This is a genomic window from Burkholderia latens (assembly GCF_902499045.1).
Taxonomy (GTDB): Bacteria; Pseudomonadota; Gammaproteobacteria; order Burkholderiales; family Burkholderiaceae; genus Burkholderia; species Burkholderia latens.
Window position 1 is genome coordinate 112,701 of sequence record NZ_CABVPL010000007.1, and the last position, 57,671, is coordinate 170,371.

At 65.1% G+C, this 57,671-nt stretch carries 49 protein-coding genes, 1 tRNA gene and 1 pseudogene (2 of these 51 cut by a window edge); 14 read left to right on the forward strand and 37 right to left on the reverse strand.

What is annotated here, in order from left to right:
* The 11 genes from BSE24067_RS07680 to BSE24067_RS07730 all read right to left on the reverse strand — a co-directional run.
* Positions 1 to 310: the 5' portion of a DUF3613 domain-containing protein gene (locus BSE24067_RS07680; protein WP_151064333.1), read on the reverse strand. Its footprint begins 20 nt before the window's first position; 310 of the gene's 330 nt are visible here — the first part of the coding sequence; the start codon lies at positions 308 to 310; its stop codon lies beyond the left edge, outside the window.
* 20 nt (positions 311 to 330) lie between these two features.
* Entirely contained in the window at positions 331 to 1,173 is an 843-nt protein-coding gene (locus BSE24067_RS07685; protein ID WP_151064332.1) for a tetratricopeptide repeat protein, read from the reverse strand.
* A 17-nt stretch (positions 1,174 to 1,190) separates the two neighbouring features.
* Positions 1,191 to 2,183 carry a type II secretion system F family protein gene (locus tag BSE24067_RS07690; RefSeq protein WP_151064331.1) on the reverse strand — a complete coding sequence of 331 codons (993 nt, stop codon included), beginning with the start codon at positions 2,181 to 2,183 and terminating at the stop codon, positions 1,191 to 1,193.
* A 4-nt stretch (positions 2,184 to 2,187) separates the two neighbouring features.
* Positions 2,188 to 3,180 (reverse strand): type II secretion system F family protein, encoded by a 993-nt coding sequence (locus BSE24067_RS07695; protein WP_151064330.1) that lies wholly within the window; start codon positions 3,178 to 3,180, stop codon positions 2,188 to 2,190.
* A complete protein-coding gene (locus tag BSE24067_RS07700; protein WP_151064329.1) occupies positions 3,173 to 4,540 on the reverse strand; it encodes a TadA family conjugal transfer-associated ATPase in 1,368 nt (455 codons plus the stop codon). The genes BSE24067_RS07695 and BSE24067_RS07700 overlap by 8 nt, the downstream gene beginning before the upstream one ends.
* 3 nt (positions 4,541 to 4,543) lie before the next feature.
* Positions 4,544 to 5,818, reverse strand: coding sequence for a fimbrial protein (locus tag BSE24067_RS07705; RefSeq protein ID WP_151064328.1), 1,275 nt, complete (start codon positions 5,816 to 5,818; stop codon positions 4,544 to 4,546).
* A gap of 60 nt (positions 5,819 to 5,878) precedes the next feature.
* Entirely contained in the window at positions 5,879 to 7,210 is a 1,332-nt protein-coding gene (locus BSE24067_RS07710; protein WP_151064327.1) for a type II and III secretion system protein family protein, read from the reverse strand.
* 64 nt (positions 7,211 to 7,274) lie between these two features.
* Positions 7,275 to 8,207, reverse strand: a complete 933-nt coding sequence (cpaB, locus tag BSE24067_RS07715) for a Flp pilus assembly protein CpaB (protein WP_151064326.1) — start codon at positions 8,205 to 8,207, stop codon at positions 7,275 to 7,277.
* Positions 8,208 to 8,281: 74 nt separating this feature from the next.
* The gene (locus BSE24067_RS07720) at positions 8,282 to 8,788 is read right to left on the reverse strand and encodes a TadE/TadG family type IV pilus assembly protein (RefSeq protein WP_151064325.1); all 507 of its coding nucleotides are present in this window, start codon (positions 8,786 to 8,788) and stop codon (positions 8,282 to 8,284) included.
* Positions 8,785 to 9,285 carry an A24 family peptidase gene (locus BSE24067_RS07725; RefSeq protein ID WP_170297450.1) on the reverse strand — a complete coding sequence of 167 codons (501 nt, stop codon included), beginning with the start codon at positions 9,283 to 9,285 and terminating at the stop codon, positions 8,785 to 8,787. The genes BSE24067_RS07720 and BSE24067_RS07725 overlap by 4 nt, the downstream gene beginning before the upstream one ends.
* 87 nt (positions 9,286 to 9,372) lie before the next feature.
* Positions 9,373 to 9,591, reverse strand: a complete 219-nt coding sequence (locus BSE24067_RS07730) for a Flp family type IVb pilin (protein WP_151064324.1) — start codon at positions 9,589 to 9,591, stop codon at positions 9,373 to 9,375.
* A gap of 665 nt (positions 9,592 to 10,256) precedes the next feature.
* Here BSE24067_RS07730 and BSE24067_RS07735 point away from each other — a divergent pair.
* The 4 genes from BSE24067_RS07735 to BSE24067_RS07750 all read left to right on the forward strand — a co-directional run bounded on the left by BSE24067_RS07735 (position 10,257) and on the right by BSE24067_RS07750 (position 15,771).
* Positions 10,257 to 11,921, forward strand: coding sequence for a collagen-like triple helix repeat-containing protein (locus tag BSE24067_RS07735; protein ID WP_151064323.1), 1,665 nt, complete (start codon positions 10,257 to 10,259; stop codon positions 11,919 to 11,921).
* 37 nt (positions 11,922 to 11,958) lie between these two features.
* Positions 11,959 to 13,311 carry a collagen-like triple helix repeat-containing protein gene (locus tag BSE24067_RS07740; RefSeq protein WP_151064322.1) on the forward strand — a complete coding sequence of 451 codons (1,353 nt, stop codon included), beginning with the start codon at positions 11,959 to 11,961 and terminating at the stop codon, positions 13,309 to 13,311.
* Between the two features lie 146 nt (positions 13,312 to 13,457).
* Positions 13,458 to 15,143 (forward strand): ShlB/FhaC/HecB family hemolysin secretion/activation protein, encoded by a 1,686-nt coding sequence (locus tag BSE24067_RS07745; protein WP_151064321.1) that lies wholly within the window; start codon positions 13,458 to 13,460, stop codon positions 15,141 to 15,143.
* 166 nt (positions 15,144 to 15,309) lie between these two features.
* Positions 15,310 to 15,771: a DUF2147 domain-containing protein gene (locus tag BSE24067_RS07750; RefSeq protein ID WP_151064320.1), complete on the forward strand. Its 462-nt coding sequence runs from the start codon at positions 15,310 to 15,312 to the stop codon at positions 15,769 to 15,771.
* A 106-nt stretch (positions 15,772 to 15,877) separates the two neighbouring features.
* On the opposite strand, the gene BSE24067_RS07755 is transcribed toward BSE24067_RS07750, so the two are convergent.
* The 6 genes from BSE24067_RS07755 to typA form a co-directional block, all read right to left on the reverse strand.
* The gene (locus BSE24067_RS07755) at positions 15,878 to 16,288 is read right to left on the reverse strand and encodes a transposase (RefSeq protein ID WP_170297449.1); all 411 of its coding nucleotides are present in this window, start codon (positions 16,286 to 16,288) and stop codon (positions 15,878 to 15,880) included.
* A gap of 144 nt (positions 16,289 to 16,432) precedes the next feature.
* On the reverse strand, positions 16,433 to 17,530 hold the full coding sequence (gene zapE / locus BSE24067_RS07760) for a cell division protein ZapE (RefSeq protein ID WP_151064318.1): 1,098 nt from the start codon (positions 17,528 to 17,530) through the stop codon (positions 16,433 to 16,435).
* A gap of 100 nt (positions 17,531 to 17,630) precedes the next feature.
* On the reverse strand, positions 17,631 to 19,061 hold the full coding sequence (gene lpdA, locus BSE24067_RS07765) for a dihydrolipoyl dehydrogenase (RefSeq protein ID WP_059447178.1): 1,431 nt from the start codon (positions 19,059 to 19,061) through the stop codon (positions 17,631 to 17,633).
* 81 nt (positions 19,062 to 19,142) lie between these two features.
* Entirely contained in the window at positions 19,143 to 20,417 is a 1,275-nt protein-coding gene (gene odhB, locus BSE24067_RS07770) for a 2-oxoglutarate dehydrogenase complex dihydrolipoyllysine-residue succinyltransferase (RefSeq protein WP_151064317.1), read from the reverse strand.
* A 136-nt stretch (positions 20,418 to 20,553) separates the two neighbouring features.
* Positions 20,554 to 23,418, reverse strand: a complete 2,865-nt coding sequence (locus BSE24067_RS07775) for a 2-oxoglutarate dehydrogenase E1 component (protein ID WP_151064316.1) — start codon at positions 23,416 to 23,418, stop codon at positions 20,554 to 20,556.
* 315 nt (positions 23,419 to 23,733) lie between these two features.
* Positions 23,734 to 25,560: a translational GTPase TypA gene (gene typA, locus BSE24067_RS07780; RefSeq protein WP_151064315.1), complete on the reverse strand. Its 1,827-nt coding sequence runs from the start codon at positions 25,558 to 25,560 to the stop codon at positions 23,734 to 23,736.
* Between the two features lie 333 nt (positions 25,561 to 25,893).
* On the opposite strand from typA, the gene BSE24067_RS07785 reads away from it, so the two are divergent.
* From BSE24067_RS07785 to BSE24067_RS07800, 4 genes are all read left to right on the forward strand, one after another.
* On the forward strand, positions 25,894 to 26,388 hold the full coding sequence (locus BSE24067_RS07785; protein WP_151064314.1) for a MarR family winged helix-turn-helix transcriptional regulator: 495 nt from the start codon (positions 25,894 to 25,896) through the stop codon (positions 26,386 to 26,388).
* Between the two features lie 84 nt (positions 26,389 to 26,472).
* Complete coding sequence (locus BSE24067_RS07790) at positions 26,473 to 27,969, forward strand: efflux transporter outer membrane subunit (RefSeq protein WP_151064313.1); 1,497 nt, start codon at positions 26,473 to 26,475, stop codon at positions 27,967 to 27,969.
* A 52-nt stretch (positions 27,970 to 28,021) separates the two neighbouring features.
* Positions 28,022 to 29,239, forward strand: a complete 1,218-nt coding sequence (locus BSE24067_RS07795) for an HlyD/EmrA/EmrK family protein (RefSeq protein WP_151064312.1) — start codon at positions 28,022 to 28,024, stop codon at positions 29,237 to 29,239.
* A 28-nt stretch (positions 29,240 to 29,267) separates the two neighbouring features.
* Positions 29,268 to 30,827 carry a DHA2 family efflux MFS transporter permease subunit gene (locus BSE24067_RS07800; RefSeq protein WP_151064311.1) on the forward strand — a complete coding sequence of 520 codons (1,560 nt, stop codon included), beginning with the start codon at positions 29,268 to 29,270 and terminating at the stop codon, positions 30,825 to 30,827.
* 88 nt (positions 30,828 to 30,915) lie between these two features.
* On the opposite strand, the gene truB is transcribed toward BSE24067_RS07800, so the two are convergent.
* The 9 genes from truB to BSE24067_RS07845 form a co-directional block, all read right to left on the reverse strand.
* Entirely contained in the window at positions 30,916 to 31,848 is a 933-nt protein-coding gene (gene truB / locus BSE24067_RS07805) for a tRNA pseudouridine(55) synthase TruB (RefSeq protein ID WP_151064310.1), read from the reverse strand.
* A gap of 11 nt (positions 31,849 to 31,859) precedes the next feature.
* Complete coding sequence (gene rbfA / locus BSE24067_RS07810; RefSeq protein WP_006495346.1) at positions 31,860 to 32,258, reverse strand: 30S ribosome-binding factor RbfA; 399 nt, start codon at positions 32,256 to 32,258, stop codon at positions 31,860 to 31,862.
* A gap of 112 nt (positions 32,259 to 32,370) precedes the next feature.
* A complete protein-coding gene (gene infB, locus BSE24067_RS07815; RefSeq protein WP_151064309.1) occupies positions 32,371 to 35,292 on the reverse strand; it encodes a translation initiation factor IF-2 in 2,922 nt (973 codons plus the stop codon).
* A 91-nt stretch (positions 35,293 to 35,383) separates the two neighbouring features.
* On the reverse strand, positions 35,384 to 36,859 hold the full coding sequence (nusA, locus tag BSE24067_RS07820; protein ID WP_040144048.1) for a transcription termination factor NusA: 1,476 nt from the start codon (positions 36,857 to 36,859) through the stop codon (positions 35,384 to 35,386).
* Positions 36,859 to 37,317 carry a ribosome maturation factor RimP gene (gene rimP / locus BSE24067_RS07825; protein ID WP_040144047.1) on the reverse strand — a complete coding sequence of 153 codons (459 nt, stop codon included), beginning with the start codon at positions 37,315 to 37,317 and terminating at the stop codon, positions 36,859 to 36,861. Before rimP ends, nusA begins: the two co-directional genes overlap by 1 nt.
* A gap of 415 nt (positions 37,318 to 37,732) precedes the next feature.
* Entirely contained in the window at positions 37,733 to 39,421 is a 1,689-nt protein-coding gene (gene rluB, locus BSE24067_RS07830; RefSeq protein ID WP_151064308.1) for a 23S rRNA pseudouridine(2605) synthase RluB, read from the reverse strand.
* 60 nt (positions 39,422 to 39,481) lie between these two features.
* Positions 39,482 to 40,504: an SMC-Scp complex subunit ScpB gene (scpB, locus tag BSE24067_RS07835; protein WP_151064307.1), complete on the reverse strand. Its 1,023-nt coding sequence runs from the start codon at positions 40,502 to 40,504 to the stop codon at positions 39,482 to 39,484.
* A 270-nt stretch (positions 40,505 to 40,774) separates the two neighbouring features.
* Positions 40,775 to 42,001 carry a pyridoxal phosphate-dependent aminotransferase gene (locus BSE24067_RS07840; RefSeq protein WP_151064306.1) on the reverse strand — a complete coding sequence of 409 codons (1,227 nt, stop codon included), beginning with the start codon at positions 41,999 to 42,001 and terminating at the stop codon, positions 40,775 to 40,777.
* Between the two features lie 64 nt (positions 42,002 to 42,065).
* A complete protein-coding gene (locus BSE24067_RS07845) occupies positions 42,066 to 42,968 on the reverse strand; it encodes a LysR family transcriptional regulator (protein ID WP_151064305.1) in 903 nt (300 codons plus the stop codon).
* A 430-nt stretch (positions 42,969 to 43,398) separates the two neighbouring features.
* On the opposite strand from BSE24067_RS07845, the pseudogene BSE24067_RS07850 reads away from it, so the two are divergent.
* Positions 43,399 to 43,794: pseudogene (locus BSE24067_RS07850) on the forward strand (transposase); the annotation flags it as partial.
* Positions 43,795 to 43,993: 199 nt separating this feature from the next.
* A complete protein-coding gene (locus BSE24067_RS07855) occupies positions 43,994 to 44,245 on the forward strand; it encodes a hypothetical protein (protein WP_151064304.1) in 252 nt (83 codons plus the stop codon).
* 191 nt (positions 44,246 to 44,436) lie between these two features.
* Here the strand turns inward: BSE24067_RS07855 and BSE24067_RS07860 are convergent, their stop codons facing one another.
* A complete protein-coding gene (locus BSE24067_RS07860) occupies positions 44,437 to 44,754 on the reverse strand; it encodes a hypothetical protein (protein WP_040144041.1) in 318 nt (105 codons plus the stop codon).
* 157 nt (positions 44,755 to 44,911) lie between these two features.
* Between BSE24067_RS07860 and BSE24067_RS07865 the strand changes: the two genes are divergently transcribed.
* From BSE24067_RS07865 to BSE24067_RS07875, 3 genes are all read left to right on the forward strand, one after another.
* Positions 44,912 to 45,628, forward strand: coding sequence for a YdcF family protein (locus BSE24067_RS07865; RefSeq protein WP_151064338.1), 717 nt, complete (start codon positions 44,912 to 44,914; stop codon positions 45,626 to 45,628).
* A 221-nt stretch (positions 45,629 to 45,849) separates the two neighbouring features.
* Positions 45,850 to 46,128: a hypothetical protein gene (locus BSE24067_RS07870; RefSeq protein WP_151064303.1), complete on the forward strand. Its 279-nt coding sequence runs from the start codon at positions 45,850 to 45,852 to the stop codon at positions 46,126 to 46,128.
* 136 nt (positions 46,129 to 46,264) lie between these two features.
* Entirely contained in the window at positions 46,265 to 46,522 is a 258-nt protein-coding gene (locus BSE24067_RS07875) for a hypothetical protein (protein WP_009691224.1), read from the forward strand.
* A 677-nt stretch (positions 46,523 to 47,199) separates the two neighbouring features.
* Here BSE24067_RS07875 and bamC read toward each other — a convergent pair.
* Both bamC and BSE24067_RS07885 read right to left on the reverse strand, forming a co-directional pair.
* Positions 47,200 to 48,408, reverse strand: coding sequence for an outer membrane protein assembly factor BamC (gene bamC, locus BSE24067_RS07880; protein WP_151064302.1), 1,209 nt, complete (start codon positions 48,406 to 48,408; stop codon positions 47,200 to 47,202).
* A 140-nt stretch (positions 48,409 to 48,548) separates the two neighbouring features.
* Positions 48,549 to 48,625: transfer RNA gene (locus BSE24067_RS07885), tRNA-Pro, on the reverse strand.
* Positions 48,626 to 49,135: 510 nt separating this feature from the next.
* Between BSE24067_RS07885 and BSE24067_RS07890 the strand changes: the two genes are divergently transcribed.
* A complete protein-coding gene (locus tag BSE24067_RS07890; RefSeq protein WP_151064301.1) occupies positions 49,136 to 51,346 on the forward strand; it encodes a hypothetical protein in 2,211 nt (736 codons plus the stop codon).
* Positions 51,347 to 51,437: 91 nt separating this feature from the next.
* Here BSE24067_RS07890 and BSE24067_RS07895 read toward each other — a convergent pair whose 3' ends face one another.
* From BSE24067_RS07895 to thrS, 8 genes are all read right to left on the reverse strand, one after another.
* Positions 51,438 to 51,851 carry a MerR family transcriptional regulator gene (locus BSE24067_RS07895; protein WP_151064300.1) on the reverse strand — a complete coding sequence of 138 codons (414 nt, stop codon included), beginning with the start codon at positions 51,849 to 51,851 and terminating at the stop codon, positions 51,438 to 51,440.
* A gap of 61 nt (positions 51,852 to 51,912) precedes the next feature.
* The gene (locus BSE24067_RS07900) at positions 51,913 to 52,299 is read right to left on the reverse strand and encodes an integration host factor subunit alpha (protein ID WP_040144036.1); all 387 of its coding nucleotides are present in this window, start codon (positions 52,297 to 52,299) and stop codon (positions 51,913 to 51,915) included.
* Between the two features lie 72 nt (positions 52,300 to 52,371).
* Positions 52,372 to 54,801 carry a phenylalanine--tRNA ligase subunit beta gene (gene pheT, locus BSE24067_RS07905; protein WP_151064299.1) on the reverse strand — a complete coding sequence of 810 codons (2,430 nt, stop codon included), beginning with the start codon at positions 54,799 to 54,801 and terminating at the stop codon, positions 52,372 to 52,374.
* A gap of 93 nt (positions 54,802 to 54,894) precedes the next feature.
* Positions 54,895 to 55,908, reverse strand: a complete 1,014-nt coding sequence (pheS, locus tag BSE24067_RS07910) for a phenylalanine--tRNA ligase subunit alpha (protein ID WP_059461919.1) — start codon at positions 55,906 to 55,908, stop codon at positions 54,895 to 54,897.
* 148 nt (positions 55,909 to 56,056) lie between these two features.
* Positions 56,057 to 56,416, reverse strand: coding sequence for a 50S ribosomal protein L20 (gene rplT, locus BSE24067_RS07915; protein WP_004192938.1), 360 nt, complete (start codon positions 56,414 to 56,416; stop codon positions 56,057 to 56,059).
* A gap of 30 nt (positions 56,417 to 56,446) precedes the next feature.
* Complete coding sequence (gene rpmI / locus BSE24067_RS07920) at positions 56,447 to 56,644, reverse strand: 50S ribosomal protein L35 (RefSeq protein ID WP_004191477.1); 198 nt, start codon at positions 56,642 to 56,644, stop codon at positions 56,447 to 56,449.
* A 190-nt stretch (positions 56,645 to 56,834) separates the two neighbouring features.
* Positions 56,835 to 57,359: a translation initiation factor IF-3 gene (gene infC, locus BSE24067_RS07925; protein WP_071734130.1), complete on the reverse strand. Its 525-nt coding sequence runs from the start codon at positions 57,357 to 57,359 to the stop codon at positions 56,835 to 56,837.
* A 49-nt stretch (positions 57,360 to 57,408) separates the two neighbouring features.
* A protein-coding gene (gene thrS, locus BSE24067_RS07930; protein WP_040144034.1) for a threonine--tRNA ligase crosses the window boundary here: on the reverse strand, positions 57,409 to 57,671 show its 3' end. Its footprint extends 1,645 nt past the window's final position; only the last 263 of its 1,908 coding nucleotides appear in the window; the start codon falls outside the window, past its right edge — the gene reads right to left on this strand; it ends in the stop codon at positions 57,409 to 57,411.

The following is a 57,671-nucleotide window of genomic DNA, read 5'->3' on the forward strand; positions in this document are numbered from 1 at the left end:
TACTCGGCATGCCGCCCGATGAACTGCCCAGCTGCGTGCTCATCGACACCGGGATCTTGTTCTTGAATGAATCGAGATAGCGCTGGTAGACCAGCGATGCGACGTCACCGAGCATCGGTTGTGTCGGTGCCGCAGCGCGGTTGTCTCGCTGGATCGCGAGCCACGCTTTCGTCGAGCGGTCAACGTCGGAAGCGGCCGGCATCGCTTCCGGCTGTACCTGCGCGAACGCGGTGCCCATCTCCATCGTCATGACCGCGACGAGCATCATGATCCGCCCCGCACACGCGTTTCGATATCGTTTATTGTTCATGTCGATCCCCGCATCCTCGTTCATTGTGCAAACCGTTGCAGCAACGGCACGGTCTGGTCATAGCCGAAATTGTTCGCCATCGGCGTGATGGGTGCGTTCGGCGCGTGCCGCGACACCACCGGCGGCATCGCAAGTGCACGTTGCTGCGCACGTGCGGCGGCCACAATCTTCGCGGCATCGCTCGCGATGTCCTTGCGGATATCGGCGGGTAGTCGCTGTTGGTTCATCAGCCGCTGCGCGTCCTGTGTGCGCCCGGCAGCGAGCAGATACAGAGCGAGGTTGCTGACGATCTTCGGATTGCGCTGATCCAGTTCCGCTGCCTTCATCAAGGGCACCCGGGCGCCGACCACGTCGCCGTTACGCAATCTCGCATAGGCGAGATCGGACAGCAACGACGCGTCCGTCGGCGCGAGATCCGACGCCTGTGCGAGGGCCCTTACCGCCTGATCGAAATCCCCCGCCGCGCCGGCGATCAATCCGAGTCCGCGATACCCGCGCGCGGCGAGCGGCGTCTTCAGCAACTGCGTGTACGCAGCGGCACTGGCGGCGGGCTGATCGGTCATGCGCAGCGCGTCCGCGCGAAGCAAGATCGTATCGGGAGAGATGCCGTATGCCTTGTCATACGCATCGATGTGCGCGAGCGACGCGTAATAGAGGCCTTGGGCCTGCATTCGCTGAATCAAACCGAGATACATCGACGGCGTGTCGGGCACGCCCTGCTTCCGCTCGGCTGCCTGAATCAGTGCCGCACGTTCAGTTTGCACACCGACGCCATATCCGCCTTCCTTGGTCGCGCAAGCGCCAAGCAGCAGTACCGCTGACGCGACGAACGTGTGCGTTGCCATTCTGCCGATCCGCTTCATCGTCATTCCTTCACCTATCAATGATGAGCCGACAGCGCATGCATCACTGCCAGAAATCCGGGGCCCGCAGTCACGATCAGCAGTGCGGGCAGCAGCGTCAGGATCATGACTCCTGTCATCTTCACCGTCAGTCGGCCGATGCGTTCGCGCAGCATCGCACGGCGCGTCTCGCGCAGCCTGTCGCCAAACTGCTTGAGCGGCTCCTGCACCGCACCGCCGTGCTTGTCGACCTGCACCATCAAACGCACAATCGCACGCAAGTCCTCGTTGTCGAATCCGCCCGACAACCTTTGCATCGACTGATCTCTCGTGCGGCCGGCCGCAAACTGGCGCTGTGCGATCCCGACCTCCGACGACAGCACCGGCATCATCCCGCGAAAATCGTTCGTCACGACCTGCAAGCTTTGATCCAGCGACAGCCCGACGCCCTGCAACAGTCGCAGCATGTCGACGAACAACGGCAGTTCATCGACCACGCTTTGGCGACGCGCCGCGGCACGGCGCCGCAAGAAAATCTTCGGCAGCATGAAGCCGAGCGCGAATGCAGCAAACATCCCGGTCGCCCAGTAGCCGCCCTTCATTCGCCCGCTGGCGCATATCGCGAAGAGAAGCGGCAAGCCGATTCCGCACGCAATCCGCGCACTCAGAAACAGTCCACGCGTGCGGGTGTCGACGTAACCGCATTGCTCGAGAAGACGGCGGTCCTCTTCCGCGACGACGTGCTTGCCAAGGCCGGTATCGAGCCAGCGCATCCCCACCGCCGACACACGCGCAAGCACCCGCTCGAGGCGCTGACGTTCGCGCGGGGCCGGTTGAGTGTCGGCACGGCCGTCCGCCGTCGTCCGCGCCTTGGCTGCTTCGAGTGCCGCCATACGCCGGTCGAGCGCATCGACGAGCGCACGTTCGGCACGCGACGCGGCGCTCGCACGCAGCAACGCGATCATTCCCAACAACAGCACGCCCAGCGCGCCGAGCGCCAGGGCAATCGATCCGATCTGAGTTGCCGTCATCGCATCACCTGAGTCGGGCCATTCGATACAACCACACACTGCCGGCGACCTGCGCGAGAAACGCGAACATGAGCAGCGTCCGGCCGTTCGGATCGTTCCACATGCCTTCCAGGTATCTCGGATTGGTCATCACGACAAAACTGCCGATCGCGATCGGCAGCATCACGAGCACGAACGCCGATAGCCGCGTCTCTGCCGACATTGCCGTCAGTTCGCGCTCGGCCTGCTCGAGGTCGCGCATGAACACGGCCATGCGTTCGAGCATCACGTCGGCCCGACCGCCATACTTGACCGACAAACGCAGCACCGATCCGAGAAGTTCGAATTCCTGGGTCCGGTAGATCTGCGCAATATGGAGCATCGCGCGGTCAATTTCGACACCCGTCCGCAACATCCTGGAAACATGATCGAGACACCCGCGCAGCGGCTCCTCCGTCGTCAGCAACGCGGCCTGAAATGCGGCCGGCACGCTGTTGCCAAGCGTCACCAGCCGCACGATTCCGTCGAGAAACGAAGGGATCTGGCGGACGATTTTCAATCGCCGCCGCTGGATGCGCGAAGTGAGCCAGATGCCGAATATCGTGCTTCCGCACACAAGCGCGGCGAAAGACGCGAGCGCGCCGCCGCGACTACCGGCCATCACCGCAATCGCGACGAGCACGGCCAGCGCCCCGATGGCCTTGCCACGCGCGCCATCGATCCCGGCACGGTTCACGAGGTTGCTCAGATATTCCTTTGCCAGCCCGTATCCGTGCATCCAGAACACAGTCGACGGCGCGTGGCGTCCGCTGCCGGATGGCGATGCAGCACGCGCAGCAGCGGACGCCGCCGTTTTGGCGGCCGGCGCCGCTGCGCGTGCGCCCGGTTCGAGCCGGCTGACGATGAAGCGCTTGGCATCGGTACGCACGCGGCGGGTTTCCGCATGTCGCCACAGCATCAGTGCCGACGCCGCGCACAGCATCGCGACGGCGAGCACCCAGATCATGGCGCTATACATTGAAGCCCCCGCCGCGGCCGAATCCGCCGCCGCCGAAGCCCCCGCCGAACCCGCCGCCGTCGAGTCCAGTGTTCGTCAGCGTCTGGCGGAAACGTGCGAGCTTCGGCGAATGCGGGTGGATGCCCAGCGATTCCCAGTGATCGACTTCCTCGCCCTCCGGCGTCACGCGCGCTTCGTATCGATACAACTCCTGCGTCGCGATGATGTTGTCGGACAGCCCGGTCACTTCGGTAATCGAAAGAATCCGGCGGCGCCCGTTCGACAGGCGCCCGATCTGCACGATGAAGTCGATCGCGTTCGCGATCTGGCGACGCAGGCTCGACTCGGTACCCTGGAAGCCGGCAAAGCCGGCAAGCATCTCGAGACGGTACAGACATTCGCGCGGCGAGCTCGCGTGCACGGTCCCCATCGAGCCGTCGTGGCCCGTATTCATGGCCTGCAGCATTTCGAGCACTTCACCGCCGCGCACTTCGCCGACGATGATCCGGTCCGGACGCATCCGCAGCGTGTTGCGCAGCAGGTCGCGAATCGTCACGACGCCGGTGCCGTCGAACCCGCCCGGCCGACTTTCGAGCCGCACGACATGCGGATGGTTCAGAGACAGTTCGGCCGTATCCTCGATCGTCACGACGCGCTCGGCCTCCGGAATGTGGAATGCGAGCGCGTTGAGCAGCGACGTCTTCCCCGAGCTCGTGCCGCCCGACACGAGCACGTTGCAGCGCGCCTCGACCGCCGCCTCGAGCAACGCGCCAATCTCTGCGTTGTACGTGCCGTTGCCCAGCAAGTCCGACGGCTTGAGCGGATCCTTGCGGAATTTCCGGATCGACACGATCGGGCCGTCGATCGACAGCGGTTCGATCACGACGTTCACGCGGCCGCCGTCGGGCAATCGCGCGTCGACCATCGGGTTGGATTCGTCGAGACGGCGTCCGATCGGCGCAAGAATCCGACGCACGATGCGCAGCAAATGTGCGTTGTCGGTGAAGCGCACCGGCAACTTCGCGAGGATCCCGTGGCGCGACACGTATACGTCGTTGTAGCCGTTGATCAGGATGTCCTCGACAGCGGGATCCGCGAGCAGATCCTCGATCGGACCGAAGCCTGCGAGTTCCTTCGTCAGCGCTTCCGCAACCGCCCGCACCTCGTTCTCGTTGAGCGGAATACGGCGCAGGCGCACGAAGCTGTCGATCTCGAGATCGACGAACTGGTTGATCGCCTGGCGGGACCATCGGCCGAATTCGGCCCCCAGTTCCTCGATGCGCGTCAGCAAGTGCTCGTGCGCGGCATTCTTGATGTCGTGGAATTGCTGCGTCTGGGAGAACGGCGCTGCGCCGTCGGCGAATTGAATGTCGTGTGCCATCGGTTACGACCGCTTGGACGAGGGTTGAATGAAACGTTTGAGGGCAGACAGACGGGGCGCGGCCCGCGACGCGCCCGCCATGCCCGATATGCCGGGCAGCCGCGTGGCGAGGGATTCGAGTGCGCGCACGTACGGGTCGCGCTCCGCCGCATCGAGAATGAGCCGTCCGCGGTTCGCGGCATGGCCGATCGCGACGCGGCGCGACGGCAAGGTACCGACCAGCGACAGCCCGAGGCGCTCGGCGATCTGCGACGGCATCAGGTCCAGCGCGGGATCGTACTGGTTGACGACAAGCTTGACTCGATCGGTGTCGACACCGGCATCGCGCAGCCCGGTGAGCAGGTCGGCCGCGGACACGATCGACGCAACACCCTGATCGCAGATCAGCCACGCTTCGTCGGCCGACGCAGCGATCTGCGTGACGAATTCGCGATTCGTGAACCCGCCGAGATCGACGACCTGCTGGTCGAAGAACGCGCGAAAGCGGTTCAGCAAACCGATGCATGATGCATACGACACGTCACGCAGCGCGCCGAGGTCCGGTGGCAGCGTCGTCAACGCAACGCCGCTCTGGTGACGAGTCAGCGCGGTGTTCACGAACGTGCGGTCGATGCGGCGCAGATTCTGCACCGCATCGATGAAATGGAAGTCACAGCGCGTATTCAGGAACAACGCACCGTCTCCGGCCGGGAGCCCGAGGTCGATTAGCGCGGTCTGCCGGCCGGCGGGCACGCCGCCGTCCGAGCCGCCGGCCGCGCCGGGCCCGAGCGCCCGTTTCTGCAGCCACACGGCGAGATTCGCGGCGAGCGTGCTGACGCCCATGCCCGCACGCGCGCCGAGCAGCGCAACCACTTTGCCGTGCCGGCTCGCCGGCTCGCTGACGTGTGACAGCAATCCGCGCGTGGTCCGCAGTGCATCCTCGGCGGGGCCCGACACGTCGATGAAGTCGCGCACGCCCGCACGCAGCGCGGCAAGCGTGCTCTCCGGCTGCGCGAGCGAGCCCAGCGCGACGATCGACAACCCCGGATGGGCTGCACGCACGGCGGCAGCCGCGGCGCTCGCCAGTTCACTGCGTTCTGAGAAGTCGATAAACACCAGCGCCGGATTCAGCCCCGTGATGCGCTGAGCAAGCATGCCCGGTTCCAGCGACGACGCCTCGACCGCACCGGCGGACACCAGCGTATCGGCCAGCCAGCGCACATGTGCTTCCTTTGTCGATGCACAAACGAAATAGTCGATCACAGCGGGTTCACACAATGATTGGGTTCGTGCGTTCATGTCGAACACCCCCGATTAAGCAAGGCGCCGCGACGTGTCGCGACGCGCCATGCTTCACATTCATTTGGAAAATCCCGGCGCGGCGTCCGGCGACGCCGCGCCGCCCAGATAGGATCGCCACACCGGCCCGTCGCGCTGCTCGGACAACTCGCCGGGCGTCGCCGGCAGTACCGCACCCTTCGCGATCGGCGCAACCAGGTGCGGCGTCACGATGATCAGCAATTCCTTGTCGTTCTGCTGATAATTCAGGTTCTTGAAGAACGTGCCGATGATCGGCAAGTCGCCGAGCAACGGCACCTTGCTCACGTTCGACATCGTCTGGCGGTCGATCAGGCCGCCGATCACGAAACTCTCGCCATCGCCAAGTTCGACCGTCGTATCCGCACGGCGCGTCGTGATGCCCGGTACTGCAACGCCGCTGATCGTCACGCTGTTGACGAAGTCGAGCTGGCTCGACTCCGGCGCGACCTTCAGTGCGATCCTGTTCGGGCTCAGCACCGTCGGGGTCAACGACAACCCGACACCGTATTGCTTCCACTGGATCGCGGTCGAGCCGAGCCCCTGCGGCGACGGTACCGGGATCTCCCCGCCGGCGAGAAAGCTGGCGCTCTGACCCGACAGCGCGACGAGCGTCGGCTCCGCGAGCACGCGCGCCAGGTTGTTCGCCTCGAGCAGCGACAAGTCGGCAAAGATGCCGCGCCCCGCTGCATTCACGACCAGGTTGAATGCAGACGCAACCGGCGCGCCAAGCGTCGGAATGTATCCTCCCGTGCCCGGCCCCGATCCGCCGTTATATGACTGCACGCCGCCCGGCGAGAACGAGCCGAACGAGAAGCCGTTGCTCTGCTTGAAGAAGTTGAACCCGACCTGCTTGAGCACTGAGCGGCTGAACTCGACGACGCGCACGTCGACCTGCACGACATTCTTGCCGGCCAGCGTCGAGCGATCGATCACCGTGCCTTTCGGGCTCATGTTCTTGGCGACTGCCGCGGCATGTTCGTGCGCATCGAGCGAAGTCGCAGATCCCTGGAGCACCGACGTTCCGCCGTAAGCCTTCACCTGCGGCGTCGAACCATCGAGTACCGCATGCGCGGCTGCATCGACGACTTCGACGTTCCAGACCGCCGGCTCGTCGCGACCGCGCTCCCATAACATCACGTTGGTTGCGCCGGGCGCCTTCGCGGTCAGCAGCACGGAGCCGGAACGACTGCCCTTCATGATCAGCACGTCGGCGATCGCCGGATCGCCAACGGCGACCCGTTGCAGCGCGCGGCCGGCGGAGATTTGTCGCTGCGCGCCGACCGCGAGTTCGATCGTTCCGCCCGCGTTCGCAATGGAAGCGAACGTCAGGGTCCAGAGCGCAATCGCGAATGCAATCAGTGTGTTTTTCATTGTTGGTTGGACCGTCGCACGGCCGTTACTTGTCGTCGCTGATGTCGAGGGCCATCGGTGCTGTTCAATATGCAACCGTTTCCGAACGGCCGCCGCGTATCACTTCGATGCCGCCGCCTCCGCTCACGCCCGTGCGCACTGACGGCGGCACGCGTGACGGGAGAGGCGGCACGTTCACATTGGCCACCGTGGTCCTCGGCGTGCCGGACAACTGTTGCAGCGACACCCCGGCCGCGGCGAGCGCGGACGGCGATAGCTTGCTGTCCGTACGCACGGCCACCGTCTGCGTCGCAAGTTCGTCGTCCCGCGGGTTACGCAGCGCGAGCGTCAGCCGGCCGCTCGATTCGCCGAGCGTCAGCGCGTCGACCTGCGCGGTCGGTACCGCAAGTACCGCAATACGTGCGTTGCTCGGCTGCCCGTTGTTGCCGTTGGTGTTGCTGCCGCTGTCACGTTCGGGCGTCGCATCGCCGAAGGACAGTACGCGAACTTTCGACATCAGCAGCCGCGCTTGCGTCTGCGCAACTTCGCCGTCAAGCATCGCGCTGGTCTGTTCACGCTTCAGGTTCACGAATACGTCGACGAAGTTGCCTGGTCGCAGGCGATTGCCGACGGCATTGGTCTCGTCGACGCGAACCGCGATCGCGCGTTCGCCGGGCTGGACATCCTCGGCAAGCCCGGATACCAGGGCGTCCGACACGACCGGCGCTGACGCTGGAATATCTCTCGCAGGAACACGGCCAACCAGGACGGCAGGATCGGCAAATGCCCCTGCTGGCGCGGAGGTGATGGGTTGAACCTTCAATGCATCCGCGGCAATCGGCTGACCGACCGGGAGCGTGCGCGTCGCGACGACCACCGGCACCGGGTTCGCGGTGACGGCCGATTGTGCAGGGAGGGGGTGCGACGTACTGCGTCCAAGCATCCATGCGTATATGCCGAGCAGAATAGCGATCGCAATCAGCAACCCCGCGACGATTTTTGTCAGATTGTTGGCCATGTTGATGTGGGAATGCCGGAATCGGTTCTGGAGCGTGGCAACGGTGGGATGACTCGGTTCAACGGGAATTCAATTCAAAGCATGCTCGGCTGAACCTGAACGGTCGCGCTACTCTGCAACTGCGGTGCACTGAATATGAAGATCCATGGGATCAGCGGGTTCGCCGCGTACGAATAGCTCGTCGTCACCATCACGTTGAATGGCGACGTCGATGTCGATGCGAACGTTCCGCTACAGGTGACGCCGGGTGTCGTGGTAGGCGCCGGTACCGTCGTGGAAACCTGGGCAGCGAAACTGACGTTCTGCGACCACGGAGCGCCGGCCAACGCTCGCGCGACGGCATTCCGGGCATTGACCTGCAGCCGGTCGCACGGCACTGACGTGTAGTTCAACGCGGCGCGCGCGCCCTCGGATGCCGCGAACGTCAAGCTCTGCTGGATGATGAAAACCATCCCGAAGGTGACGATCGCATAGAAGATGAGGAAGAACAGGGGAAATACGACGGCGAACTCGACCGCCGCCGCTCCCCGCTGTAGCCGCCATGCGGTCGGCTCGCGCAGTTGCCTTCCCCGGGCCTTCATATTCCCCTCACATACACTAGATGCAGAAGCCACATGGCCGCGGGTATCACGAGAAACGCCGCGTAAGGCGTTGCTCGACGGCCGCCAAGCGTCATCGTTGGTGTACTGCGCTTGTACAGGGCGGCAACCGACGTCCGCGACAGAATCACCACCCAAAGCGCGTGCACGCCTGCGGCGAGGCTCGCGGCAATCCACAGCCATAACAACGCCGACGCACCGCACCATGCGCCCAGTACGGCGAATACCTTCACGTCCGCCGCGCCCATGACGCGCAATGCGAACAAGGGGGAAAAGCAAACCAGCCCCACAATCGCACCGGTCAGTGATTGAGCCAGCGAAATTCCAAATGGATTTCCACCGGTGGCCGCAGCCATCAGTGCGCTTGCCAACCCCGCAACAACGAGCGAGTTGCGAATACGCCGAAAATGGATATCGCTGGTCGCGACAAACACCGCCCAGCCGAGGAATGCCCCGAAGAAGATAAGACGAGCCGTCACGTCGCGATCCAAGCCGCGACTACGGGCCAATTACGTCAATAATTCGCCCGTAGTCGCGAAACGATATCTGGAACCGGCGCTTTCTTATCAGGTGCCGCCATTCGAGTTCGAGTTCGAACTCGACCAGCACGTGGCGCTCGGCGACGAAACACAGGTGCCAATCTTGGTGAAGGTGCTACTGAGACTAGTTCCGACCGATGAAGCGCCGGCGATGATGGCTACGGCAACCAGACCCGCAATCAGCCCATACTCGATCGCGGTAACCCCGTCTTCTTCCTTCAGGAAGCGCTTGATGAGTGCCTTCATTTTATTCCTCGTGCCTGTATGTACATTTTTTGGCCTTTTATACGTTGTACATCCCCGCATATCCGGCCCTTGCCCCGCGCCGTTCGTCACATCGGGTGTAACGACAACCGGGTGCGCTTTCTTTATATGTCACCCCGAAGGGTATGTATCAACATTTGATGCAAGTTAACATTCGCGATAGTGATCCTCCTCGAACGTCGTGTACCGAGCCGTACATTTCCTTACACCTGCCCCGCGATTCTATATCCGTTCCTATTTAGTTCCAACCTCTTTGAAGAACGGATCGAAAAACTTTCCGGGGGGCGCTACGCATTTGTACGGCGTTTCGGTACGACTTACACATAGGATTTACGATAGGTTAGATGTGCACACCTAATCCATCAGTAAAACAATCCGACCGGGCCGCCAGCGGCAGCCAACCCCACGTTACGCCGCACGCGTAACGCCAATGATGTGACGTTACGTTACGAAACGGGCGAAACCGTTCTCATTTAACGGCGCTTAAACAATTTCAACAATCTTTCGATCGCCCCAAATTCCTTTTCCGACAAGGAACTGGCTCGTTTAAAACCGGCCGCCGAACCGCCGGCCAGCAAAATGGCACGACAGTTGCAGAGTAATCCTCGCTTCACTCAACACAACATCAGCTTCAATGCGAGGACGAAATGGACATTCAGGTTATCCCTCATGGCACGCTCCGGACGACTATGATCGCGGCCACCGTGGCAGCCATGCTTTCCCTCTCCGCGTGCGGCGGTTCCGGTTCGATCAGCAAGGGCCTCAGCGGCGGCTCGAGCTCCGGCGGCGGTGACTCGATCTCCACGTCGGGCGGCGGCACCTCGGGCGGCACGTCCGGCTCGACGAGCGGCGGCACGTCGGGCGGCACCAGCGGGTCGACGAGTGGGTCGACCAGCGGCTCGACCAGCGGCAGTACGAGCGGCACGACGAGTGGAACGTCCAGCGGTACTTCCAGCGGCACGAGCGGCACATCCGGCGTGTCGGCGAATCCAGTGGGTACCGTCATCGCAAAAAGCAGCAATCTCATCACGGACATCGGCGGCACCGTTTCGAACCTCGGCACCGTGATCGGCGGCCAGTCGCTGCCGGGCGTGAACCCGGGCACGACGCAGGCGGCAGGCGGCATCGTGCAGAGCGTCGGCGGCGCCGTCACGGCACTCGGCAACGGCGTCGGTAGCGGCCTCGGCCAGCTCGGCGCGACGAAAGATCCGGTCGGCGTCACGGTCGCGAGCACGGGCGGCGTCGTGAACCAGCTCGGCGGCGCGGTCACGCAGACCGGCAACCTCGTCACGAGCCTCGGCACCGGTCCGCTGTCGCCGCTCGCGCCCGTCACCGGCGCGGTCGGCGGCCTGGTCACGCAGGTCGGCAACGCCGTCGCGAACGGCGGCACCACGCTGTCCAACGTGCTGTCGACAGGCCCCATCCAGCAGGTCACGCAGACGGTCAGCTCGGCGATCACGCCGATCACGACGATGGTCGGCCAGACGACGCAGACGATCGGAACGGCCACCGGCCTCGGCGCTCCGGTCAGTACGCTGCTCGGCACGATCGGCAATGGCCTGAACCAGGGCGGCGCGCTGATCACGTCGACGGGCGGCAATCCCGTCACGACCGGCCTCGGCAGCACCGTCTCGTCGGCCGGCAATACCGTGAAGGCCGTCGACGGTCTGCTTACCGGCGGCAGCGGCGGCGTCACGAATCCGCTCGCGCCGCTCACGGGCCTCCTCGGCACCATCGGCGGTCTGGGCGGTGCAGCAGGCGGCACCAGCGGCGGCCCGCTCGCGCCCGTCACGGGCCTCGTCTCCACCGTCACCGGCGCGCTCGGCGGCGTAGCAGGCGGCACCAGCGGCGGTCCGTTGGCTCCGGTCACCGGCCTCGTGTCCACCGTCACCGGTGCGCTTGGCGGCGCCGCAGGCGGCACCAGCGGCGGTCCGCTCGCTCCGGTCACGGGTCTCGTCTCCACCGTCACCGGCGCGCTTGGCGGCGCCGCGGGCGGCACCAGCGGCGGTCCGCTGGCTCCGGTCACCGGCCTCGTCTCCACCGTCACCGGCGCACTCGGCGGCGCTGCGGGCGGCAGTGGCGGCCCGCTCGCACCGGTTACGGGCCTCGTCTCCGCGGTCACCGGCGCACTCGGCAGCGTAACGGGCGGCGGCAATCCGATTGCGGCTCCGATCCCTGCAACCACCAGCACGGCCGGCGCGCCGGCACTGAGCGGCGGCACGGGCGCCGTGACGAGCTCCGGCTCGGGCACCAACCTGCTCTCGCCCGTCACGTCGCTGATCGGCGGCCTGCTCGGCGGCACGCACAAGTAACCCGACATCCATTCATCGACAAGACAGCGAGGAGTCCATCATGTCCCAGCGTTCCATCACGACGATCGCCCTGCGCCAATGGCGCGTGCCCCTTACCGTTTTCGCGACGGCCTGCGTGCTCGCCGCGTGCGGCGGCAACAGCGTCAGCACGCCGCCGACCAGCAACAATGGCGGCGGCTCCAGCGGCACGAGCGGCACCAGCGGTACGAGCGGCACCAGCGGCACGACGACGAATGGCACCAAGGGCGCCGTCACCACGCTCGGCCAGACCGCAACCGACCTTGGCAGCACCATCGGCAACGTCAGCGTGCCGGGCCTCGGCGACGGCGTGACGAAGGGCGTCGGCAGCACCGTGTCGAGCACCGGCACGATCATCAACGCGGCCGCGGATGCGTTGAGCAACGGGCTCGGACAAACCGGCTCGATCAAGGATCCGGTCGGTACGACGGTCGCCGGCCTCGGCAATGTCGTCGGCGCGACGAGCAACACGGTGTCCGGCCTGAGTTCAACGGTCAAGGCGCTCGGCACCGGCCAGCTTGCACCGCTCGCGCCGGTCACGACGCCGGTCGGCACGGTGCTCGACACCGTCGCGAACGGCCTGTCGGCGGCCGGCACGACGGTCGGCTCGACACTGTCGTCGGGTGCCGTGCAGCAAGTTACCCAACCGCTCAGCTCGGCGATCACGCCGCTGGTGATCACCGCGGGCCAGGTCACGCAACAGGTCGGCACCACCACCGGCCTCGGCCAGCCCGTGTCGGGTCTGCTGGGCCAGATCGGCGGCGCGATCAGCTCGGCGGGCAAGCAGGTCGCCGGCACGTCGAATCAGCCGCTCGTCGGTGACGTCGGCCAGCTCGTCACCACGGTCGGCAATACCGTGACCAACGCGGGCGGCCTCGTGAATCCGAACGGCCCGAATGGCGCGGCACCGATCCCCGGCCTGATCACGAGCCTCGTCGGCGGCTCGACGGCTACCGTCCAGAACGGCTCGTCGTCGGGCTCCGGCTCGACGAACCCGCTCGGCGGCCTGTTGTCGGGGCTCGGCTCGACGCCGCTCGGTTCGCTCACGGGCACGATCGGTGGCGCAACGGGCGGCTCGGGCAGCAATCCGCTCGCGCCCGTCACGGGCCTCGTATCGACGGTCACCGGCGCGCTCGGCGGCGCAACGGGCGGCGCGGGCGGTGCAAACCCTCTCGCGCCCGTCACCGGTTTGCTGAATACTGTCACCGGCGCAGTCGGCGGCGCAGCGGGCACCGGGGGGTCGTCGAGCCCGCTCGCACCGGTCACGTCGCTCGTCGGCGGCGCAACGGGTTCGGCATCGTCGGGCAGTTCGACGGGCCTCCTGGCGCCGGTAACGGGTTTGCTCGGCACGCTGGGTAGCGTTGGCAAGTAAGGACGACGGCCGCGCCTTTGCAGCCGGAGCAGAAGGCGCGGCCGTACAGATACAACCGGCAAATGCGGCACGCGGCGCGCGACACCCCGGTGTCGCGCGCCGGCATTAGAAAGAAGACGAAAAAGAAAGGCCTACGAGGAAGAACAATGAAATCCAGACTCGACAGATGGATGATGCTGCTCGCCATCGCGGCAGCAGGCACGGCACATGCACAAACGCGCGCGGCAGGCAACCCGCTCGACTCCCTTCCGCAGATCAACGCACCGAAAACAGGCCCGAGCGTCACCGTTCAAGTCGCACCCCAGGCTCCGCAGCTGCAGGAACTGCTGTCGCGTCACCTGACGCCGGCGACGTTCCAGGTCGAAGGCGTGAAGTCGATACCGTTCGAGGAAATCTCGCGGCGCTTCACGCCCCTCGTCGGCAAGGACATCACGATCGGCGAACTGATCGAAGCCGCCAACGGCGTGACCAAGCTGTACCAGGAGCGCGGTTACGCGCTGTCGTTCGCGTTCATTCCTGCACAGACGTTCGAGAGCGGCGTCGTGCGCGTGACGGTCGTGGAAGGCTACGTGTCCGACGTCAAGGTCACCGGCAAGCCCGGCGCGATGGAATCGAAGATCCGCGCGATCGCCGCGCACATCACGGCCGATCGCCCGCTGCGCCGCGCGACGTTCGAACGCTACGTGAACACGTTCGGCCTGCTGCCCGGCGTCACGGTCAAAGCGAACGTGCCGCCGCCGCAGACGACCGACGGCGCGACGACGCTCGAACTGGCGGTCGACCGCAAGGCATTCAACATCAGCACCGGCATCGATTTCAATCACCCGGGCGTGCAGGGCCTCATCACCGCGACCGAAAACGGCCTCACGTCGTTCGGCGAACAGCTGAGCATTTCCGCGCTGGTGCCGCCGGGACGCGACAAGCAGACCTACGTCGCGTTCAGCGGCGCGGTGCCGGTCGGCAGCAGTGGGCTCGTCACACGCCTCGATGCGAGCACCTATCGCGGAAAGCCGACCGACAACCCCGGCCTGCCGTCGTCGGTCGAGCGCACGGTCAAGAACGAGAAGCTCGGTCTTTCGGCATCCTATCCGTTGCTGCTGAACAACCAGCGCAGCCTGCTCGGCACCGTGTCCGGCTATGCGTCGCACAACGAAGATCGTTACCAGAGCAAGCTCAACGGCAACAGCATCGACACCCGCTCGCAAGTGCGCGTGCTGCAAATGCAGCTCGACTACACGAGCGTGTCCGACAAGCAGGTGCGGAAGCTCAGCGTCAACGTCGCGAAGGGCTTCAACATCCTCGGCGCATCGAAAGCGCAGGACATCACGATCGGCTCGAACACGACATCGGTGGACAGCCCGGTTTCGCTGACGTTCGTGCGCACCGGCGCGACGTTCACGCAGACCAACGAATGGCCGTTCAAGATCGGCACGTCGGTCTCGCTGACCGGCCAGTACAGCCCCGACTCGCTGCCGACGTCGGAACAGATTTCGTTCGGATCGACGCGCTATGCGCTCGGCTACCAGCCCGGCGAAACGTCGGGCGATTCCGGCTGGGGGATGTCGCTGGAGGTCAACCGCGGGTTCACGCCGGGCTGGACGTACATGAAGTCGATCACGCCGTACATCACATACGACATGGCGCGCGTGTACCTGCATACCGGCACGCCGTCGCCGAGCCGGCTGTCGTCGGTCGGTATCGGCGTACGGCTGACGGACAGTCGCTACTACAGTCTCGACCTGAATATCGCGAAGCCGGTCGGCGATGCGCCGGTTGAAAGCGCATCGCGCAGCCCCCGCGTGAATGCCACGTTTTCCTATCAGCTCAACTGATCGGACACCAAACGGCCCGCGTCTCGCGGGCCGTTTCGATTAGAGTCCCCTCTATCAAACGCCACGCGCGGTTTCACGTATTCTGGCAAAGCCCGCAACAAGCCACCGCCCCATGCAGACGGTCGTGCGGGCACATCGAACACGACATGAAACAAGGAGGAAGACAATGATTCAACTGACCCGCCCGTTGCACGCGCTGGCCATCGCAAGCGCACTGCTCGCCTGCGCCGCTCCCGCCTTCGCCCAGGCCGACAGCCCCGTCGGCATGTGGCAGACGATCGACGACAACACGCATCAACCGAAGGCACTCGTGCAGATCGCCGAGGACGGCGACGGCACGCTGTCGGGCAAAGTCGTCAAGGGCCTCGGTGCGAACGATACGCCCGACCGCCGCTGCACCGCATGCACGGACGAGCGCAAGGATCAGCTCATCAAGGGCATGACGATCATCAAGGCGATGAAGAAGGACGGCGATCACTGGGATGGCGGCAACATCCTCGACCCGGAAAACGGCAAGGTCTACAAGTGCAAGATGGCGCTGGAGGACGGCGGCCAGAAGCTGGTCGTGCGCGGCTACATCGGCGTATCGCTGCTCGGCCGGTCGCAAACCTGGGTTCGCGCACAGTAAGTACCGCAGCGCGCATCGATACGCGCGACGCAATAAAAAATCGGCCTGCGACAATGTCGTCAGGCCGATTTCGTTTTGACGTGCGCGCGAATGAAATCAGCGGGTGTCATGCGGCGTGCTTCATCGTATCCGGCGCAAAGCTGCCCGGCGCGCGATACACCGGCACTGCGGCGCTTCGCACTTCAGCGGCTTTCGACTGCGCGTGCTTGCGCATCCGCGTCGACAGTTCGTTGCACAGGTTGACGCCTGCGTCACCGTACAGCTCGCGCATCACCTGCATCAGCGTGCCGGTCTCGTGCCACACCTTGAAGCGGCGATGGCAAGTCTGATACGACGGGTAACGACGCGGCATCGCGGACCACGTCGCGCCGCTGTAGATCACCCACAGTACGCCGTTCAGGACGGCACGCGTGTTGGCCAATGGCCGGCCGCGCAACTCGGTGCGCGGCTGCATTTCGGGCAAAAGGGGCACGACGGCGCGCCACTCGTGGTCGGTCAGATCTCGATACGGTGTCATGGACATCTCCAGCCTTGGGAACCATGACGCAACGATATCGGCTGACCTCAACGGTGAACATAAGACAAGTCCGAAAATACCCCGAGATCGCCGGAATTTGACCGGAATTGACGATTGAAGCGCGCCGTTTGACGGGAGCTGCAATCAGGTCAGCGAAGTATCGACGATGCGGCGCGGCGTTTCGAGGTATTCCTTCGATTGCATCTCGACGATCCGCGACACCGTGCGCGCGAACTCGTTCGCCATTGGCCCTTCGACGTACAGCTGCTCGGCGGGCACCGCCGCCGACATCAGCAGCTTGACCTTGTGGTCGTACAGCACGTCGATGAGCCACGTGAAGCGCCGCGCCTCGGACGCCATCCGCGGCGACATCTGCGGCACTTCCGACAGCACGATCGCGTGGAAGCGGCTGGCCAGTTCGAGATAGTCGTTTTGCGAGCGCGGGCCGCCGCACAGCGTCGCGAAATCGAACCACACGACCCCGTCGGCCTTGCGCAGCGCCTTCAGCTCGCGTTTCTCGATGTGCAGGATCGGGCTTTCGTCCGGCACCGCGGCGAGCTTCGCGAAGGCGTGACGCAGTTCGCGGTCGGTGTCCGCGCCGAGCGGCGTGTGATACATCTGCACCTGCGCGAGCGTGCGCTGGCGATAGTCGACGCCCGCATCGACGTTCAGCACGTCGAGCTTCTGCTTGATCAATGCGATCGCCGGCAGCATGCGGTCGCGATGCAGGCCATCGGGATACAGGTCGTCGGGATCGTAGTTGGACGTCATCACGAACTGCACGCCGTTGTTGAACAGGCGATCGAGCAGCCGGTACAGGATCATCGCGTCCGCGATGTCGGACACGTGGAATTCGTCGAAGCAAATCAACCGGTAACGTTTCGCGATGCGCCGTGCGAGTTCGTCGAGCGGATCGGCCTGCCCTTTCAGTTCCTCGAGCTCGCGGTGGACTTCGCGCATGAACTCGTGGAAGTGAAGGCGCGTCTTGCGCTGCACGGGCACCACCGCGTAGAAGCTGTCCATCAGGAAGCTCTTGCCGCGGCCGACGCCGCCCCACATGTAGACGCCGCGCGGAAGATCCGGATGATTGATGAGCTTCTTGAACGCGTTCGAGCGGCGCGCCTTGTAGTCGACCCATTCGTCGAAGCAGCGCTGCAGGCGATCGACGGCCGCGCGCTGGGCGGGATCGGACTGATAGCCGCGCGTGGTCAATTCGCGCGTGTAGTATTCGGTGACGTTCATCGGGACAAACCGGAAAAAACGAAGGCGAGCGGGAAACCCCCGCCCGCCTTCGTCATGAGACGGCTGCGCCGGCCAAGGGCCGGCCGGCGCTATACCGCGCTCAGCTGTTCAGCGAGCGCTTGTCGACCGCAAGCGCCGCTTCGCGCATCACTTCCGACATCGACGGGTGCGGATGGCAGATGCGGGCGATGTCTTCCGACGCCGCCTTGAACTCCATCGCCACCACGGCTTCCGCGATCAGGTCCGACGCGTTCGCCGCGATCACGTGCACGCCGAGCAGTTCGTCGGTCTTCGCGTCCGCGATCATCTTCACGAAACCGTCCGGTGCGTTCATGCCGAGCGCACGGCCGTTGATCGAGAACGGGAACTTGCCCGACTTGATCTCGCGGCCTTCGGCCTTCAGCTGCTGCTCCGTCTTGCCGACCCATGCGATTTCCGGGTACGTGTAGATCACCCACGGAATGCAGTTGTAGTCGATGTGCGGCTTCTGGCCGTCGATCACTTCCGCGACCAGCACGCCTTCGTCCTCCGCCTTGTGCGCGAGCATCGGGCCGCGCACCACGTCGCCGATCGCGTACACGTTCGGCACGGCCGTGCGGCAGTGGTCGTCCACGTCGATGAAGCCGCGCTCGTTCGCCTTCAGGCCGATGGCCTCGAGGCCGAGGTTGTCGGTGTTCGGCACGCGGCCGACCGACACGATCAGGCGGTCGGCGTCGAGCGTCTGCGCGTTGCCGTCCTTGTCCGTGTAGGCGATCGACACGCCGTTCGCGGTCGTCTTCACGTCGCCGATCTTCACGCCGAGATGGATGTCGAGACCCTGCTTCTTGAACAGCTTCGCCGCTTCCTTCGCGAGCGCTTCGTCCGCTGCGCCGAGGAATGCCGGCAACGCTTCGAGCACCGTCACTTCGGCACCGAGGCGACGCCACACCGAGCCGAGCTCGAGGCCGATCACGCCTGCGCCGATCACGGCGAGCTTCTTCGGCACCGAGTCGAACGTCAGCGCGCCTTCGTTGTCCGACACGATCTTGTTGTCGACCGGGATGTTCGGCAGGTGGCGCGCCTTCGAGCCCGTCGCGATGATCACGTTCTTCGCGGTGACGACTTCGGTTTCGCCCTCGCCGCTCACTTCGATCTGCACGCCGGCGTCGGTTTTGCCGGTGAACTTGCCATGACCCTTCAGCCAGGTGATCTTGTTCTTCTTGAACAGGAACTCGATCCCGCTCGTCATCTTCTCGACGATCGCGTCCTTGCGGCCGAGCATCTTCGCGACGTCGATCTTCACGCCGTCGACCGTGATGCCGTGGTCGGCCAGGTGATGCGACGCATTCTCGAACTCTTCCGACGACGCGAGCAGCGCCTTCGACGGAATGCAGCCGACGTTCAGGCAGGTGCCGCCGAGCTTCAGCGCGCCGGCCGGGTTCTTCCACTTCTCGATACAGGCAACGGTCTTGCCGAGCTGCGCGGCGCGAATCGCGGCGATGTAGCCGCCGGGGCCCGCCCCGATCACGACGACGTCAAATTCCTTGGACATGACAATCCTTTCTACTTGTGCGTCCGCACGTTCGCGCGTGGGCGCGAACGTGCGGAACGGGTCAATGCGGTGAGACTCGGCTTACAGGTCGAGCAGCAGGCGTGCCGGATCTTCCAGCGCGTCCTTCATCGCGACGAGCGACAGCACCGCTTCGCGGCCGTCGATGATCCGGTGGTCGTACGACAGTGCCAGGTAGTTGATCGGACGGATCACGATCTGGCCGTTTTCGACGACCGGGCGCTCCTTCGTCGCGTGCACGCCGAGGATGGCCGACTGCGGCGGGTTGATGATCGGGGTCGACAGCATCGAACCGAATACGCCGCCGTTCGAGATCGAGAACGTACCGCCCGTCATTTCCTCGATCGACAGCTTGCCGTCCTTCGCCTTCTGGCCGAATTCGGCGATCTTCTTCTCGATCTCGGCGAGGCTCAGTTGATCCGCGTTGCGCAGGATCGGCACGACGAGGCCGCGCGGCGAGCCGACCGCGATACCGATGTCGAAGTAGCCGTGATAGACGATGTCGTTACCGTCGATCGACGCGTTGACCAGCGGGAACTTCTTCAGCGCATGCACGGCCGCCTTCACGAAGAACGACATGAAGCCGAGCTTCACGCCATGTTCCTTCTCGAACTTGTCCTTGTACTTCGCGCGCAGATCCATGACCGGCTGCATGTTGACTTCGTTGAACGTCGTCAGGATCGCGTTGGTCTGCTGCGACTCGAGCAGACGCTCGGCGATACGCGCACGCAGACGCGACATCGGCACGCGCTGTTCCGGACGGTCGTTCAGCCACGTCGTGGCCGATGCCGGCACCTTCACTTCCGGCAGCGACGGCTTCGCAGCGGCGGTCTTCGCCGGTGCGGCGGCCGGTGCAGCCTTCGGTGCGCCCGCAGCCAGCGCGTCGCCCTTCGTGACGCGGCCGTCGCGGCCCGAACCTGCGACGTCGCCCGTCGACAGGCCCTTCTCGGCCAGCAGCTTCGCCGCGGCCGGCGACGCGGCCGCCGAGCTCGATGCGGTTGCAGCTGCCGGCTGCGCTGCCGGTGCGGCTGCAGCAGGTGCCGCCGCCGGCTTCACTTCCGAGGCGCCTGCCGCTGCTTCGGCGGCACCGGCCTTCGCTTCGGTGTCGATCGTCGCGATGACCTGGTCGGCAACGACCGTGTCACCGTCGTTCTGCAGCACTTGCGCGAGCACGCCCGCGGCCGGCGCCGGCACTTCGAGCACGACCTTGTCGGTCTCGAGCTCGATCAGGATTTCGTCCTGCGCGACTGCTTCGCCCGGCTTCTTCTTCCACTGCAGCATGGTCGCTTCCGAAACCGACTCCGAAAGCTGGGGGACTTTGACTTCTACGATAGCCATGTGATTTTCCTGGATGCTTGATCTGGGGTGTGACGAGGTTCGTGCGACTCCTTCGGCCGATGCGGCGCGCCGCGCGCGCGGAAGGCCAAAAGAGACGGGAAAGCGCAGTGCACCTTCCCGTTTCGCTTGCCGTCGATTATTTCGCGATCGATGCGCTCTTCAGGCGGCCGAACGCACCTTCGATGAGGGCCTTCTGCTGCTCGTAGTGCTTCGCGTAGTAGCCAACCGCCGGCGAGGCCGAAGCCGGGCGGCCGCTGTATGCCAGCTTCTGCCCTTCCTTCATGCCTTCCTTCAGGTGGTGCTCGACGTAGAACCAGGGGCCCTGGTTCTGCGGCTCGTCCTGCACCCAGACCACTTCAGTCGCGTTCTCGTACTTCTTCATTTCCGCTTCGAACTGCTTGTGCGCGAACGGATACAGCTGCTCGATACGGATGATCGCGACGTCGTTCGCCTTCGCTTCGCGGCGGTGCGCGACGAGGTCGTAGTACACGCGGCCCGAGCACACCAGCACGCGCTTGACCTTCTTCGCGTCGATGCCGCCGTCGGCCTCGCCCAGCACCGGCTGGAACGAACCCTTCGCGAGCTCCGACAGGTCCGACACCGCTTCCTTGTGGCGCAGCAGCGACTTCGGCGTCGCGACGATCAGCGGCTTGCGGAACAGGCGGATCATCTGGCGGCGCAGCAGATGGAAAATCTGCGCCGGCGTCGTCGGCTGGACGACTTGCATGTTGTGGCCCGCGCACAGCTGCAGGAAACGCTCGATACGCGTGGACGAGTGTTCCGGACCCTGGCCTTCGTAGCCGTGCGGCAGCAGCATCGTGAGACCCGACACGCGGCCCCACTTCACTTCGCCCGACGAGATGAACTGGTCGATCACGACCTGCGCGCCGTTCACGAAGTCGCCGAACTGCGCTTCCCACAGCACGAGCGTGTTCGGCTCGGCGGTCGAGTAACCGTATTCGAAGCCCAGCACCGCTTCTTCCGACAGCACCGAGTCGATCACCGTGAACTTCGCCTGACCGTCGGCGATGTTCTGCAGCGGCACGTACGTGCCGTCGTTCCAGCGTTCGCGGTTCTGGTCGTGCAGCACCGCGTGACGGTGCGTGAACGTGCCGCGGCCCGAGTCCTGGCCCGTCAGGCGCACCGAGTAGCCCGATGCGACGAGCGACGCGAATGCGAGGTGTTCGGCCATGCCCCAGTCGAGCGGCTGATCGCCGCGCGCCATGTTGCGGCGGTCGTTGATCACGCGCTCGACGAGCGGGTGGACCTTGAAGTTTTCCGGGACCGTCGTGATGCGTTCGCCCAGGCGCTTCAGCTCGGCGAGCGGCACGGCCGTGTCGGCTGCGTCCGTCCACTTGCGGTTCAGGAACGGAACCCAGTCGACCGCGTACTTGCTCTTGTAGTTCGACAGCACCGGATCGACCGTGTGGTGGCCGTCGTCCATCGCCTTGCGATACGCCTTCACGTAGTTGTCGGCGTCTTCCGCGGTGATCACGCCCTGTTGCACGAGCTTCTCGGCATACAGCGCGCGGGTGCCCGGGTGCTGCGCGATCTTCTTGTACATCAGCGGCTGCGTGACGGCCGGCGTGTCCTGCTCGTTGTGGCCCAGCTTGCGGAAGCAGACGATGTCGATCACGACATCCTTGTGGAACTGCATCCGGTAGTCGATCGCGATCTGGATCGCGAGCACGACGGCTTCCGGATCATCGCCGTTCACGTGCAGCACCGGCGCTTCGATCATCTTGACGACGTCGGTACAGTACAGCGTCGAGCGCGCATCGCGCGGGTCCGACGTCGTGAAGCCGATCTGGTTGTTGATGACGATGTGCAGCGTGCCGTGCGTGCCGTAACCGCGCGTCTGCGCCAGGTTCAGCGTTTCCATCACGACGCCCTGGCCGGCGAAGGCCGCGTCGCCGTGGATCTGCACCGGCAGCACCTGCAGGCCGTCTTCGTCGCCGCGACGGTCCATCCGCGCCTTCGCGGAACCTTCGACCACCGGGTTCACGATTTCGAGGTGCGACGGGTTGAACGCGAGCGACAGGTGGACCGGGCCGCCTTCCGTCGACACGTCCGACGAGAAGCCCTTGTGGTACTTCACGTCGCCGGCCGGCAGGTCGTCGACGTGCTTGCCTTCGAATTCGGCGAACAGGTCGGCCGGCATCTTGCCCAGCGTATTGACCAGCACGTTCAGACGGCCGCGGTGCGCCATGCCGATGATGATTTCCTGTACGCCGCGCTTGCCCGCGTGCTGGACGACTTCGTCCATCGCCGCGATGAAGCTCTCGCCGCCTTCGAGCGAGAAGCGCTTCTGGCCGACGTACTTCGTGTGCAGATAGCGTTCGAGGCCTTCGGCTGCCGTCAGGCGATTCAGGATGTGCTTCTTCTTGTCGGCGGAGAACGACGGCGTCGCGCGAATCGATTCCAGGCGCTCCTGCCACCAGCGCTTCTGCTCCGGGTCGCTGATGTACATGAACTCGGCGCCGATCGTGCCGCAGTACGTGTCACGCAAGCCCTTGACGATGTCGCGCAGCGAAGCCTGGTCGAAACCGAAATACAGGTTGCTCGCGCTGTACGTCTGGTCGAGGTCGCCTTCGGAGAAGTCGTAGAAAGCAGGTTCGAGTTCGGGAATGGCGGGACGTTCGCGACGCTTCAGCGGATCCAGATTGGCCCATTGCGAGCCGAGGAAGCGGTAGGCGCTGATGAGGGACTGGACGTGGACCTGCTTGCGCGCGGTCGCCAGATTGCTCGTGCTTTCGCGCGGGATGAAGGCATTGGCCTTCGCACGCTCGGCAAACGATTCGACGATCGGGAAGTGAGCGACGTCATTGGCGTTCGAACCGTCCGTTGCAGGCACGTTCTGCAGCGCGTCGAAATACTCTCGCCAGTTCTCCGGCACCGACGCCGGATTGTTGAGGTATGCATCGTACAGTTCTTCAACGTACGAAGCATTGCCGCCGAACAGATAGGAGTTCAGCTGAAACTGCTTCATTACATCTGACATTTTACGCTCACCTTTCTTCGAGCTTCTCGAGAAATAGCGGGTTACTCAACCTTCCGCGACACGGCCTGACCGTTTAGCGGATTGCGAATCAAGTCTTGCTTGGAAGGACCTAAAACTTGCGTGCGCGCAGCATATCACAGAACCGATACCGAAGTTCACGGCGAGATGCGCGCGAAAGCCCGCGCGACGGGGTTTTGCCGGATTGCCGCGGACGGCGGGAACAGTGTTTTGCAACCGGCCCGGTTGCACGTCGCGCGAATGCAAAAAGGCCGCCCGAAGGCGGCCTTTTCCGTGATGCGCGGGAACGGTCGATGCTCAGTCGACCGCGCCTTCGCGGCTCGCGCGGCGACGCTCGTGCTCCTTCAGGAAGCGCTTGCGCAGGCGAATCGACTGCGGCGTCACTTCGACGAGTTCGTCGTCGTCGATGAATTCGACCGCGTACTCGAGCGACATCTGGATCGGCGGCACGAGACGCACGGCTTCGTCGGTGCCCGACGCGCGCACGTTGGTCAGCTGCTTGCCCTTGATCGGGTTCACGACGAGGTCGTTGTCACGACTATGGATGCCGATGATCATGCCCTCATACAGCGCGTCGCCCGGCTTCACGAACATGCGGCCGCGATCCTGCAGCTTCCACAGTGCGTACGCGACTGCCGCGCCGTCATCCTGCGAGATCAGCACGCCGTTGCGGCGCTCGAACACCGAACCGTCCTTGACCGGCGCGTACGAATCGAAGATGTGGCTCATCAGGCCCGTGCCGCGGGTGAGCGTCAGGAATTCGCTCTGGAAGCCGATCAGCCCGCGCGCCGAGATCTTGTACTCCAGACGCGTGCGGCCGCGGCCGTCCGACGCCATGTCGAGCATCTCGCCCTTGCGGCGGCCGAGCTCTTCCATCACGCCGCCCTGATGCTCGTCCTCGACGTCGACCGTCAGCAGTTCGTACGGCTCGTGCTTCACGCCGTCGATTTCCTGCATCACCACGCGCGGACGCGACACGGCGAGCTCATAGCCTTCGCGACGCATGTTCTCGACGAGAATCGTCAGGTGCAGTTCGCCGCGGCCCGACACCTCGAACACCGTTTCGTCGCCCGTGTCCTTCACGCGCAGCGCGACGTTGTGGTTCAGTTCCTTCATCAGACGGTCGCGGATCTGGCGGCTCGTCACGAACTTGCCTTCGCGGCCGGCGAGCGGCGACGAGTTGACGAGGAAGTTCATCGTCAGCGTCGGCTCGTCGACGGTGATCATCGGCAGCGCTTCCGGCGTGTCGACCGCGCAGATGGTCGCGCCGATGCCGACGTCTTCAATACCGTTGATCAGCACGATGTCGCCGGCCTCCGCCGAGTCGACCTGCACGCGCTCGAGGCCCTTGAACGACAGCACCTGGTTGATCTTGCGGTTCAGCACGTCGCCTTCCGGGCCGAAGCGCATCACGACCGGCTGGCCCGGCTTGATACGGCCGCGCGTGATGCGGCCGACGCCGATCCGGCCGACGTACGTCGAATAGTCGAGCGACGTGATCTGAAGCTGCAGCGGCGCATCCGGATCGGCCGGACGAACCGGCACGTGCGCGAGGATCGCCTCGAACAGCGGGCGCATGTCGCCTTCGCGGGTCGCCGGATCCAGCGACGCGTAGCCGTTCAGGCCCGACGCGTACACGATCGGGAAGTCGAGCTGCTCTTCGGTCGCGCCGAGCTTGTCGAACAGGTCGAACGTCTGGTTGATGACCCAGTCGATCCGCGCGCCCGGACGGTCGATCTTGTTGATGACGACGATCGGCTTCAGGCCGAGCGCGAGCGCCTTCTTCGTGACGAAGCGCGTCTGCGGCATCGGGCCCTCGACCGCGTCGACGAGCAGCAGCACCGAGTCGACCATCGACAGCACGCGCTCGACCTCGCCACCGAAGTCCGCGTGCCCCGGCGTGTCGACGATGTTGATGTGCGTGCCTTCGTATTCGACCGCGCAGTTCTTCGCGAGAATCGTGATCCCGCGCTCTTTTTCGATGTCGTTCGAGTCCATCACCCGCTCGGCAATCTGCTGGTTCTCGCGGAAGGTGCCGGACTGGCGGAGCAGTTGGTCGACGAGCGTGGTCTTGCCGTGGTCGACGTGAGCGATGATGGCGATATTGCGAAGGGCGCGGGTCATAGAAACCTGAAATCGTTGAACGCGCAAACGCGCACGCTCGTCAGTCACCGGGACACGTGCGCGCGCGTTGCAGCTTGGAAACCGCAAATTATAGCACGTGAGAATGTCGAAAGCCGGACCGCCTCGTTGCAACGCAACAAGCGCCGGCGCCCCGCCCTCGCCCCGGACCCGCAAGACGCGCCGGCGAACGCACCGCCCGACACCGAAAACCCTATCGCCCGCAAGGTAATCTCGTGACGCCCAGCACGGCCGGAGCCGTTCGATTAACATTTGCCGCGGCAAGCAATTGTACCTATACTACTGCCTAGTCAACTATTGCAGCCTCAGGGTTTTATGTCGGATTCTCCCTCCCAACCGCCCGTTTCGCCGCTGTCCACGTATCAGATGAACGACAGCGTCGGTTATCTGATGTCGCGCGTGAAGTCGGTGATGACCAACCTCGTCACCCAACGCACGCAGGAAGAGCTCGGCATCACCGGCACGCAGGCGAGCATGCTGTTCATGATCGCGGTCGGCAGGTGCTCGACGGCCGCCGAACTCGCGCGGGAGTATGGGATCGATGCGAGCGCGGTCACGCGCCTGCTCGATCGCGTCGAAAAGCGCGGGCTGCTGTCCCGCGTGCGCAGCGTCGAGGACCGGCGGGTCGTGCGCCTCGAACTGACCGACGAGGGCCGCGCGCTGGCCGAGCGGCTGCCGCCGGTGTTCCGCAGCGTGCTCGACGAGTTGCTGGACGGGTTTACGCCGGAAGAAGTCGGTTTTCTGAAGAGCATGCTGCGCCGCATTCTCAGCAACTATTGCGAGAACGCCGGCGGCAGCATCACGCAATAGTTGCCATAACAATTAGTTTTGACAGATTAATGTAAGGAAATCCTTGCAGTGTCCATCATTCATTCCGAGTCAGGGAACAGCGCGATGAAATCCTCCCCGTTGTCCGTGCGAGCCGGGTCGTGCCGCGCTGCCGTCGCCGCCGCGGTTGCCGCGCTGGCGCTGGCAGGCTGCGCAAACTACATCGGTATCAAGAGCGACAAGCAGATCGCTCCCGCGTCGCAATTCGAAACCGCCCAGAGCCTGCCGGCCCAGGGCGGCCAGTGGCCGACGCTCGACTGGGCGAACCAGTTCGGCGATCCGCAACTGCCGAAGCTGATCGACGAGGCGCTCCAGGGCAACCCGTCGATCGCGCAGGCGCAGGCGCGCATCGCGAAGGCGTCGTCGTACATCGAATCGTCGCGCTCGAACCTGATGCCGAAGGCCGAAGCGAGCTACTCGTGGACGCGCGAGCTGTATTCGTCGAACGCACTGTTCCCGCCGCCATACGGCGGCCAGTGGTACAGCGAGAACAACGTGCTCGCGAGCGCGTCGTGGGATCTCGACCTGTGGGGCAAGAATCGCGAACGGCTGCATACCGCGGTGTCGCAGGAAAAGGCCGCCGAAGCCGACATGCAGCAGGCGCGCATCACGCTCGCGTCGTCGGTCGCCCGCACCTACAACTCGCTCGCGCAGCTGTACGCGCTGCGCGACATCGCGCAACGCGAGATCACCAACCGCCAGACGGTCGGCAAGATCACCGACGGCCGCGTGTCGGCCGGTCTCGACACCAACGTCGAACGCCAGACCGCGCGCGGCAACATCGCGACCACGCAGGCGTCGCTGTCCGACCTCGACGGCCAGATCACGACCGTGCGCTACCAGCTCGCCGCGTTGCTCGGCAAAGGCCCCGACCGTGGGCTGCAGATCGCCGCACCGGTGCTGAACCCGACCGGCGACGTCGCGCTGCCCGGCAATCTGCCGGCCGACCTCGTGTCGCGCCGCCCCGACATCGTTGCCGCGCGCTGGCAGGTCGAAGCCGCGATGCACGACGTGAAGGAAGCGAAGGCGGAGTTCTTCCCGGACGTGAACCTCGCGGCCGGCTTCGGCTTCGATGCGTTCGGCTGGGGCAAATTCCTGAACTTCGCGAGCCGCCAGGCGCAGTTCGGCCCGGCCATCCACCTGCCGATCTTCGACGCCGGCGCGCTGCGCGCGCAGCTCAAGGGCCGCTATGCGGACTTCGATCTGTCGGTCGCGAACTACAACCAGACGCTGATCAACGCGCTGAACGACGTCGCCACGCAGGTCGCGTCGATCCGTGCGGTCGATCGCCAGATGGACGACGCGCAGCGTGCGCTCGACGCGTCGACGCGCGCATACGACCTCGCCGTGATCCGCTACAAGGCCGGCCTGTCGCCGCAGTTGCAGGTGCTGACCGCGGACAGCAACCGCCTCGCTGCCGAGCAGACCGTGACCAACCTGAAGATGCGCCGGCGCGACATGCAGCTCGCGCTGATCAAGGCGCTCGGCGGCGGGTTCGACGCGACCGGCACGCGGCTCGCCGCGCCCGACGCCGACAAGCAGACCAAACAGGCCGCCAACTGATCCGGCGCCACCACTACGCAGATACTCGAAATAACGGACGGAGAAAATCGCCATGAGCGACCCTCAACAAAACGCCGCCAGCGCCCAGCCGCAGAACAACGGGAAGCGCAAACGGATGATGACGCTGCTGATCGCGGTGATCGTGATCGCGGCCATCGCGTACGGTCTGTACTACTTCCTCGTCGCGCGCTTCCATGAAGAGACCGACGATGCGTACGTGAACGGCAACGTCGTGCAGATCACGCCGCAGGTCACGGGTACCGTGATCGCCGTGAAGGCCGACGATACGCAGACGGTCAAGGCCGGCGATCCGCTCGTCGTGCTCGACCCGGCCGATTCGCAGGTCGCGCTGCAGCAGGCCGAAGCGAATCTCGCGCAGACGGTGCGCCAGGTGCGCGGCCTGTTCGTCAACGACGATCAGTACCGCGCGCAGGTCGCGCTGCGCCAGTCCGATCTGTCGAAGGCGCAGGACGACCTGCGCCGCCGGCTGGCCGTCGCGCAGACGGGCGCCGTGTCGCAGGAAGAAATCTCCCATGCACGCGACGCCGTGCGCGCCGCGCAAGCGTCGGTCGACGCCGCTCAGCAGCAGCTCGCATCGAACCGCGCACTGACCGCGAACACGACGATCGCATCGCACCCGAACGTGTTGGCCGCCGCGGCGAAGGTTCGCGACGCGTACCTCGCGAACGCGCGCAACGTGCTGCCGGCGCCGGTCACCGGCTATGTCGCGAAGCGCTCGGTGCAGGTCGGCCAGCGCGTGTCGCCGGGCAACCCGCTGATGTCGGTCGTGCCGCTGAATGCCGTGTGGGTCGACGCGAACTTCAAGGAAGTCCAGCTCAAGCACATGCGCATCGGCCAACCGGTCGAACTGACGGCCGACATCTACGGCTCGTCGGCGGTCTATCACGGCAAGGTCGTCGGCTTCTCGGCCGGCACGGGGTCGGCGTTCTCGCTGCTGCCGGCGCAGAACGCGACGGGTAACTGGATCAAGGTGGTGCAGCGCCTGCCGGTGCGGATCGAGATCGATCCGAAGGATCTCGAGAAGCACCCGCTGCGCATCGGCCTGTCGATGCAGGTCGACGTCAATATCAAGGACGAGCGCGGCGAGCAGCTTGCCAACGCACAGAACACGGTCTACGAGACCAACGTGTTCGCGAAGTACGGCGACGACGCCGACGCCGAAATCGCGCGCATCATCGCCGAGAACGCTGGCGGCAATGCGCCGGCACCGGCCGCGGCGAAGCAGGGCAGCGCCGCGAAAATGATGTAACCGTTCCGACTTCGGAAAGGCAACCGACATGGCACAGGCTCCTGTCTCCCACCCGCCCTTGCAGGGCGGGCAACTCCTGCTCGGGACGGTCGCGGTATCGCTCGCGGTGTTCATGAACGTGCTCGACACGTCCATCGCGAACGTCGCGATCCCGACCATCTCGGGCGACCTCGGCGTGTCGTCCGACCAGGGCACGTGGGTCATCACGTCGTTCGCGGTCGCGAACGCAATCTCGGTGCCGCTGACCGGCTGGCTGACCGACCGTTTCGGGCAAGTCCGCCTGTTCCTCGCGTCGATCATCCTGTTCGTCATCTCGTCGTGGATGTGCGGACTGGCGCCGAGCCTGCCGTTCCTGCTTGCGTCGCGCGTGCTTCAGGGTGCGGTCGCCGGCCCGATGATTCCGCTGTCGCAAGCGCTTCTGCTGTCGAGCTATCCGCGCGCGAAGGCGCCGATGGCGCTCGCACTATGGGCGATGACGACGCTCATCGCACCGGTCGCCGGCCCGATCCTCGGCGGCTGGATCTCGGACAACTACTCGTGGCCGTGGATTTTCTACGTGAACATCCCGGTCGGCATCGCCGCCGCCGCCGCGACGTGGGTGATCTACCGCAATCGCGAGTCGGCCGTGCGCCGCGCGCCGATCGACGGCGTGGGCCTCGCGCTGCTGGTCGTCTGGGTCGGCTCGTTGCAGATCATGCTCGACAAGGGCAAGGATCTCGACTGGTTCGCGTCGACGACCATCATCGTGCTCGCGCTGACCGCCGTCATTGCGTTCGCGTTCTTCGTGATCTGGGAGCTGACCGCCGAGCATCCGGTCGTCGACCTGTCGCTGTTCCGCATACGGAACTTCACCGGCGGCACGGTCGCGCTGTCGATCGGATACGGTCTGTACTTCGGCAATCTGGTGCTGTTACCGCTGTGGCTGCAGACGCAAATCGGCTATACCGCGACCGACGCCGGCCTCGTGATGGCGCCGGTCGGGCTGTTCGCCATCCTGTTGTCGCCACTCACCGGGAAGTATCTGCCGCGCACCGATCCGCGCTTCATCTCGACGGCGTCGTTCCTGACGTTCGCGCTGTGCTTCTGGATGCGCTCGCGCTACACGACCGGCGTAGACGAGTGGTCGCTGACGCTGCCGACGCTCGTGCAAGGCATCGCGATGGCCGGCTTCTTCATCCCGCTCGTGTCGATCACGCTGTCCGGCCTGCCCGGCCACCGCATTCCCGCGGCATCGGGGCTGTCGAACTTCGTGCGGATCATGTGCGGCGGCATCGGCACGTCGATCTTCCAGACCGCATGGGATCACCGGAACAACTTCCACCACGCGCAGCTGGTGGAGCAGGCCAATCCGTACAATCCGACGTTCAACCAGGCCGTCACGCAGATGGGCAACCTCGGGCTGACACGGGACCAGGCACACGGCCTCATCAACAACATGGCCACACAGCAGGCTGCGCAACTTGGCGTGAACGATCTGTTCTATATCTCGGCGGCGATCTTCGTGCTGCTGATCGGACTGATCTGGATCACGAAGCCGGAACGCGCAGGCGGCGGCGATGCGGGCGCGGCCGCGTCGGCGGCACACTGAAGCCTTCGTGCTCGCGCGTGCTCACGCAACAAAAAGCCCGGTCGAGACCGGGCTTTTTTTCGTTTCGACGGCGCTTGCGCGCCGCCGATCATGCCGCCGTCACGACCAATCGCTCGGGCGCGAGCACGCCGTTGGTCTTGCGAGCGACGCCGAGCAGCCGCTGCGCGTCGTACACGCGCACGCGCTCGCCATCCGCCGCGTCGATCGGATCGAGCGCGGACAGCGGCAAACGCTGGCCGTGCAGGAACCGCTTCGCGCTGGCGTCGTCCAGACGCACGAGCGGAAACGTCGACAGCAATGCGTCGACCGGCTGAAGCCACGCGTCGCGCGCCGCTTCGGCAGCGTCGGACAGCGCGTCGAGCGTGACCGCGTGCTCGAGCGTGAGCGCGCCGACGCCCGTGCGGCGCAGCATCGTCAAGTGCGCGCCGCAACCGAGCGCTTCGCCGAGATCTTCCGCCAGCGTGCGCACGTACGTGCCCTTGCTGCAGGTCACGCGAAACGTCACGTCCGGCAGTTCGCAGGCGAGCAGGTCGAGCGCATGGATCGTCACGTTGCGGCCCTCCCGTTCGACGGCCTGGCCGGCCCGCGCGTATTCGTACAGCGGCTTGCCGTCGCGCTTGAGCGCCGAATACATCGGCGGCACCTGCACGATCTCGCCGGTAAAGCGCGCAAGTGCGGCTTCGACCGCCGCGCGGTCGCATCCGACGGCGCGCGTGTCGAGCACGTCGCCTTCCGCGTCGCCGGTGGTCGTGCGCACGCCGAGACGCATCGTCGCTTCGTAGGTCTTGTCCGCTTCCAGCAAGTCCTGCGAGAACTTGGTCGCCTCGCCGAAGCACAGCGGCAACAGCCCCGAGGCCAGCGGGTCGAGCGTACCGGTATGGCCGGCCTTCTTCGCAAGCAGCAGGCGCTTCGCGCGAATCAATGCGTCATTGCTCGACAGGCCGACCGGCTTGTCGAGCAGAAGAACACCGTCCAGCGCGCGTCTTGGCACGCGCGGACGCTGGGAAGCTGCAGTCGTCATCGGGCGCGTGCTCAATCGTCCTTCGCGGGTGCGTCGGCTTCGTCGTCGTCCTTCGCGCGCGTCGAGTTGGCTTCCTTGATCAGGCGCGACATTTCCACGGCCTTCTCGATCGTCTGGTCGTAATGGAAATGCAGCGTCGGCACCGTATGGATGTGCAGGCGCTTGAACAGCAGGTTGTGCAGGTGCCCCGACGCGTGGTTCAGCGCTTCCTGCGTCTTGTCCGGATCGCCGGTGAGCGCGGTGAAATAGACCTTCGCGTGCGCGTAGTCCGGCGTCAGTTCGACGCTCTGGATGGTCACGATACCGATGCGCGGATCCTTGACCTCGCGCATGATGAGTTCGGACAGATCGCGCTGAATCTGGTCGGCGATCTGAACGTTGCGATTGGGGGAAGTACGTTTCCTGGACATGATCGATCCGTGATCCGTTTATCAGGATGAAGCGGCGCGCGTCGAGCACGCCACCATGAAAATGGGCGGGACAGGCCCAAGCCTGCCCCGCCCAAGAGCCGATACGCGACGATTACAGCGTACGTGCGACTTCGGTCACTTCGAAGACTTCGAACTGGTCGCCTTCGATGATGTCGTTGAAGTTCTTCACCGACATACCGCACTCGAAGCCTTGCTTGACCTCCTTCACGTCGTCCTTGAAGCGCTTCAGCGATTCGAGTTCGCCCGTGAAGATCACGACGTTGTTGCGCAGCACGCGAACCGACGACGAGCGCTTGACGATACCGTCCGTAACCATACAGCCTGCGACCGTACCGACCTTCGGCACCTTGAACACCTGGCGTACCTCGACCATGCCGGTCACGACTTCGCGCTTCTCCGGCGCCAGCATGCCCGACATCGCGGCCTTCACCTCATCCACTGCGTCGTAGATGATGTTGTAGTAGCGGATGTCGATACCGTTCGCCTCGGCCAGCTTGCGCGCCTGTGCGTCCGCACGCGTGTTGAAGCCGATGATGACCGCCTTCGAAGCCGTTGCCAGGTTGACGTCGTTTTCGCTGATGCCGCCCACCGCGCTGTGCACGATCTGCACGCGCACTTCATCGGTCGACAGCTTGAGCAGCGACTGCACGAGCGCTTCCTGCGAGCCCTGCACGTCCGCCTTGATGATGAGCGGCAGGTTCTGCACTTCGCCTTCGCCCATCTGCTCGAGCATGCTTTCCAGCTTCGCGGCCTGCTGCTTCGCCAGCTTGACGTCGCGGAACTTGCCTTGACGGAACAGCGCGATTTCGCGCGCCTTGCGCTCGTCCGGCAGCACGATCACTTCCTCGCCCGCACCCGGCACTTCCGACAGACCCTGGATTTCGACCGGGATCGACGGGCCGGCTTCCTTCGTCGGCTTGCCGTTCTCGTCGAGCATCGCGCGCACACGGCCATAAGCGGTGCCCGCGAGCACGATGTCGCCGCGGTTCAGCGTACCGGACTGCACGAGGATCGTCGCGACCGGGCCCTTGCCCTTGTCCAGCTTCGCTTCGATCACGATGCCCTTGGCCGGCGCCTCGACCGGTGCCTTCAGTTCCAGCACTTCAGCTTGCAGCAGCACGTTCTCGAGCAGGTCGTCGATGCCGGCGCCCGTCTTCGCCGAGACCGGCACGAACGGCGAATCGCCGCCGTATTCTTCCGGCACGACGCCTTCGGCGACCAGTTCCTGCTTGACGCGGTCCGGGTTCGCTTCCGGCTTGTCGATCTTGTTGATCGCCACGACGATCGGCACGCCACCGGCCTTCGCGTGAGCGATCGCTTCCTTCGTCTGCGGCATCACGCCGTCGTCGGCCGCCACCACCAGCACCACGATGTCGGTCGCCTTCGCGCCGCGTGCACGCATTGCCGTGAACGCCTCGTGACCCGGCGTATCGAGGAACGTGATGACGCCGCGCGGCGTTTCGACGTGATATGCGCCGATGTGCTGCGTAATGCCGCCCGCTTCGCCCGCTGCAACCTTCGCGCGGCGGATGTGGTCGAGCAGCGAGGTCTTGCCGTGGTCGACGTGACCCATCACCGTGACGACCGGCGGACGCGGCAACTGCTCCGCATCGGTGCCCGTCTCGCCTTCGACCAGCAGCGCTTCCGGATCGTCCAGCTTCGCGGCAAGCGCGCGGTGGCCCAGTTCCTCGACGACGATCATCGCCGTTTCCTGGTCCAGCACCTGGTTGATCGTGACCATCTGGCCCATCTTCATCATCACCTTGATGACTTCGGAGGCCTTGATCGACATCTTGTGCGCGAGATCGGCAACCGAGATGGTTTCCGGCACGTGCACTTCACGCACGATCGGTTCGGTCGGTGCCTGGAACGTCGACGCGCTGTCCTGGTGACGGCCGCGACCCTTCGGGCCGCCGCGCCAGCCGCGGTCGACGCCGCCGCTCGAATCGCCGCGCGTCTTGATGCCGCGGCGCTTCGCCGCGTCGTCCTGCCAGCCGCCCTTGCCGCCGCCCGGCTTCTTGTTGCGGTCGCCCGCGCCTGCCGGTGCCTGCGTTGCCGCCGGCGCTGCGCCGGCCGGCTTCTTCACGGCCGGACGTGCCGTCGCGGCCGCGCCGGCCGGCTTGGCCGGCTTGTGCAGCGTGCCCTTCGCTTCGGCCGGCTTCGGCGGTTCCACCGGCTTCGGCGGCTCGACTGCCTTGACCACGGCCTTGCGCGGCGTGTTCATCATTTCGCGGATCGCACGTGCTTCGGCTTCTGCCGCCGCACGGCGCTTGCTGATCTCTTCCTGCTCGGCGCGCGCCTTGTCCGCCGCCTCGCGGGCTGCGTCCTCGGCCTTCTTCGCCGCTTCGCGCTGGGCCGCACGTTCGGCGGCCGCGCGTGCTTCATCCTGCGCGGACTGCGCACCGGCCTCTTCCTGCCGCGACTCAGCGGCCTGCTGGGCCGCAGCCTGTTGGGCCGCAGCGGCTTCGGCCGCGGCACGCTTCGCCGCCGCCTCCTGCTCGGCGCGGCGGCGCTCGGCTTCGGCCGCTTCTTCGCGGGCACGGCGCTCGGCTTCCTCGCGCTCGAGGCGTTCCTGGCGCTCGCGCAACTCCTGCGCCTGCTTCTCGAGCAGCTCGGCCTCGCGGCGCGCCTCTTCCTCGCGACGCTTCAGTTCCGCATCGTCGTCCGCTTCAGCAACCTGTGCCTGACCCTGTTCCGCACCTTCGGCCACGTCGTCGCGCTTGACGAACGTACGCTTCTTGCGGACCTCGACCTGAATGGTGCGAGCCTTGCCCGTCGCGTCAGACTGCTTGATCTCCGACGTATGCTTGCGGGTCAGCGTGATCTTGCGCTTGTCGCCGTCGGTTGCGCCATGCGACTTGCGCAAATGATCGAGCAGACGCGCCTTGTCCGACTCGGACAGCGCATCGTCTTCACTCGCTTTCTGGACGCCCGCTGCCTGCAGCTGTTCGAGCAGCACACCAGCAGGCATTTTCAGTTCCGCGGCAAATTGGGCTACGTTGTTACTCGCCATTCATTCCTCTTAGTGCAAGGACCGATTCCTTGCGGTTAGCATCGGGTCAGGCCATACGGCCGCCATCAAATCAGTGCGCCATGGTCATTTCTCACTGGAACCAATGTTCACGTGCTTTCATGATCAACGCCTTAGCGGCATCCTCTTCCATCCCGGTCATGTCGACCAGTTCATCCACAGCCAGCTCGGCGAGATCGTCGCGCGTCTGCACGCCGTGCTCGGCCAGCTTCGTGAGCAACTCCGGCGTGATGCCGTCGAGGCTCTTCAGATCCAGCGCTGCGTTTTCGACCTTTTCTTCGTTCGCGATCGCCATCGTCAGCAGCGCGTCGCGAGCGCGGTTGCGCAGCTCGTGCACGGTGTCCTCGTCGAACGCCTCGATCTCGAGCATTTCGTTGAGCGGCACGTAAGCGATCTCTTCGAGGCTCGTGAAGCCTTCGTCGATCAGGATGTCGGCGACTTCTTCGTCGACGTCGAGACGCGCCATGAACAGCGCACGCAGCCGATCGCGCTCTTCGCCCTGCTTCAGCGCGGATTCGTCCGGCGTCATGATGTTGATCTGCCAGCCGGTCAGCTCGCCGGCAAGGCGAACGTTCTGACCGCTGCGGCCGATCGCGACAGCCAGCTCGTTTTCGTCGACGACGACGTCCATCGAATGCTTCTCTTCATCGACGACGATCGACTGGACGGCTGCCGGCGCGAGCGCGCCGATCACGAACTGGGCGGGATCCTCCGACCATAGCACGATGTCGATGTTTTCGCCACCGAGCTCGTTGCGCACGGCCTGCACACGCGAACCGCGGATGCCGACGCAGGTGCCGATCGGATCGATCCGCTTGTCGTAGGCGATCACGCCGATCTTCGCCCGCACGCCCGGATCGCGAGCGGCTGCCTTGATCTCGAGCAGGCCCTGCTCGATTTCCGGCACTTCCATCTCGAACAGCTTCATCAGGAACTCGGGCGCCGTGCGCGAGAGCTCGATCTGCGGGCCGCGCGCGGTGCGGTCGACCTTCGCGATGTACGCGCGCACGCGGTCGCCCACGCGCAGGTTTTCCTTCGGGATCAGCTGGTCGCGGCGCAGCAGCGCCTCGACACGGCCCGATTCGACGATGAAGTTGCCCTTGTCCAGGCGCTTCACCGTGCCGGTCATGATCTTTTCGCCGCGCTCGAGGTAGTCGTTCAGGATCTGCTCGCGCTCGGCGTCGCGCACCTTCTGCAGAATCACCTGCTTCGCGGCCTGCGCGCCGATACGGCCGAACTCGATCGACGGCACCGGCTCCTCGATGAATTCGCCGACTTCGACGTCGGGCTTCTGCTCACGCGCTTCGAACAGCAGGATCTCGCGATCCGGCTCCTGCAGGCCGGCCTCATCGGGCACGACGAGCCAGCGACGGAAGGTTTCGTGCTCGCCGCTTTCGCGATCGATATGGACGCGGATTTCGGCGCCTTCGTCGAACAGCTTCTTGGAAGCGGACGCGAGCGCGGCCTCGAGGGCGCCCAGCACCACATCCTTGTCGACGTTTTTCTCGCGCGCCAGCGCATCCACCAGCATCAACACTTCGCGACTCATTATTTGCGGCTCCTAAAGTCAACTTGCGGAATCAGGCGGGCTTTGTCGATATCGGCCAGCGTGAAATCCAGCATGGCTGCCTCGCCCTTCTTCCTCTCAAATTCCAAACCGATCGTTTCGCCATTCGGCGCGTGCAGAATGCCCCGGAACGTCTTGCGCCCGTCCAGCGGCTTTTTCAAGGTCACGGAAACTTCGCTGCCGGCGAAGCGCTCGAAGTCGGCCAGCTTCTTCAACGGGCGGTCGAGCCCCGGGGACGAGACTTCGAGCCGTTCGTAATCGATGTTTTCGACCGTCAAGACGTGCTGGAGCTGACGCGTGACCTTTTCGCAATCTTCGAGCGAGATGCCGGCAGGCTGATCGATATAGATGCAAAGCATGCCGCGCCCGGTGCGCTCGAGATCCACCAGCTCGTAGCCGAGCCCGGTGACCGTGGTTTCTATCAGTTCCGTCAGTTGCACAGTGTCCTCTCAGGTGTTCGCGCCCGCCGCTCGCGATTCACCCGCGGGCGCGCGCCTTAGCCGGCGCAGGAAGCGCTACCCGAGATGCCTAACCGTTTCAGCAAAAAAAAATGGGCGGAACGCCCATCTTCTTACTGGTGGTCGCACCTGAGCCGCACATTGAATCCGTACGCCCAGCGACTCCGCGATTATAGCGATTTTTGGCGCAAACGCCAAGCCAGCCGGTAAAAGCAGCGGTCATCCGGCCTTTACCGACCAAAAATGCGAAACCGGACGGTCCGCGAGCGCAACCCCATCCGGCAACGCGATATCTCCAGTCAAAAGCAAACAGCGCGATGCGAGGCGCCGGCGCAACCCAACCGATGCCGATTTCGCCGGCACACCGGCGGCGCCACGCCGCCGGATACCCGAATGCTCAGCGGCCGCGGGCGCGATTGCGCTGCGGACGCTGGCCGCCGCGCGGGCCGCCGTTGCCGCCGCCGTCGGCGCGATTGCCGTTCGGGTTGCGGTTGCCGCCCTTGCTGCCACCGCGCTTGCCGCCGCCCGCGCCTTCACGCTTCGGACCGGCACCATACGACGCGCGATTGCCGTCGACGTCGCGCCCGCCGCCCGAACGATTGCCGTAGCCCGACGGCGAAACCGGCAAGCTGCCGTAGCCGCTCAGGCCCGGCAGCCCCGCGCCGCCCCGGCGGCCGCCGCCGCGACGCGGCTGGTCGAGCTGGCCGTGCGTGGTCAGCACCGGCTCGCGGCTGATGAAGCCCATCGACGTCTGCATCGGATCCGGCTGGCGGCGCTCGCTTTGTCCGGCACCACCGCGCTTGCCCTTCTCTTCGGACGGCGCCTTCAGGCCGACGGTCGCCATCAGCTTGCGCACCTGCGCCTCGTCGAGCTCTTCCCAGCGGCCGCGCTTCAGGCCGCGCGGCAGCGCGATCGGGCCATGGCGCGTGCGGATCAGGCGGCTCACCATCAGGCCGGCCGCCTCGAACATCCGGCGCACTTCGCGGTTGCGGCCTTCGGCCAGCGCGACGTGGTACCAGTGGTTCGTGCCTTCGCCGCCACCGTCGCGGATGCGCAGGAAGTTCGCGGGACCGTCATCCAGCTCGACGCCATGCAGCAGTTTCTGCCGCATCCCTTCGGACAGTTCGCCGACGACACGCACCGCGTACTCGCGCTCGACGCTGTAGCGCGGGTGCATGAAGCGGTTCGCGAGATCGCCCGACGTCGTCAGCATCAGCAGACCTTCGGTATTGAAGTCGAGGCGGCCGACCGCGAGCCATTTCGCCGTCTTCATCGGCGGCAGACGGTCGAACACCGACGGACGGCCTTCCGGATCCGCGTGGCTGACGATTTCGCCCGTCGGCTTGTGGTACAGCAACACGCGCGGCGGCTTGTTCGGCAGCTTGCGCTTGACCGGCTTGCCGTTGATGCGGACCTGGTCGGTCGGCATGATCCGCTGGCCGATGTGCGCCGGCTCACCGTTCACCGACACGCGGCCGGCGACGATCAGCTCTTCCATTTCGCGGCGCGAGCCCATGCCCGCTTCAGCGAGCACCTTGTGCAGCTTCGGCGCATCGTCGTCCGGCGACAGCACGCGCTTGTTCGCCGGCTGGCTGCGCCCGCGGCGCAGCATCGGCGCACGCACGCCGCTGCCGCCCGCCGAGTTGTCTGCGTCGAATGCCGGAGACGTCACGTAGGCGAACAGATCGTCCTGCGATGCCGCATCGCCGTCCGCCTTCGCCGAACCGCTGCGCCGCCCCTGGCCGCCTTGTCCGCCCTGCGCACCCTTGGCCGCGCCTTCGCGCTTGCCGGCCGGCTTGCGGCCGCCCTTGGGAGCGCCTTCCTTGCGCGGCGCGCGTGCAGGCCGTGCTTCGGCGGCCTCGGCCGGCTGCGCATCCGCGCCTTCGCCGCCCTGCGGCTCGCCATCGGCGCCCTTCGACTTGGCCGCCGCGCGACGCCGCGCGATCAGGCTGCGCGGACCGCGCCGCAGGCCGCGGCGGGGACGCTCGTCACCACCCGCGGCCGGAGCGTCCTGCTCCGGCGCATCGTCGGCACGCGCGGCCTGCACGGCAGGCGCGGACGATTCAATATCGTGGATATCTGTCAAAACAACCTCAAAATGTCAGGTCTCGCGCCCGGCGCGGGCGCGGCAAGAAGTCGGCCGCGATCAGGCGCGGCGCTGTTCGGGTTCTGCTTCGTCGTCCGGCAGCGCATCGGCGCCGATGGGCGCGCTGGCACTGCGTACGGCGTCGGCGAGACTGTCGGACGTATCGTCCAGCATCTCGCCGCCGGCGGGACGGGAGCGCGAGGCGTCGGCCTGGCCAGCCTCGTCCGGCATGTCGCCGGCCGCTTCCGCTCCGTCTCCGGCAACCGCGTCGGCGGCCGGCTTGCGATCTTCCTCGTTCCATTCCGCGCGCAGCGGCTCGGGCTGCCCGCCGGCCGGCGCTGCTTCGGCGCCGCCCTGTTCGGTTTGAACGCGATCACGTTCCAGCGTATCGCGGTTCGGTATTTCTTGCGTCGGCGCGATGCCCGTCGCGTCATCGCCCTGCAATTCGCCGGGCTGCGGCTGCGGTTCGCCCGCCGCTGGTTCGCCGGCATCCCGGGCGTCTTCCGCCGCCGGCGCATCACCGTCGAAATCCATCGCCTGTTGCGCGAGCAGCGCGGCCTCGATGTTCGCGGCGGGCTCCTCGAGCGCGGGCAGATCGTCGAGCGCCTTCAGGCCCAGATCGTCGAGGAACTGCTTGGTCGTCGCATACAGCGCCGGGCGCCCCGGCACGTCGCGATGCCCGATCACCTCGATCCAGCCGCGGTCCTCGAGCTGCTTGACCACCTGCGTATTCACCGTGACGCCGCGGATCTCTTCGATGTCGCCGCGCGTGACGGGTTGCCGATACGCAATGATCGCGAGCGTTTCGAGCACCGCGCGCGAATATTTCGGCGGCTTCTCGGGATGCAGCCGATCCAGATAATGGCGCATCGCCGGCTTGCTCTGAAAGCGCCATCCAGTTGCCAGCGCCACCAGTTCGACGCCGCGGCCGGACCAATCCTGTTTCAGATCTTCGAGCAACGTGCGGACCGTGTCAGCCGACACGCCGTCGGCAAAGAGCTTGCGCAAATCGCCGAGCTTCAGCGGTTCCTGCGCACAGATCAAAGCAGTCTCGAGGACGATCTTCGCCTCTTGGGTATTCATGCAGCTAGGCCAGACCCTGTGGTCAAACGAACCGGATCAACAAACAGACGAAAGGAACGGAAGACGCGCTCGCCCGATTCTGATCGGTCATATTGATGGGAGCACGAACCGGGGGCGGCGAACCAACTTCAAGCCAGGCCCAAACCGGACGGAACAGCACGGCTCAACGGCGGAACCGCGTGACTGAGCGCCATATTACGCAAAATTGCCCGGTGCGTAAAGATGAGCCGAATGGCCATCGCGCACCGGCGCGCCCGTTCCACCCCCGCTTCAGCGCAACGCCGCGCGGCGCGCAAGAAACGCCCGCAGCCGCTCGACGCCCGCATCGAGCCGCGCCGGATCGCACGCGTAGCACCAGCGCACGAACCGTTCTCCTTCCGGACCGAACGCGCGCCCCGGTGCAAGCCCGAGGCCCGCGTCGCGCACGAGCATCTTGCAAAACGACAGGCTGTCGTCCGCACCCGGCAAGCGCAGGAACACGTACATCGCGCCCGGCGGAGGCTGAACCTCGACGCCGGGCAAGGTCCGCAGCGCGGCGACCAGATGGTCGCGCGCGCCGCACAGCGCCGTGACGAACGACTGCACGAACGGCTCGCCTTCGCGCAGCGCGACTTCACCCGCCGCCTGGACGAAAGCCGGCGCACACGACGTGTTGTATTCGACCAGCTTCGACAGATCGTCCATGACCGTCGCCGGCGCGACCAGCCAACCGAGCCGCCAGCCCGTCATCGCCCATGCCTTCGAGAACGAGTTCACGACGATCACCCGCTCGTCGCGCGACGCGATGTCGAGGAACGACGGCGCGCCGCCTGCACCAAACTCGAGCCATTCGGCGCGCCGTTCGGCGAGCCGCTCGTACACCTCGTCGGCCACCAGCCAGATGCCGTGACGCCGGCAATGAGCGAGTACGGCCCGCTGGTCGTCTCGCGACATCGTCCAGCCGGTCGGGTTGTTCGGCGAGTTGACGAACAGCATCCGCGTGCCGGGCGTCAGCGCCGCGAGCAGCCGTCCGACGTCGAGCTGCCAGCCCGCTTCGCCATAGCCGAGCGGCACGCATTCGACCTGCGCGCCGAGGATCTTCGGGATTTCGACGAGGTTGGGCCAGAGCGGCGTGACCGCGACGACGCGGTCGCCCGATCCGACCAGCAATTGCGCGGCCAGCATCAGCGCGCTCACGCCCGAACTAGTGACGGCGATCGTATCGGCCGCCGTCGCGCCGTGCCGCGCGCTCACGTAAGCCGCCAGTGCGTCGCGCAGCGGCGCCGTGCCGAGGTTGTGCGTATAGAAGGTGGCGCCGTCACGCAGCGCTGCCGCAGCCGCGTCGCGAATGAACGCCGGCGTCACGCGGTCGGATTCGCCGAACCAGAACGGCAGCACGTCCGGCACATCCAGGCCTGCGTTCGCCACTTCCCTGATCAGCGACGGACGCAGCGCATGCACCGCGCTGCGTGCCGCCGGCACGCCCGTCGCCGGGCCGGCATCCGCGAAATCCGCCATCGAGAACCGCCATCGAGGAACACGATCCGCGTAGTGTACCGGCGCACGGGCGTGATCAGCGCGCTCAGTCGAGATCCTCGGCTCGCGCGGGCATCTGCTGCACGAGCTCCCAGATCGCCTGCGCGGCGGGCGACAGCGACCGGTCGCGGCGACGCACCAGCTCGACGGTGCGCTCGGTGCGAGGCGTCAACGGCCGCGCGACCAGCGTCGACCCGGCCGGCAACGGCAGCGACAGCCACGGCTGCACGCTCACGCCGACGCCCGCCTCGACGAGCCCGAACACCGTCGCCGAATGGCCGAGTTCCTGCATGACGGTCGCGTTGACACGATGGGCGGCCAGCGCGGCATCGATCAGCGGCCGGCTTCCGGATGCATGATCGAGCAGCACGAGGCGCTCGCCGTCGAGCGCCGTCCACGGCACGTCGGCGCGCGCCGCGAGCGGATGATCGGCGCGCGCGACCAGGCAGAACGAGTCGGTCATCAACGGTTCGCAGACGAGATCGGCCACGGCGAGGGGCCCGATCACGACGCCGAAATCGACCTCGCTCGACTTCACCTTGCGCAGCACGTCACTCTGCACGTCGTCGCGCAAACCGAGCGTGACGAACGGGAACTGACGCTCGCACGACGCGACGACACGCGGCATCAGCCGGCACGCGATGGTCGGACTCGCGGCGACGATCACGCGCCCGCGCCGCTGTTCGCCGATCTCGCGAATCTCGCGCAGCGTGTCGTCGAGATCGTCGATCAGGCGTGACACGCTCGCGATCAGATTACCCCCGGCGTCGGTCAACTGTACGTCGCGGGTCGTCCGGTCGATCAGCTTCAGCCCGAGCTCGGCCTCGAGTTCGCGCACGCAACGGCTGACCGCGGACTGCGTGAGGCCGATTTCGTCGCCCGCGCGACTGAAACTCCGCAGCCGCGCGACCTCGATGAATACGCGAAGCTGGCGCAGCGTAACGTTCATCCGCCCACCTCATCAATTGTCGGTATCGATGCGCAATTCTAATGGGCGAATTCGGGTTCGATGCGCGAATCCGGCACCGGACAGCCATGTTTCGCTGCGGTGCAATATCGACGCAAACGCACGCGGTGCGGGCGGACTGCACAAGATTGGTGATTGTCCTGATTTGCTGGCGGGTTATTTTGGCGTCTTATACGCCCCTAGCTGACTTAGCCGTTAGCCCGCTGCCAAGCGGCTCTCAAGGGAATCGCCTCCGACGTGGCACGCTTCGTGCATTACCTGACGCACAGGGCGCAGGTTCCGTCGGACGGAAGGCAGAAAGGCCGCTGCCGGCCAACCGGGCGCCCCCACCCGGCACTCGACGCTCGAGTGCCTGAAGAGTGCGCGGCGCAGGGCAGCGCACCGGAGTTAGCTTCGCTGAGGTGAGGACATGATGCTGTTCGACGATTTGAGAGATAACGAGTGGGCGCTGGTCGAGGGTCTGTTTTGCTCGGAACCCGCACGGAGCGAACGGCGCGGCCGGCCCCGAGTGGAGGCCCGCGCGGTGGTCAACGCCGTGCTGTGGGTACTGTCGACGGGTGAAGGCTGGTCGAAGCTGCCGGGCCGCTATCCGTCACCGCCGACCTGCCGTCGTCGCTTCGACGAATGGCAGGCAGACGGCACGCTCGCCGAAATCGTCAAGCGACTCGGTACGAGCGGCCGCCAAATCTCGCTGCGCGGGCGCATCGGCGCCAGCGCGGCAAAGCCGCCTGCGCCGCCGAGTCGCGACCGGCTGCGCGGCGCGTTCTGGACCAATCCGGAATCCTGGCGCGCCCCTGTGAAGATGGCTTAACGCGTGCTGGTTCGGGCGGCTTCGGCCGCCCGGTTTCTTTCGGCGCCCGTCTTTCGCACGCCCCTCGCGCCACCGCCGATTACAGCTGTCGTGCCGCGATACATCTATTTACTATTATTTACAGCAACCCTGCACTCCCGCGCTTACCTTAGCGGCATATCAACAAGCCGCGCCGAGGCTTGAAGGGAGCCCCGCCATGAAAACAATGTCACTGCTCGTCGCATGCGGCATTGTCTGTTCACTGGCGCTGACCGCTCCCGCCCACGCCGACGATCGCGTGAAGCCTCCTCACCGCCAGCAGGATCACCGCAACACGCTTCGCCAGCAACAGCCTGCCGCGCCATCCAGTCGACAGACCGTGCCGCGCGGCGACTTGCGCGGCGACATCGCAAGCAATGCGCGCGCGCGAATCGGCTCGCAGTCGCCGAGCCTCCCGCGTCATCCATAGTCCGGCAGTCCGAAGGGTTTCGCCAAAGAAAATTCCCGGATGCGGGAACTGCCCGGCATGGGGCGAGTCACATCGTTGCCATGAGCACAGCGTGGCAACAGCAAAAGTATCCGGTACGCCCGTATCCTCGCGATACGGGCTTTTTTTTGGCGTCGCCGGCGGCGACGCGCGAGGACGGAAGTGTACCGCCGCTACAGGCGGCTTTCGAGAATCGCCACGGCGCTCGCTTCGCTCAACACGTAGTCGTCCATGCGGCGATCGGTCCACGACAGGAGCTTTTCGTCGCGCTCGAGGCGCGCACATTCGGCTCGGCCGTTATCGGTCAGCACTGCGATATCGACCGGCGCGTGGAAACCCGGTGCGGGAGCGACAGTCTTCTGCCTGACCGTGTCCATCAGCCCTAGTGACCGGAGATACTCGAACACGCCCGGGCGGCGCGCCCACGGTACCTGGCGGTACTGCACTCGTCTCAATGCGTCGAGCACCGCTTCGTTGGAATACGTGGCCATCTCGATTCTTTCTTAAAGTGCAGCGACAATGCGAAGCAGCGCGCCGGGCGGGAGCTCCACCCGCCGATACCGCCACCGATTCTGGAGGCCGACGTTCGGCGTCGCGTCAGGGCCGGATCGTCAGCCGTCCATAAAAAGACACCATACCCCAATCAAATTGATTCTGTTCGATTCATTTGTACTTCTCTTCATCTGTTTCATGCTCTGCCGCAAGCGACGGCGGCTCGTCGCGACTGCCGGCGTCGCGCTGTTCTGGCTGATCGCGACGGGCTGGCTCGCCGCTCCGCTTCTCGCATGGACCGAAGCGGGCGTCACACCGGTCGAGCGCCCCGACATGCGCGGGCATACCACGCTGATCATCATCGGCACCGGCACGCGACGTACCGATGCCGGCTTGCAGCCGCCGCGCGACGGACAAGCGCGCATTCGCAAGACCGCCGAGCTGTATCGCACGTGCCGCCAGCAGGCCATCCGCTGCACCGTCGTGATGTCGGGCGGCGACCCGCAGCATCACGGCGACACCGAAGCGGCCGTCTATGGACGCCGGCTGATTGCCGAAGGCGTCGATCCCGGCGACCTGATTCTGGAGCCGAACAGCCGTACCACCTACGAAAATGCGAAATTCACTGCGTCTATACTACGCTCTCAACATGACGACGCGCGCATTCTCATTACATCGTCGTATCAGATGCGCCGCGCGTTGCTCGATTTCCGCCGCTTCGGCATCGATCCGCAGCCCGTCTACGCGAACCGCCGGCGGGCGCAAACGGGCTGGCTGCCGCGCTGGCATAACCTCGCGGATGCCAACCAGGCATTGCATGAACTGATCGGCATCGCACAGTTCCACGTCTATCGACGGCTCGGCTGGTTCTGAATGCGGCGCCGGGGCGCGAAGCGAAACGGCGGCACCGCCCCGGATGGCAAGCGCATGACCGGATGCGCGAAGTGTTGCGCGACTTCAACGGGGGCTTGCGCCGCGCCACGTTCCGGTGCACATTGATCCGTCACTTTTGTTACACTCGACACGCACTCGATTGCAGTCGCCAGACAAAACGGCAACATTCGGGTTCATCACCACTTAGCGGAGGTAAAGCAATGAAGAAGACGTCCCTGGCTATTCTGGTCGCGATGTCGGCGCTGACTGGCGCAGCGTATGCGCAAGAGAGCACGCAAATCCAGACCATCACCGATCCGGCGAAGATCGCCGAGATCGAGCAGCGCGCACAGGCACTGCAACAGCAGCAAGCGGCCGAGGCTGCACAGCCGGCTGCTCAGGAAGAGCACCACCACGGCAAGAAGGCTGCCCACCACAAGGCAGCGAAGAAGGCCGGCAAGAAAGCCAAGGCCGCGCCGGCAGAAGCTGCCAGCCAGTAAGTTCGGCGGCACCGCACACGCGAAAAGCCGAATCCGGGCAACCGGGTTCGGCTTTTTTGGTTGCGGCGCCTGCGCGCTGTGCTAAAGTCGCGCACCGAAATTTTCCACCCGTGCGCACCCCGGTGCGGAGGACAGCATGAGCAATATTCAACTCGACATCGAGTGGACCGACGCGGCCACTCGCAAGATCAAGCAACTGATGCCGCGCGGCTCGGACGACGCCTTCCTCGCGCTGCCCCCGATCGAGTGCCTGCCGATGGAGGGCGACGTGCTTTTCCTCGGCCCGCAAGGCAAGCAGCAACCGTTCATCGTCGCCGAACGCCAGTATCACCACGATGGCGATGCCGACTGGACGATCATCCTGATTCTCGACGTTCCGAGCGCGTCGCACTGACGCGCCACGGCGGCCGGCATTGCGCGCGGCCGCATTCTCGTCGCATACAACGCTTCGTCAGCGCGCGACTCCGCAGCGCCCGATCCGCTCCGCCGTTGTCTCGTGAGTCACCGTCGCGGCGCGCAACATCGCTTGCACGACGACCGTGATTTCCGCCGTTCGCGACGTCTTCATCCTGAACGAATCCCGACTACGGCACGGCCAGACCGGCACGCCGCCGCATGGTGGGCCAAAAAAAATTGCCCGCGCTTCAGAAGAAGCGCGGGCGAAACCGTCGCCCTACGAGGATAGGCGACGGGGCCATCGAGATCCGCGCATCTCGCGGATCGTCATCGGTTGCGCCGGCACTTGCTGCGCCGGCATTTGAAGACGCGGATACCGTTGATCGGGGCGCTCGCGACGCCCGCCCGAGATCTCGCGCCATCCTCCCTGTCCAACGATTCCAACTTATAAAGCAGTTTGCGTGCCAATCGCATTTCCGATGGCACCCCATTGATTCATAAGGATATTTTTCTCGGTCACGACGATGTAACACCGGGTTGGCCGCCGTAACGCGCGGATGTTACGTAACGTCACGCGAAGAAGCCGAACGCCGCGCACAGACAGACGCGCCTCAGCGCGATCGAAAAAAAACCCGCCGGGAGGCGGGTTTTTCGAAGAGCGGGATCGTTGCCCGATCAGCGCAGCTGATTCACGAGCAGCCCCATGATCTGACGAGCCGGCGACGACGTATCGATCGCACCGGAATCGTCGACGACCGCGACGCGCGTCTGGTCGGGCGTCAGCGCCTTGACGTTGACGCGATACTGCTTCGCCTGCTTTTCCTTCTTGCCGTGGAACAGTTGGCTCCAGAAGCCCTGCTCGGCCGCGCTCAAATCCTTCGGATCGACATAACGCACGAAATACAGGCCCTTCGTGCGATCGCGATCGTCGACCGTGAAGTTCGCGCGATCGAGCGCGAGGCCGACGTGCAGCCACGAACGATCGTACGGCTCGCCGAGCGTGACTTCGGACGGCACCGAAGCGGCGTCGACGTCGTTCGCTTGCGACGACGTGCGAGCGACGTTCTGTGCGGCGATTGCCGCGGCGGCAGCCTTCGACGCGTCCGTATCGGCCTTCTTGTCCTTCGGCACCGCGTTGTCCTTGATGTTGGCGATCGGCGGCTCGCCGTTCTTCGCGCGCTGCTCGTTCTGTGCGAGCACCGCCATCAAGCGCTTCAGGTATTCGGTTTCGAGCGCCGGATCGTTCGGCTTCGCTTCCCACTTGCTCGAATCGTTGCTGGCGCCGGTGAGCGCCTCGCGCATGCCCTTCTGGCTGATGAACACGTAGGTGCCGCCGTTCGGCGCGGCGTCGAGACGCGTGCGGTACTTGTTGCGCTCGGCCGTCACATACGAATTGCCCATCGCCTTCGAGATCACGCTGCGGATCAGGCCGTCGTTGATCTGCGGGTGCGTTTCGTTCCAGTCGGTTTCCATCACGCCCTTGTCGCGCTGGTCGACGACGAGCAGAAAACCCTGCTCCTGCCAGAAACGACGAACCTGCGGCCAAATGTCGGCGGGCTTCTTACCGTCGATCACGAGCCAGCTCTCGGTGCCGTCGCGCTGGATGTGCATGCCGGCCACCGCGGGCGCGACGGTGTCCGTCGACGGCGCCGCCTGCTGGACCTGCTGAAGCGCGGACAGGGAAGTCGCGCCGCCCTGCGGCGGCAGCGAACGCTGATCGGCCGTCTCGTCGAGCATGTTGGGCGGCACTGCGAGCGACGCTTCCTTCGATTTCGAATCGCTCTTGTAGTCCACTTTCGTGGGCGACGACGTACCGCAACCGGCGACGAGCGCACCGGTTGCCAGCACTGCAGCGAACCGCATGGTAAGACGAAGATCAGTCATGTTCGGGGAATCCTCTTCCGCTAAATCACGGCGCTTTCCGTGGATCAACCTTGCATTTTACCGGGGCCGCGCCGCGATGTGCAAAAAAGCGACGGGCAAGAAAAAACCCGCGTCAGCTTGAACTGACGCGGGTTCCTATCTGGTCGGGGCGAGAGGATTTGAACCTCCGACCACCTGCACCCCATGCAGGTACGCTACCAGGCTGCGCTACGCCCCGAAAGAAAAAAATTATAACAGACAGTTGGCCGCTTTAGAACGGGTCGCATGCATTTTGTGAATCTTCCCGCGTAAATTCTGGCGACGCGGCGAGTTCAGTGCGAACGACGAGGCGCGCGTCTCCGGGCCTGCGCCGGACAATGTTGCGCGTATCGCGCCGGCCGTTTGCGGCTGTCCTAATCGAAAAGGACGATGGCCGTTGCGTCGCGGGTCGCTATCGTGTGCTTCCTGTCGCGCGATCGACGCGCCCGCCCATCGTCCGGCACACACTGACCGATACGGCATCGCGCACGGCACGCCGCCCGCCTCGCCCCAAAACCAAACACCCGTTTGATCCGGCCGCCCTGCCCCCGCCAATCCGTTGTCCGGCCGCGCGCCGCGCCGCTCCGGTCCATCGCCGGCTGTTTGGTTACGCCGCTCTAGCGCGCTATGACACACTGCACGGCATCGACGCCCGTGCCCCGCATCAGCCGAGCGCCGCGTCGATCACGACAAGACATGGAGACAGACGATGCGGAATGCGGTCCGGCGCGGCCATCGCACGCCTTTGGCAATTCTCGACGGAACATCCGGCCCGCAACGCGCGGCCGACCTCGCTTCACGCGACACCTCCCGTGCGCTCGTCTGCGCTGCGCTTGCGCTCGCGCTGCTCTGCGCCGGTTGCGCAGAACCGGCCGCGCAGCGCGACGGCAATGCATCGGCCGCATCGACCCGGATCGAACGCACGAAAGCGGAACGCCTCGCCCGCGAGCAGCAGATCGCGCGCACCGTGCCGTCCCTCGCGTCGGTCACGCTCACCCAGCCGCGGCCGTTCACGCTGCGCGACTCGGGCCAGAACGGCGCGATGACGTTCCTGCGCGACGTCGATTTCCGCATCGTCGGCAGCCTTGGCTTCTTCATTCACCAGCTGTCCGCGACGCTGCTGCCGACTCAGCCCGGCGCGCCGGTCGTATTCGACGATCCGACGAGCTTCGAAATCGACGTGCACGAAGGCACGGTCACGCTCGACAACGCAAAGCTGACCGCGCTCTTCAACACCTACATCTTCGGTTATCGCAACGCGCCGCTGCGCAAGCTCGCCGTGTCGGCCGGCGACGGCGTGATCCATCTGCAAGGCGAAATGCAGCGCGACGGCTGGGTGCCGTTCTCGCTGACCGGCACGCTCGCGATCCGCGACGGCACCCAGCTCGTGTTCCATCCGACCGGCGTGCGCGTGTCCGGCATCAATGCACAGCCGGTGATGCGCGCGGCCAACGTGAAGATGGCCGATCTGCTGAAGATCGAAACGCCGATCGCGCGGCTCGCCGGCGACGATCTCGTGATGTCGGTCGACAAGCTGATGCCGCCGCCGCGGCTGAAGATCCGGATCGCCGCGCTGCGCGTGACGCCGGCTGGCCTCGACCTGACGCTCGACGACGGCTCGCACGCAGGCTTCGCGATGCCCGCGAACGCGCCGCAACAGGCGATGTACATCCGCGGCGGCGACGTGAAGTTCATGCGCTCGATGCCGATGAACGCCGACATCCTGATCGGCCCCGCCGATCCGGCGAAGCGCGACCAGAATTTCGTGTTCGACCTGTATCACTATCGCGATCAGGTATCGGCCGGCTATTTCAATTTCGACGAAAGCGGCGCGATGGCGATCCGGATGCCGTCGTATGCCGGTCCGGCGAGCGGCGCCGCGCTCGGCAATGCGGCTGCCCGCCTGAACGACAGCTTCCTCGCCGCGCAGCAGAGCGCGCTGCGCGACTCGCGCCAGCACTGGGAAGCGTTTGCGCTCGCGGCCGGCACGCCGCAGCCCGGCATGCGGAAAGTGGCAATGCGCCGCACGTCGACGACGCCGTTCAACGAGCGCCACGTATCGAACCGCAATCCGACGATCCATCTGCACAACGTCGACTTCAACCTGTCCGGCGACATCGGGTTCCATGTCGAGGACCTCGACGTGCAACTGATCGCGAAGCGGCCGGGCGAACCCGTCGACCTCGACGATCCGAACCAGTACGACATCCGCATTCTCGGCGGGTCGGTCGTCGAGTCGTGGAAGGCGATGTCGGCGCTCTTCAACGACTACCTGCTCGACTACTCGCCGCGCTCGCTGAACGACCTGCAGTTGAGCGCGGACGGCCAGGACCTGCGCGTACAGGGCGGCATCAAGCTGTGGAATCACGTGCCGGGCGTGTGGCTGCCGACCGACATGAAAGGCTCGCTGTCGGTGCTCGACGATCGCCACCTTGCGTTCAAGCCGACGCAGGTGTCGGTGCTCGGCATCCCGCAGGCAAAGCTGCTGCGCTCGCTCGGCATCGAACTCGCGTCGCTGACGCCGCTGCAGCGCCGCGGCGCCGAACTCCGCGGCGACACGCTCGTGCTCGACCAGTACACCGTGTTCCCGCCGCCGGTGCTGAACGGCAAGCTCGCCCAGGCAACGGTCGAGCGTGACGGGCTGCGCCTCACGTTCCGGCGCGCCGCCGACGCACCCGTGCCCAAGCGGCCGCAGATCGACGCGCCGAGCTACATGTGGATGGAAGGCGGCGACATGAAGATGTTCAACGTGCTCGAACTGAACGTTCGTGCATTGATCCGGAACTCGGCCGAGGCCGGCACGATGCGCTTCGATCTGTACGACTACCGCCGCCAGGTCGCGCAGGGCTCGGTGCGGATGCTGCCGGACGGCACGCTCGTCGTCGACATCGGCAAGCCGAACCCGCTCGCGGCGCGCTGACACGCTGCGCACATGAAAATGCCCGGTGGCGCTACGCCGACCGGGCATGGACTGATTCGAGCGTCGCGCTCGGCGGTGTTTCGGTCGTGTCTCAGTCGTGCTTGAGTCCGTCGATCACGTCGAGAAGCGCCTGCCGCAACGCGACGACGTCGACCATCGCTCCCGATTTGCCCTCTCCCCGCGCGTCGGCGGCCGGCATGCCGGGCTCGACCGGCTCTGCTGCCGCGCGTTCGCCGCCCGGCGAATCGAGCCGGTTGCGCGCGCCGTTGATCGTGAACCCCTGTTCGTACAGCAACTCGCGAATCCGCCGGATCAGCAGCACTTCGTGATGCTGGTAATACCGGCGATTGCCGCGCCGCTTCACCGGCCGCAACTGGGTGAATTCCTGTTCCCAGTAACGCAGCACGTGCGGCTTGACCCCGCACAGTTCGCTGACTTCGCCGATCGTGAAGTAGCGCTTCGCGGGAATCGGAGGCAAGACGACTTTCTCAACCGTGGTGGTCATCGTCGGTTAACCGTCGGTAAAGGGTGCGCGGCGGCCGCGCGGAGACGTCGGCGCGCGGGCGTTACTCCGCGCCGTTTTCGACCAGCGCCTTCAGTTTCTGGCTCGCGTGGAAGGTTACGACCCGGCGCGCCGCGATCGGAATCGCCTCGCCCGTCTTCGGATTGCGGCCCGGACGCTGCGGCTTGTCGCGCAGCTGGAAGTTGCCGAATCCCGACAGCTTGACGCTTTCACCGTTTTCGAGCGCGTCGCGGATCACTTCGAAGAACGCCTCGACCATGTCCTTCGCTTCACGCTTGTTCAGCCCGACGCTGTCGAACAGCAGCTCCGCCAGTTCCGCTTTCGTCAGCGTCGGTGTCTCGGCGGACGCCGGCGCCGAAGCGTCGCGGTTCATGGCGCTGCGTTGCGCCGTCAGGAGGGCTTCGAATTCACTCGAGGTCATGTCGTTCATATCTGCCATACAGCGCGTTAAACCAAAACTTACGAGGGGAAAAAGCCGCCCGCGAACAGGCGGCCCCTCTCCTTAGCCGCGCAGGCGCGCACCGGCACGAGCCATCCGCTCGACCAGCGTCTGGATCGCCTGGTCGACGACCTCGTCCTGTAGCGTGCCAGCCGCGTCCTGCAGCGTCACGCGGAACGCCAGGCTCTTCTCGTGCGCGGCAAGACCACCGGAAGTATTTGATTTTGCACGAAATTCGTCGAAGAGTACAACCTTCTGAACGAATCGGCACGCGTCGTCGGCCAGCGCCTTCTTCATTTCGTCGAAAAGTGCCTGAACCTCGACCGCCTGATCGACAACGACGGCGATATCGCGCCGGACCGGCGGGAATTTCGACACGTCGGTCGGCGCCGGCAGCGCACGCGCGATCAGAGCGTCCGCGTCGATTTCGAACATCACCGGTGCGTGCGGCAGCTCGTACTTCTGCATCAGGCGCGGGTGCAATTCGCCGATCCAGCCCACCGCCCGGCCGTCGACCTCGATGCGTGCACTGCGGCCAGGATGGAGGGCCGGATGGACTGCCTTCACGAAGCGCGCGGCAGCCGGCGCGAGCAGCGCCTCGAGATCGCCCTTCACGTCGAAGAAATCGACCGCGCGCGTTGCCACACCCCACTGCTCGTCGACCGCCGGGCCGTACGCGAGCGCGCCGACGCGCTTCGGCTGCGTATAGCCTTCGACGGTCAGCTCGCCGGCCTTGACCGCCGGATCGGCGAGAAACACGCGGCCGGCCTCGAACACGCGCACGCGATCCGCGCGGCGATTCAGGTTGTGGCGCAACACCGAGATCAGGCTGCCGAACAGCGTCGTGCGCATCACCGACAGCTGGCTCGCGATCGGGTTAAGCAGGCGGATCGGCTTGTCGTTGCCGGCGAAATCGCGCTCCCACTCCGCATCGACGAAGCTGAAGTTGACCGTTTCCGCATAGTCGCGCGCCGCGAGTGCATGACGGATGTCGTGGATCGAACGCTGCGTCTCGTTGGTCGCGCGCATCTCGCTCGTCGCGACGGGCGGACGCGCCGGGATCTTCTCGAAGCCGTAAATACGCGCGACTTCCTCGATCAGATCTTCCTCGATCTCGATGTCGAAGCGGTGCGACGGCGGCGTGACCAGGAATGCGTCATCGTCACGCTCGAACGGCAGGCCGAGGCGCGTGAAGATGTTCGCGATCTCGTCGGCGTCGATCTTCACGCCTATGATGCGGTTCGCGCGCGACACACGCATCTTCACCGGCGCGCGCTGCGGCAGGTTCACCGCCTGATCGTCGACCGGGCCGGCCTTGCCGCCGCAGATATCGAGGATCAGCTGCGTGATGCGCTCGACGTGCTCGACGGTCGTCGCGTAGTCGACGCCGCGCTCGAAGCGATGCGCCGCATCGGTCGAGAAGTTGTACTTGCGTGCGCGGCCGCGGATGCTGTCCGGCCACCAGAACGCGGCTTCCAGATAGATGTTGGTCGTATCGAGCGTGACGGCCGTGCTGTCGCCGCCCATGATGCCCGCGAGGCTTTCGACCTGACGGTCGTCCGCGATCACGCCGACCGTTTCGTCGAGTTCGACCGTATTGCCGTTCAGCAGCTTAAGCGACTCGCCGCGCTTGCCCCAGCGCACCTCGATGCCGCCGTGGATCTTGTCCAGGTCGAACACGTGCGACGGTCGGCCGAGCTCGAACATCACGTAGTTCGAGATGTCGACGAGCGCCGACACGCTGCGCTGGCCCGCGCGTTCGAGGCGCTCGACCATCCATTGCGGCGTCTTCGCGCGTGCGTTCACGCCGCGGATCACGCGGCCGGAGAAGCGGCCGCACAGATCGGGCGCGGCGATGCGCACCGGCAGCTTTTCGTCGAGTTCGACGCGCACCGGACGGATGTCGACCGGCGTCAGCGGCGCGCCGGTGATCGCGGCCGTCTCGCGCGCGATGCCGAACACCGACAGGCAGTCTGCCTTGTTCGGCGTCAGCTTGATTTCGAAGATCGTGTCGTCGAGATTGAGCGTGTCGCGGATGTCCTGGCCGACCGGCGTATCTTCCGGCAGGATCAGCAGGCCGCTGTGGTCTTCCGACAGCTTCAGCTCGCGCGCCGAGCACAGCATCCCCTGGCTCTCCACGCCGCGCAGCTTCGACAGCTTGATCGCGAACGGCTTGCCGCCCTCTTCCGCCGGCGGCAGTTCCGCGCCGACCAGTGCGACCGGCACCTTGATGCCCGGCGCGACGTTCGGCGCGCCGCACACGATGTTCAGCGTCGCGCCGGTGCCGGCGTCGACCTGGCAGACATTGAGCTTGTCCGCATCCGGATGCTTGACGACTTCGAGCACGCGGCCGACGACGATCTTCGACGTCGGCGGTGCGGCCTTGCTCAGCGATTCGACTTCGAGCCCCGCCATCGTCAGCGCGTGCGACAGCTCGTCGGTCGTCAGCTGCGGGTCGACAAAGGTTCTCAACCAGGATTCAGGGAATTGCATGGATGTCTACGTTCGAAACAGGTTAGATCGACGCCCGGGCCCCTTGATCGTGCGGCGGGGCATGCGCGGGCACATGTCGGCGCGGCGCGTGCGTTATGCGAACTGGCGCAGGAAACGCAGGTCGTTCTCGAAGAACAGCCGGAGATCCTGCACGCCGTAGCGCAGCATCGTCAGACGCTCTAGGCCGCTGCCGAACGCGAAGCCGATGTAGCGCTCGGGATCGAGGCCCATGTTGCGGATCACGGTCGGATGCACCTGCCCCGAGCCGGAGATCTCGAGCCATTTGCCGGCGTTCTTGCCGTGCTCGAACATCATGTCGATCTCGGCCGACGGTTCCGTGAACGGGAAATACGACGGACGGAAGCGCACGAGGATGTCGTCGCGCTCGAAGAATTTCTTCAGGAAATCGGTATAGACGCCTTTGAGATCCGCGAAGCTGATGTTCTCGTCGATCCACAGCCCCTCGACCTGATTGAACATCGGCGAGTGCGTCGCATCGCTGTCGACGCGATACGTGCGGCCCGGCGCGATGACCTTGATCGGCGGGCGATTCATGCGCGCGTAACGCACCTGCATCGGGCTCGTGTGCGTGCGCAGCAGCAGCTGGCGGCCGTCGGCGTCCTTGCCTTCGACGTAGAAGGTGTCCTGCATCGAACGCGCCGGATGGTTCTCCGGGCTGTTCAGCGACGTGAAGTTGTACCAGTCCGTCTCGATTTCGGGACCGTCGGCCACGTCGAAGCCGATCGAGCGGAAAATCTGTTCGACGCGCTCCCACGTGCGCATCACCGGGTGCAGGCTGCCCGTACCGGCGCCGCGGCCCGGCAGCGTGACGTCGATCGCCTCCGCGGCGAGACGCTGGTTCAACAGTGCGTCGGCGAGCGCCTGGCGACGTGCGGTCAGCGCGGCTTCAACCTGCTGCTTCGCGACGTTGATGCGTGCGCCTTCGGTCTTGCGTGCTTCGGGATCGAGCTTGCCGAGGCCCTTGAGCAACTCGGTCAGCGCACCCGACTTGCCGAGAAATCGTGCTTTCTCGTTTTCGAGCGTGGTGATGTCGGCAGCCTGTTCGAAGGACTGCTGCGCGTCGGCGACAATCTGGTCCAGATCCATAGATCCCATCATTTCCAACGTCATTCGGTCTTGGCGAGCGAATTTGCCCACCAAACAAAAAAGGGGCTCGGAAGAGCCCCGTTTTCGCTGCAGCGGCCGAAACTACCGGAACTTCGCTGCAACTAACCACGCAGTGCTAATTTCGCAATTAGGCTGCAACGGCGGCTTTCACCTGCTTGACGATCGCAGCAAAAGCAGCCTTGTCGAACACCGCCATGTCGGCCAGCACCTTACGGTCGAGTTCGATCGACGCCTTCTTCAGGCCGTTGATGAACACGCTGTAGGTCATGTCGTGCTGGCGAACTGCCGCGTTGATACGCGTGATCCACAGTGCGCGGAACACACGCTTCTTGTTGCGGCGATCGCGGTACGCGTACTGACCAGCGCGCATCACCGCCTGCTTGGCGATGCGGTAGACGTTATTGCGGCGGCCGCGATAACCCTTGGCCAGGTTGATGATCTTCTTGTGACGGGCCCGTGCGGTTACCCCACGTTTGACTCGAGGCATGTTTCTCTCCTTAGAGTATCAGTTGAGGGGTTACGCGAACGGCAGCATCGCGCGGACGGAGTTCAGATCGGAATCATGAACTGCCGTTGCGCCGCGCAGGTGACGCTTGTTCTTCGTGGTTTTCTTGGTCAGGATGTGGCGCTTGAAGGCTTGACCGCGCTTGACGGTACCGCCCGGACGCACCACGAAGCGCTTTGCAGCACTCTTCTTGGTCTTCATCTTAGGCATGACGAACAACTCCAGTTTATTAGATGGCGATGGGTGTGCGGTTGGCTTGCGCCCTTGACCCGCCCTTCGAAACCCAGTCCACTTGTGTACGGCGAACCGCTTGCGCAGCCGCCGTCATTGTTGGCGCGCCGCCCTGACCGGGCCGCGCGCCGAACCACTGTCGAACCTGCGCGACCAGCGCGCGGGCCCGTTACTTCTTTTTCTTCGGCGAGAGCACCATGATCATCTGGCGCCCTTCCATCTTCGGCATCTGCTCGACCTGACCGACTTCCTCGAGATCCGTGCGCAGACGCTCGAGCATCCGCATGCCGATCTCCTGGTGAGCCATTTCGCGGCCGCGGAAACGCAACGTGATCTTCGTCTTGTCGCCCTCTTCGAGGAAGCGCACGAGGTTGCGAAGCTTGACGTTGTAGTCACCGTCATCGGTACCCGGGCGGAACTTGACTTCCTTCACCTGGATGACCTTCTGCTTCAGCTTGGCTTCGTGCTGCTTCTTGGACTCCTGATACTTGAACTTGCCGTAGTCCATCAGACGGCAGACCGGCGGAACGGCCTGCGGCGCGATTTCCACCAGGTCAACGTCAAGCTCTTCCGATTTACGGAAAGCATCAGCGAGTTTTACGATACCGAGCGGTTCGTTCTCGATCCCGACCAGACGCACTTCCGGCGCAGTGATTTCACCGTTGATGCGATGCGACGACTTATCAGTAGCGATGTTACGTTTCCTCTAAAAATTAAAAAAACGAGCCGCGCTGCCAGGGCGGTTACTTGAACGAGCGCAGGTCTTCCTGCAGACGCTCAACGAAGGCTTCGACCGGCATAACGCCAAGATCGACGCCGCCACGGGCACGCACGGCTACCGTTTGCGCATCACGCTCCTTATCGCCCACGACGAGGAGATAAGGCACCTTTTCCAGCGTGTGCTCGCGTATTTTATAGCTAATCTTCTCGTTGCGCAAATCGGCCGCCACTCTAACCCCTTGTTTTTGCAACGTTTGGGCCAGAGATTGTGCATATTCGGCCTGAC

What these genes read in the sequence shown, in the direction of transcription:
- BSE24067_RS07800 (WP_151064311.1), top strand. Translation starts at nt 29,268, where the DNA reads ATGGCACAGGCTCCTGTCTCCCACCCGCCCTTGCAGGGCGGGCAACTC.
- BSE24067_RS07845 (WP_151064305.1), bottom strand. Translation starts at nt 42,968, where the DNA reads ATGAACGTTACGCTGCGCCAGCTTCGCGTATTCATCGAGGTCGCGCGG.
- BSE24067_RS07790 (WP_151064313.1), top strand. Translation starts at nt 26,473, where the DNA reads ATGAAATCCTCCCCGTTGTCCGTGCGAGCCGGGTCGTGCCGCGCTGCC.
- BSE24067_RS07745 (WP_151064321.1), top strand. Translation starts at nt 13,458, where the DNA reads ATGAAATCCAGACTCGACAGATGGATGATGCTGCTCGCCATCGCGGCA.
- BSE24067_RS07775 (WP_151064316.1), bottom strand. Translation starts at nt 23,418, where the DNA reads ATGTCAGATGTAATGAAGCAGTTTCAGCTGAACTCCTATCTGTTCGGC.
- BSE24067_RS07685 (WP_151064332.1), bottom strand. Translation starts at nt 1,173, where the DNA reads ATGAAGCGGATCGGCAGAATGGCAACGCACACGTTCGTCGCGTCAGCG.
- rplT (WP_004192938.1), bottom strand. Translation starts at nt 56,416, where the DNA reads ATGCCTCGAGTCAAACGTGGGGTAACCGCACGGGCCCGTCACAAGAAG.
- BSE24067_RS07705 (WP_151064328.1), bottom strand. Translation starts at nt 5,818, where the DNA reads ATGAACGCACGAACCCAATCATTGTGTGAACCCGCTGTGATCGACTAT.
- BSE24067_RS07700 (WP_151064329.1), bottom strand. Translation starts at nt 4,540, where the DNA reads ATGGCACACGACATTCAATTCGCCGACGGCGCAGCGCCGTTCTCCCAG.
- BSE24067_RS07860 (WP_040144041.1), bottom strand. Translation starts at nt 44,754, where the DNA reads ATGGCCACGTATTCCAACGAAGCGGTGCTCGACGCATTGAGACGAGTG.
- typA (WP_151064315.1), bottom strand. Translation starts at nt 25,560, where the DNA reads ATGACCCGCGCCCTTCGCAATATCGCCATCATCGCTCACGTCGACCAC.
- BSE24067_RS07855 (WP_151064304.1), top strand. Translation starts at nt 43,994, where the DNA reads ATGAAAACAATGTCACTGCTCGTCGCATGCGGCATTGTCTGTTCACTG.
- scpB (WP_151064307.1), bottom strand. Translation starts at nt 40,504, where the DNA reads ATGAATACCCAAGAGGCGAAGATCGTCCTCGAGACTGCTTTGATCTGT.
- BSE24067_RS07840 (WP_151064306.1), bottom strand. Translation starts at nt 42,001, where the DNA reads ATGGCGGATTTCGCGGATGCCGGCCCGGCGACGGGCGTGCCGGCGGCA.
- BSE24067_RS07695 (WP_151064330.1), bottom strand. Translation starts at nt 3,180, where the DNA reads ATGTATAGCGCCATGATCTGGGTGCTCGCCGTCGCGATGCTGTGCGCG.
- BSE24067_RS07755 (WP_170297449.1), bottom strand. Translation starts at nt 16,288, where the DNA reads ATGACACCGTATCGAGATCTGACCGACCACGAGTGGCGCGCCGTCGTG.
- BSE24067_RS07895 (WP_151064300.1), bottom strand. Translation starts at nt 51,851, where the DNA reads ATGACCACCACGGTTGAGAAAGTCGTCTTGCCTCCGATTCCCGCGAAG.
- rbfA (WP_006495346.1), bottom strand. Translation starts at nt 32,258, where the DNA reads ATGTCCAGGAAACGTACTTCCCCCAATCGCAACGTTCAGATCGCCGAC.
- BSE24067_RS07750 (WP_151064320.1), top strand. Translation starts at nt 15,310, where the DNA reads ATGATTCAACTGACCCGCCCGTTGCACGCGCTGGCCATCGCAAGCGCA.
- bamC (WP_151064302.1), bottom strand. Translation starts at nt 48,408, where the DNA reads ATGACTGATCTTCGTCTTACCATGCGGTTCGCTGCAGTGCTGGCAACC.
- zapE (WP_151064318.1), bottom strand. Translation starts at nt 17,530, where the DNA reads ATGAACGTCACCGAATACTACACGCGCGAATTGACCACGCGCGGCTAT.
- odhB (WP_151064317.1), bottom strand. Translation starts at nt 20,417, where the DNA reads ATGGCTATCGTAGAAGTCAAAGTCCCCCAGCTTTCGGAGTCGGTTTCG.
- truB (WP_151064310.1), bottom strand. Translation starts at nt 31,848, where the DNA reads ATGACGACTGCAGCTTCCCAGCGTCCGCGCGTGCCAAGACGCGCGCTG.
- BSE24067_RS07730 (WP_151064324.1), bottom strand. Translation starts at nt 9,591, where the DNA reads ATGAAGGCACTCATCAAGCGCTTCCTGAAGGAAGAAGACGGGGTTACC.
- infB (WP_151064309.1), bottom strand. Translation starts at nt 35,292, where the DNA reads ATGGCGAGTAACAACGTAGCCCAATTTGCCGCGGAACTGAAAATGCCT.
- BSE24067_RS07720 (WP_151064325.1), bottom strand. Translation starts at nt 8,788, where the DNA reads ATGAAGGCCCGGGGAAGGCAACTGCGCGAGCCGACCGCATGGCGGCTA.
- BSE24067_RS07710 (WP_151064327.1), bottom strand. Translation starts at nt 7,210, where the DNA reads ATGAAAAACACACTGATTGCATTCGCGATTGCGCTCTGGACCCTGACG.
- lpdA (WP_059447178.1), bottom strand. Translation starts at nt 19,061, where the DNA reads ATGTCCAAGGAATTTGACGTCGTCGTGATCGGGGCGGGCCCCGGCGGC.
- BSE24067_RS07870 (WP_151064303.1), top strand. Translation starts at nt 45,850, where the DNA reads ATGAAGAAGACGTCCCTGGCTATTCTGGTCGCGATGTCGGCGCTGACT.
- pheS (WP_059461919.1), bottom strand. Translation starts at nt 55,908, where the DNA reads ATGGATCTGGACCAGATTGTCGCCGACGCGCAGCAGTCCTTCGAACAG.
- BSE24067_RS07890 (WP_151064301.1), top strand. Translation starts at nt 49,136, where the DNA reads ATGCGGAATGCGGTCCGGCGCGGCCATCGCACGCCTTTGGCAATTCTC.
- rpmI (WP_004191477.1), bottom strand. Translation starts at nt 56,644, where the DNA reads ATGCCTAAGATGAAGACCAAGAAGAGTGCTGCAAAGCGCTTCGTGGTG.
- nusA (WP_040144048.1), bottom strand. Translation starts at nt 36,859, where the DNA reads ATGAGTCGCGAAGTGTTGATGCTGGTGGATGCGCTGGCGCGCGAGAAA.
- BSE24067_RS07690 (WP_151064331.1), bottom strand. Translation starts at nt 2,183, where the DNA reads ATGACGGCAACTCAGATCGGATCGATTGCCCTGGCGCTCGGCGCGCTG.
- cpaB (WP_151064326.1), bottom strand. Translation starts at nt 8,207, where the DNA reads ATGGCCAACAATCTGACAAAAATCGTCGCGGGGTTGCTGATTGCGATC.
- BSE24067_RS07735 (WP_151064323.1), top strand. Translation starts at nt 10,257, where the DNA reads ATGGACATTCAGGTTATCCCTCATGGCACGCTCCGGACGACTATGATC.
- BSE24067_RS07785 (WP_151064314.1), top strand. Translation starts at nt 25,894, where the DNA reads ATGTCGGATTCTCCCTCCCAACCGCCCGTTTCGCCGCTGTCCACGTAT.
- BSE24067_RS07875 (WP_009691224.1), top strand. Translation starts at nt 46,265, where the DNA reads ATGAGCAATATTCAACTCGACATCGAGTGGACCGACGCGGCCACTCGC.
- BSE24067_RS07795 (WP_151064312.1), top strand. Translation starts at nt 28,022, where the DNA reads ATGAGCGACCCTCAACAAAACGCCGCCAGCGCCCAGCCGCAGAACAAC.
- pheT (WP_151064299.1), bottom strand. Translation starts at nt 54,801, where the DNA reads ATGCAATTCCCTGAATCCTGGTTGAGAACCTTTGTCGACCCGCAGCTG.
- BSE24067_RS07900 (WP_040144036.1), bottom strand. Translation starts at nt 52,299, where the DNA reads ATGAACGACATGACCTCGAGTGAATTCGAAGCCCTCCTGACGGCGCAA.